Consider the following 57,671-nt stretch of genomic DNA (forward strand, 5'->3'; position numbering starts at 1 on the left):
TTCTGCCGCTTCCGCTGACCGCAAAGCTCTCAATCTGCCGCCGGATAACCGCTTCGCCTAGGCGTTCACTGATTGCCTTGTCTGGCGTACCTTCCACGCTATGCCCTCCAGAGGCAGCCGACAGGGCGGGTCTTTTACATTCTTGTTGAAATGGCCCCTTAACATGGACTAAGACTATTTTATAGCGCTAAAAAGAAATGGGAGTGGTGCTGAAATGGGGTTGAAACGCTGGGCATTCTGGCGGCTGTTGCCGGTTTTACCGCTTGCGGCGCTGACTGCCGGATGCGTCTCGGCCAGGGCGGACATAGCGGGCGATATGCCGGTGGCGCAAATGCGGCCATCTGCCACCAACCCGCCCGAACTGGGCAGCCGCAGCAAGCCGATCCTCAGTGCGCAGGGCATCCGCTTTCGCGATCTCGACGGCAACGGCACGCTCACGCCCTATGAAGACTGGCGGCTGAGTCCGGCCGAACGGGCGCAGGATCTGGTCGCGCGGATGACGCTGGAAGAAAAGGTCGGCACGCTGCTCCATGCCTCGCTGCGCGGGGCGGGCAGCAGCTTCGATCTGTCCACCGACCGCTACGATCTGCCGCTCGCCAGGCAGATGATCCGCGAAAATCACGTCACCAGTTTCATTACCCGTCTGGTAGCCGATCCGGCGCAATTCGCCGAACAGAACAATGCCATTCAGGAAGCGGCCGAAGCCACCCGTTTCGGCATTCCGGTGACGATCAGCTCCGATCCGCGCAACCATTTCCAGTTTGTGCCCGGCGCTTCCAATGTCGGTGGCGGCTTTTCGCAATGGCCCGAAACGCTGGGCTTTGCGGCGCTGGGCGATCCGCAGATCGTCCATGAATTCGCCGATATTGCGCGGCAGGAATATCGTGCGGTCGGCATTCATATGACGCTTTCTCCGCAGGCCGATCTGGCCAGCGAGCCGCGCTGGCCGCGCCAGACCGGCACTTTCGGCACCGATCCGGCCCAAATCAGCGAATTGGTGGCGGCTTATGTGAGCGGCTTTCAGGGTAGCGATCACGGCACTACGGCCGATGGGGTGCTCACGGTGGTCAAGCACTGGGTCGGCTATGGCGCGCAGCCCGAAGGGCTCGATGCGCATAATTATTACGGCCGTTTCGCGGTTCTGCCCGGCCAGACCATTGCACCGCATATGGCCGCCTTTCGCGATGCTTTCCGCGTGCAGGTCGCCGGGGTGATGCCCGCCTATCCGGTGCTGCGCGAAGTGACGCTGGAGGGCAGGAAGCTGGAGGAAGTCGCCCCTGCTTTCAATGCGCAGCTTCTGCGCGATGAATTGCGCGACACATGGCATTTTCAGGGTATCGTCCTGTCGGACTGGCTGGTGACGCGCGATTGCAATGCGCTGTGCCGCGCGCCCGACAAGGATCATCCGCAGGAACTGAGCGATGTGGCGACATCCTGGGGTGTCACCGGTCTCAGCGAAGAGGAACGCTTCGCCAAGGGGCTCAATGCCGGGGTGGATCAGTTCGGCGGGATCGAAGACCCGCAGCCTTTGCTCAAAGCGGTGCATGACGGGCTGGTGAGCGAAGCGCGGATCGATCATTCGGTCGAAAGGCTGCTGGTCAGCAAATTCGAACTCGGCCTGTTCGATAATCCCTACACCGATCCTGCAGCGGCGGCGCAACTGCTCGGCAATCCGGCCACGGCGCAGCGGGCCGAACAGGTGCAGGCTGCCGCACAGGTCCTGTTGCAGAATCGCGCTGCGATGCTGCCCATGGCCGGGCTGGCGGGAAAGAAGGTCTGGCTTTCGGGCATGGGTGAAGCAGCGGCGCAGGCCGCGGGCCTGACCATTGTGGACGATCCCGCCGCCGCCGATTTCGCGATTATCCGCAGCGGCGCGCCGCATGAATTGCTGCACCCTTATCATTTCTTCGGCAGTCGTCAGCATGAAGGGCGGCTCGATTTCCGCCCCGGCGATGAAGCTTATGACGCTCTGGTGAAAGCCAAGGCAGCAGGCCTGCCGACCGTGTTCGCGATCTTCCTCGACCGACCGGCCATTCTGGGCAATGTGCTCGACAAGGCCGATGCGGTGCTGGGCAATTTCGGCGCCAGCGATGCAGCCGTGCTCGATGCGATCACCGGCCGCACCCATGCGCGCGGCCATCTGCCTTTCGAACTGCCTTCCTCCATGGCGGCGGTCGAGGCGCAGAATCCGGCTGTCGTCAATGACAGCAAAGACCCGCTCTTCCCGGTCGGTGCCGGGCTGGATTACTGATAGAACGATTTTTGGGACTGGAAATATATCATGGCACTCGCTCCCGACGGATCGGCCTCCGGCCCGCCGCTGAAAGACCCTGAAACCGGTGAAAGCGGGCATATCGATGCGCCGGGTCTGCAAGGCTTCGTCTTCGCATTGTTTTTCATCTTCGGCGGGATCACCTCGCTCAACGATGTGATTATTCCCAAGCTGAAGGAATTGTTCGACCTCAGCTATTTTCAGGCCATGCTGGTGCAATCGGCCTTTTTCGCGGCCTATCTGATTATCTCGATTCCCGGCGCGCTGCTGGTGAAGCGGATCGGCTATATGCGCGGTGCGGTGGTCGGGCTGCTGGCCATGCTGGCAGGCTGTCTGCTGTTTATCCCCGCTTCGCAGACCGCGATTTATGGCTTGTTTCTTTTCGCGCTCTTCGTGCTGGCGAGCGGGGTGACGGTCATTCAGGTGGTCGCCAATCCGCTGATCTCGCTGCTCGGTCCGGCCCGCACCGCGCCGAGCCGGCTCACCTTCGCGCAAGGGTTCAATGCCCTGGGGACCACGCTGTTTCCCTATTTCGGCTCGATCATCATTCTGGGCAGCCTCGCCACGGTGAGCGCTGCCGAGCTGAGCGGCCCGGCGCTCGATGCCTATCGCGCACAGGAAAGCCGCGCCATCGTCCACGCCTATATCGGCCTTGCCGTGGCGCTGGCGATCGTTGCCGCGGTGGTCTGGCGCTTCCGCAACCATCTGAAAGGCGAAGCGCATGAGGCGAGCAGCGGGCTGGGCGGATTCGATCTCCTCAAACGCCCGCGTTTCGGCTTCGGAACGGGCGCGATCTTTCTGTATGTCGGCGCCGAAGTGGCGATCGGCTCGCTGATCGTCAGCTATCTGATGCAGGAAAGCGTTCTGGGTCTGGCCGAACAGCAGGCGGGCAAGCTTATTCCGTTTTACTGGGGCGGGGCGCTGATCGGGCGCTTTATCGGCTCGCTCATTTTGCGCTTCCTGTCGCCGGGCAAGGTGCTGAGCGTGGTCGCCTGCGGGGCGATCACATTGCTGCTGCTCGCGGCCAATATGGAAGGCGCGCTCGCCGGATACAGCCTGCTCGCCATCGGCCTGATGAATGCGATCATGTTCCCGACGATTTTCTCGCTCGCTTCCGAAGGGCTCGGCCCGCGGGCCGCGGACGGGTCGGGCGTGATCTGCATGGCAATTGTCGGCGGCGCGGTCATTCCGCCGCTGACCGGCGGTCTGGCCGATGCGGCAGGTTCGCTGGCGCTGGCGCTGACCCTGCCCGCATTGTGCTATGTCATGATTGCTCTGTTCGGCCTCTTCGCCCTGAAACCCGTGAAGCCGCTATAGTATATAATGCCGGTGCCGCATCGCTGAACGGGGCGGCACCGGGCGGTTCATCCGCGTCAGTTCGGTGCGGCTTCGCTTATCATATTTTGATGGCTTCAGTTGCCAAACGTCCGACTCAGGCGCGCGCCGCGAAAACGCGCGCACGTATTTTGAAAGTCGCTCTGAAAATATTCGTCGAATGCGGCTTCGAAGGGGCAAATATTCGGCAAATCGCCGCTGCGGCGGATTCCACCCATTCGATGATAACTGACCATTTCGGCGGTAAGGAGGAATTGTGGAAGCAGGCTGTGGCACAGATGTTCGCAACCGCCCGGGAAGAGCTGAAACCGCTGCCCGGTGACATGGATCTTCCTCCGCGAGAGGCCTTTCGCCGCCATGTGCGGCGCTATATCCGGTATTGCGCGCGCCATCCCGAACACCGCCTGGTCGTTCATCGTCTTTCAGACCATTACTGAAAACCGCATTCTGACCCTCGCCATCATGGGCTATGAGGCGATCTACCTGCTGCTTCAGGCACTACTGGTTCTGGTGATAGGGGCAGGCGGCCCCTTGCTGCTCGGCGCGAACGGCAATTTCGCGGTCTTGGTGGCGGTGCTGCTGATCTATTCGCTCGCCATTCACGCATGGCTGTTTCGCGGAGGCCGGATCGGCAAGCGGCGGACTGACGTTGCCCTTCGATGGGCCTCTCTGGTCCGCTTGTCGCCCGTCATCGTGCGCTTGTGCCGAGACACCGATCTTCTTGCGCTCTTTTCCAAAGCGATGGTGAAACGCCGGTGACCCGCTTAAAGGCAGACGAGAACTTACCCGGATTGGCATAACCTGACATTGTCGCAACCTGTGTCACCGAGTGTCCAGATCGAAGCAACGCTCCGGCACGCTCCATCCGGCGCTGTGTCAGCCAGGCATAGGGAGCCAGTCCTGTGCGGGCGCGTAGGGCTCGCGTGAATCCACTGCTGTCCATGCCTGCAATCCGGGCGAGTTGCGCGACAGACAGATCGTAGGCGAGACGATCTTCAACATATGCAAGCACATGCTCGTAACGCATGTCGGACAAGGGGTGGACCTTGCGGCGGTTAGGTCGAACGCCGCGCAACTCCGACAGGCGGCGAAGGATCAATAGCCTGCCTTCATCGAAAAAAGCTGTCGAAACGCCATGGACTGCGGCTTCATGATGCAAAGCGGTGATGACCGATACCAGAAGACCGTCATCCTGAAATGCACCGGCAAGTGTCGTTATATGACCCAGGTCCAGCCCGGTTTCACTTTCTCCGCGCCCAGGCAGCATGGCAAGCCCGATCATCGACGTCTTCCCTGCCTTAGCAATCCCCCGCGCCTTCGGCGAGCTGACCGCGAGCGTGCCCGGGCGCCAGACCCCTTCCAGCCTTGCGCCATCGATGTGCTGAACAAGCCTGCTGGACGGACCCATGGCAAGAGCGATCCGCAAGAACGGGCCGTTGTGAACTTCGCCTTCAAAAGGTGGATAAGCGGCAGCGATGAGCATCGCAGTGCCATCACCATTGGCGTGAACCTGCCCGTCGTTCGCTACATGTCGCTCGATCCGGGTGCGATCGGCGACCATGCATCGATTAATTCCTGAATCGGAGAAGTCTGTCCCGGGTTGGAGTGGTGCGGTCATGATATCTTGTTACATGACGTGATAATCGTTCTCAATAATATTCTGGGGCCAAATGCGTTCTTTCTACCTTTATCCTGTCTCGCTTGCGGCTTTGTCGGTCGCCTTTGCGCAGCCTGTCCATGCTCAAGACCAGGAGCGTGCTGAACAAGCCGAGGAGCAACCGGCGCAGATCATCGTCACCGGCACGAGGAGAGACACTCGTCTGCAAGATGCTGATGTATCGGTGACGGTGATCAATCGGGAAATGCTCGATCAGGCGCGCATCCGCGACGTGCGCCAGCTCGATGCCGTGGTTCCCAATGTCCAGTTCAACGAGAGCGGACAGCTCGGCAGTACGTTCATCTCGATCCGGGGCATCGAGTCCAACCCGTTCATTGTCAACCGCGCTGCTGTCTACATTGATGGCATTCCTTTTCGCGAACTGTCCAATGCGGTGCTCAACCAGGTGGAATCCGTTGAGGTGCTAAGGGGACCGCAAGCAACACTCTATGGTGCCAACAGCGAGTCCGGCCTGATCGTCATTAACACCCGCGCACCGACCGATTATCTGGTTTCCGAGGTCCGCGCGACCGGTACGACCTTCGGCGGAGGCGCGAACGGCGTCATCGACGGCTTTGTCGGCGGACCGCTGGCGGGCGATAACTTGTCCGGCTCGATTGCGTTCAAAGTCTCGCGGGGTGACAGTTTCCTGCGCAACATCCAGCCCGGCCAGCCCGAAGGTAGGATCGACGAGACGTTCGTTCAGGGGCGTCTCAGATGGACCCCGACCGATCGGCTGACCCTCAACGCCACGACCTATATTCTCTCTACCCGGGCCCCAGGCGTATTCGACCAGGAATATCTTCCGCTGGATGTCGATCTCTATAACCGGACCTATGCGGACCTCTATAACGGCGGGCGTGATGCCGATCGCTTCACCTACATCAATGACGCGCCAAAGCGCACCAATGAGGATGAAGCGGTGTTTGGCGTCAGTGCTCGCTACGAGCTGGACTACGGCACTGTCGATGCCGCAGCGTCGTACCGGCGGTTGAAGACTGACGCCAAGGGGCTCGACTTCGATTTCACCGCGCTACCGACCGCAGCGGGACAGGACTACAAGGACAAGGATTTCTGGAATTTCGAACTGCGTTTCGCCTCGCCCGCGGACAAGCCGTTCAATTACATTCTGGGCGTTACCCATTACCGCCAGGAAGACGAGCGTTTTCAAACCACCTTTGTCGGGTCGGGAACGCTCGATTCCTATGCGCCGTCGCCGCGTCAATACGCGCAGGCGCGGGACTGGGGTGCTTTCGTTTCGACAAGCTGGTCTCCCGTCCAGTTACCCGATCTCACGCTCAGCGCCGGCCTTCGCTATGACCATGCTCATCGCGCGGCGCAGCAGAGTGCCGGTCAGATCGACCTTGGCGGAGGGACGCTGTTCATCTATCGCGATGCGGCGCTGTCGGGCGATTTCGATGCCGTGCTTCCGCGCTTTTCGATCCACTACAAAACCTCGCCCCAACTCTCCTTCTACGCGAATGCGGCCAAAGGCTATATTCCCGGCGGATTCAACCTGACCGCTGCGCAGGCGGACCTCACCGACGACGTATTGCGCTACAGCTCGGAAACCATGTGGAGCCGCGAGGCGGGCTTCAAATGGCAGTCGGCCGATGGGATGCTGAGCCTTGCCGGCGCGGCATTTTATATCCGGTCAAACAACTGGCAGGAGATTCAGGTCGCAACGGATGCTTCGGGCCGGATTATCTCGTCCGATTATATTGGTTCCAACGCGTCGATCGACAGCAAGGGGTTCGAGCTGGAAGCATCGGCCAGGCCGGTGCCGGGATTGACGCTGACGGCCAATTTCGGACTGTCGGACGCGCGCTATCGCGATCTCCAGGTTGATGCGACAACCAATGCACGAGGCAAGCGTGTCAAGCTCGTGCCGTCATATGATGGCTATCTTGCAGCTCGCTACCAAACGCCCGGCGGATTTTACGGGCGCGCCGAAGTGTCCTTCACCGGCAAGGAGTCGCTCGAAAGTCTGGGGCGAGCGATGCAGCCCGCGACGCAGACGGTTGGCTTGCAGGCTGGGTATGAGGGAGAGCACTGGGGTGTTCGCCTGTTCGTCGAAAATCTCACAGATGTGCGCCGCGGCACGGGCCTGGCCTTCCGGAATCTCGGCTTCGGCGATGACGGCAATTGGTATTCGCCGATCGGCCGCTCGCGGCAAGGCGGGATCGAACTCGAGTGGCAGCTATGAGCGGTAAAAGTTCCGGCAGTGCGGGGCTCTCGGGCGTGCCCGAAACTCTTCTCATCACGCTGGCCGCTCGCGTGGTTGCGTCTTCGCAGAATGCCGATCTCGGCTTTGTCGATCCGGCTGCCGAACGGATCGCGGCATCGCTGAAATTCGATCCCGGCCGGTTTTCTGATGATCACGCAAGTATGCGCGGGACGATTGTGCGCGCGCAGTGGTTCGACGGTATCGCGCGCCGATTCATTGAAGCACAGCCGGATGGCCTGGTCATCTCCATCGGTTCCGGTCTCGACACGCGGGCCAATCGAATTGCCCCGCCTGCCGGCGTTGACTGGATCGATATAGACTTCCCGGAGGTGACAGAGTTACGCGACAGGCTGGTGCCGCCGCTTGGTCGTACGCGCAACCTTGCCGCCGACGGCACCGCAGTTGCGACATGGGCGCAGACCGTTCCCTGGGATGCGGGCCGTGCCACGCTGGTGATGGCCGAGGGCGTGTCCATGTATCTGGAGCCACGGGAAGCCGCCACCTGGCTGCGAGGTCTGACAGATGCAGCATCGGCACGGCAATCGCGCATGACGCTGGCGCTCGACCTGGCTTCGCCACTGATGGTTCGCCAGTCGCACCGCCATCCCAGCGTCTCGAAAACGAAGGCGCGTTTTCAATGGGGGGTACGCCGCCCGGAGGAGGTCAATAGTCTGGCGGAAGGGCTGGTTCTTTCGGAAAGCTATGACGTCGCCGCGCATAGCGGAACCGCATCGCGCATCGCCGCTGCCATCTACCGGGCCGTCACGCGCGGCCGGCCAATATATTGCTGCGCGCGCTTTGAATATGGAACCGGATAGCTCGGCGCTTCGTGTCGCACATCTATCATCATATTGATTTAAAATATTTTATGGGAAATTTGAGGCTCGGAAATTGTTCCAGCAATCACCGTTTTCAATGGGAATTTTGCCTGACGTGAACATGGGCATCGTCATCCGTCGATTGCCCCGACGAATTTGAGCAGCGGATCATGGTCGTGCCCATCGGCCTTGCGCAGAGCAGCGATGTAGGTGTCGCGCCTTTCGTTGCCCTGCATAAGATCGTGTCCGGCCGCCCAGTCGATCGGCGGGTGATCGAAATTCTCGCGCAGATACTCGTCGGCCATGATGCGTGCGTGACAGCCATTGCCGTTGGCGAAGCAGTGGATCTGAACCAGCCGGTGATGAAACCGCGCCGCTGCTTCCAACGGTGAGTAGATCCGATGCTCCGACCAATAGCGGGCATCATCGAGCAAGTTGCGTAATTGCACTCCGATCTGGATCGGGTCGACCCCGATGTTCTTCTCCGTGAGGCGGAAGGTTCCTGCCCATGTCCACACATCGCCAAAGAGTCGGCGGTGGAGTTCGCGGACATATTCCTCGCTCAGCACGTCTCGCTTACGGCGGCTTTGCAGCCATCGCAGGCTACTTTCGATGTTGGCCTGCTCAAGCTCGTTGAGTTCCCCGCTTGTCGTGACGTGCCCGAACTTCAGCCCTTCGAGTTCGTCAGGATCAAGCGGCGTCGCGCCATCGGGCTCTTCGCCAAGGCCGGTCATTCATCTTCCCAGAAATCGGAAGGCGGATCGCGCAGCAGATCAAGCGCCATCCTTTCAACCTGATCCTCGATCTGGCCGACCGGCAAACCTTGCTTCTCTAGCGCCATATGGGTGTTGGCGCGCGACACGATCCTGCGGGCTTTCTTCCGCGCCTGCATTTGCAGCACGTCTTCAATGGAACCTTGTGCTGGCACAATGGCGTAGACGAACTTGCACGCCATCGCCTCGGCGAGTGTTTGCATCGTCTGTAGTGTGATCCGGTCTTTCTGCTCGGAGCGCTCGGCAGCGGAAATATTAGCGCGCGTGCGCCCCACCATGCGGCCGAGCCGCGCTGGCCGCGTATGAAAGCCACTTTCGGCAGCGATCCGGCCCTTACCAGCAGGCTGGGTGCGGCTTATGTTGCCGGGTTTCAGGGAAGCCGGGACGGCCTTCAGCGTGATGGTGTCATAACGGTCGTCAAACACTGGGTCGGCTATGGGACACAGCCTGAAGGCTTCGATGCGCATAATTTTTACGGGCGATTTGCGACACCGGGCGCTGCCCTGAAGCAGCATATCAAGGCATTCGGGCGGGGATCGACCAGTTCGGCGGAACCGACGATCTCGCTCCGCTCATCAAGGCCATTGCGGACAAAAAGGTTTCCATGGCCCGGATCGATCGATCCGTTCAGCGTATGCTGATTCCCAAATTCGAGCTGGGCCTGTTCGAAAATCCTTATGTCGATCCGGACAAGACCGTCTTCAGCATCCGGCAGGAAGCCGATGTGGCTCTTGCCGGGCAGACCCAGCGCGAAGCGCAGGTGCTGCTGCAAAACGCGACCATGTCTTGCCGGTAACCGCGCAAGGCGGGAAAGTCTGAATTTACGGCATCGATCCGGAAGCGGTACGCAAGGCAGGTTTGCAGGTGGTGACCGATCTCGATGCGGCCGATTTTGCGATTGTCCGCGCGGAAACGCCGTCTGAAATGCTGCATCCCGATTATTTTTTCGGCAGTCGGCAAAAGGAAGGGCGGCTCGATTTCCGTGCCGGCGATCCTGACAAATGTTCAGGATAAGGCGAGTGCCATTCCGGTGAATTTTGGTGCTGACAATTCTGCCGTTCTGGATGTTATTACCGGAAAAGCGACCGCGCGCGGGCGTTTGCCTTTCGAACTGCCGCGCTCGGACAAGGCGGTGAACAGGCAGAACCCCGCCTTGCCCGATGATGCGGCCGATCCACTATATCCCTTCGGTGGATCGTCCCTGCGAAAAGTGATGAAGAGGCATCCGCCGCGACAGAGGGTGACGCCGCCTGAGCAGTCTTTGCCGGAACTGCGTTGCGACCATGAAAGCGCAGTTCCGGCAAAGACATTTTTTTCACCGTTCTGGCGATTATTCCGGGTTCTTCTCTTCGGCAGGTGCGTGATGAACCGGCGGTTTGGCCGTATCGTCGAACATTTCGCGGTAGCGGAAGATTTTTGGGGCTTCGGCAAGAGCCGGCGTGCTGTATTTGCGCGCTTCTTCCCACCACAGCCGTTTCATTTCTTCCAGCTTTTCGGGATATGTTTCGGCCAGATCGTGCGCTTCGGCAAAGTCCGTTTCGGTATTATAGAGATGCCATTCATCATTGGCGAAATCGTCATCGCGCTTATGAATGGCGTAATCGCGCCATTTGCCCTGGGTAATCGCGCGATTGCCGCGCATCTCGAAATACTGGGTATCGCGGGCCGGGGGCGCATCGCCTGACATAAGCGTTGCCCGAATGGACTTGCCGGCGACCGGAATTTCTTTCCGGCCATCCACTTCCTCCGGAAACCGGGTTCCGGCCAGATCGACCAGAGTGGGCGCGAGATCGATCACATCGACATATTGATGGCGGATCGCGCCCGCATCCTCGATCTCTTCGGGCCAGGAGACGATCATGGGCGTGCGCACGCCCCCCAGTTGCGGCCATAATTTGTAACGTCTGAACGGTGTGACACCGGCCATCGCCCAGGGGCGCTGATATTCCGACTGGGTTTTGTTCGTGCCCAGTTCATCGATCCGGGCCAGCATTTCGGCGGGCGATAAAGTGTTGGGCCGATACATTTTCTCGAAGCTGCCTTTCTGGCCACCTTCGGATGCTGCACCATTATCGGACATAATCAGGATCACCGTATTCTCATACTGGCCGGTCGCCTTGAGATGGTGAACGATACGCCCGATCTGCTCATCGGTATGGGTTATGAAACCGGCATAGACTTCCATGAAGCGGGCATAGACTTTCTTTTCTTTTTCAGAGAGTTCACTCCATGCACGGTCACCCGGATAGCGGGGAGGAAGCGCGGTATCGGCCGGGACGATATGCATTTGCTTCATGCGCTTTAAGCGATCGATGCGCAGCCGGTCCCAGCCACGATCATATTGGCCGGCATAGGCTTCGATGTACGGGCGCGGCACCTGAATAGGGGCATGGCCTGCGCCATATGCGAGATAAACGAATTGCGGTTTGCGGGGCTGATCCGGTTTCGGAGTCAGTGCAGCAATAGCCCGGTTCGTAATGTCTTCCGAGAAGTGATAGCCCTCCCGGTCAGGTGTCGGCAGGCGTTTATTGCCTTCGATAAGATCGGGATGGTACTGATCCGTCCAGCCCAGATAGAACCCGTAAAAATCGTCAAAACCGCGCTGGAGCGGCCAGGAGGCATTATGGCCTTCCGACCCGTCTTCATCTTCGGGAGCCAGATGCCATTTCCCGAAACCATGGGTGGCATAGCCGGCGCTGTGCAGCACTTGCGGAAGCAACTGAGCATTATGCGCCAGTTCACCTCTGTCACGCGTGAGATCGTTCGGGTCCACTTTCTGCGCTGGCAGATCCGCCATTCTGACTGTTTGCGGATTCCGCCCGGTGAGCAGAGCCGCCCGTGTGGGTGTGCAAACCGCCTTGGTGTCGAAGCGGTTATAGCGCAGGCCGTCCGCCGCAATTGCATCGATGGCCGGTGTCGCTATTTCAGAGCCGAAAGAGCCAATGTCCGAATAGCCGACATCGTCGAGCACGATGACGAGGATATTCGGCGCGGTCTGCTCGGCTTGCGGATTTTCCGCGCTGGCACTCGTGGCGGCGCTCAGTCCTGCGGCGGCCAGTAAAGCATAACGCAAAGTCCCGATCCGCTTCCTGGCTTTCGCCTGTTTTTTTGCGGGTTTCCACGGGCTGGTCATCGCTTTTATCAATTATCGCTCCCCGAACAGAATGAAACGGAACGAAATTTTCACGACCGATGCCCGGATATCGGCATTTGAAAAATCCATCCTTGCGGACGGATGCTGCCCGGCACCCCAGAGATCCTTCTGTGAGAATTTCTCTTCCAATTGGACGGAGTACAGGCGCGACATGCTGAGTCAAGGAAGGGATCGGCAGATCAATGCTGCCCGGCCCCGGACCCGATGCGCCAGTTTGCCGGTCGGTTTTCTAAAGGTTTCGTCAGGTAATTTTTATGCCGAAACGAAATGACGGGCTTCTGCCTGAACACAGACTGCCGTCACGTGGTTTATGGCTCTGTTCAAAGTGTGTCTGGCCCCGTTCTGTTACGTTCTGCGCCCCGTAAATCGGGCGAAAAACGTGCTCCGCAGCTTGACCGCCTCCAAAATCGAATATACTCAGACAATAAGTTTAGGGAGAGATTAAGGCGATGTCCGACACTATTCGCCAGCCCGTTGAAGGGGCCGGCCCATCCGCCACGCAAGCGCCCGGCAAGTATCGCCGGGCCTTTGCATTGCTGGCGAGCCTGTTTTTCATGTGGGGCTTCATCACGGTCATCAATAACACGTTGCTGCCGCATCTGCGCAGCGTGTTCGACCTCAATTACACGCAGACGACGCTGATCGAATCGGTGTGGTTCATCGCCTATGCGGTGGCCTCTATGCCATCGGCCTTTCTGATCGAGCGGATCGGCTATAAAAAGGCCATTATCGTCGGGCTCGGCGTGATGGCGGCGGGGGCGCTTTGTATGGTGCCCGCAGCGCGCCTTCCTTCCTATGGGATCACACTGGCGGCCCTGTTCATCATCGCCTGCGGCATCGCCTTGCTACAGGTCGCGGCCAATCCTTATGTCGCGGTGCTCGGCCCGCCTGAAAAGTCGGAAAGCCGCCTCACACTGGTGCAGGCGTTCAATTCCATGGGCACCTTCTTTGCGCCCTATTTCGGAGGCTATCTGATCCTCAGCCGCACGGTCGGCGGAACGGTCAAAGAAGGCACGATTCTCAGCGCTGAACAACGACTTGCCGATGCGCAGGCGACGCAATTGCCCTATATTCTGGTGGCCATTGTGCTGGCCGTGATCGCGGTGGTGATCTGGCGCTCCAGCCTGCCTGCCATGGGCGATGATGCCAAGCGCGCCAATGCCGAGGAGCGCAAGAAATTGTCGCTCTGGAATCACCGCAATCTGGTGCTCGGCGTTCCGGCCATTTTCATCTATCTGATTGCTGAAATCGGCGTTGCCAATCTGTTTATCAGCTTTGTTACTTTGCCCGAAATTGCCCATATCACGGCGGCGCAGGCCTCCACCTATCTCGGCTTTCTATGGGGTGGAATGATGGTGGGCCGCTTTGCCGGCGGTGTCATCATACAGAAATTCAATCCGGCGCGGGTGCTGGCCTGTTTTGCAAGTTTCGCCTTTATCGTGATGCTGGGAGCGGCAACGCTTCACGGGCCGGTTGCGATGTGGTGTCTGGTGGCTGTGGGGCTTGGCCATTCGATCATGTTCCCGGCGATTTTTGCCCTTGCGATCAAAGGGCTGGGGCCGCTTACCGAAGAAGGCTCCGGCTTGCTGGTGACGGCGATTGCCGGTGGCGCGCTGGTGGTGGTGCAGGGCTGGCTGGCCGATATGTTCGGCCTGCAAAACAGCTTTTTCCTGACCGTGGCCTGCGAACTCTATGTTCTGTTCTACGCCTTGTGGGGCAGCAAGCCCACCAATGCGATGGCAGACGAGCGGCTCGCCTGAGCGCGGGAGGATGACTATGACGCCGCAGCTCGCCTGGGAATGTGCCTGTCTGCTCGGGGAAGGGCCGGTCTGGCTCGAGGCCGAACAGGCACTGCGTTTCGTCGATATCAAGGGCAGGGCCGTGCTGCGCTACGATCCGGCGAGCGGACGGGGCGAAAGGCTGGAAACGGGCGGGATGCCCAGCTTCATCTATCCCACCGATGGCGACGCGCTGCTATTCGGGTCGGAGCAGCAATTGAAGCTGCTTTATCCCGATGGGCATGTGGAAACGCATTGCGATATTCCCGAACCGGGTCGCAACCGCACCAATGACGGCGCGGTCGACCCCGATGGGCGTCTGTGGTTCGGCCTGTCCGACATGCCCGAAGACCATCCCGGCGGGGAATTGCGCTGCTATGACAGGGGCCGGATCACTCGCAAGCTCGACGGTGTAACCGTCCCTAACGGGCCGGCTATCTGCACCGAAGGCCGGCTGCTTTATCATGTCGATTCACCCAATCGGGCGATCTGGCGCTTCACCATTGCCGAAGACGGTTCGCTGACCGACCATCTCCTCTTCACGCAGATAGAAGAGCAGGCGGGTTATCCCGACGGGGTGGTGCTGGATGCGGAAGGCTGCCTGTGGGTGGCTTTATGGGATGGCTGGGGCGTGCGGCGTTACGGGCCGGACGGGCAATTGCTCGACCATATTCCCTTCCCCTGCGCCCGCGTGACCAAGCTTGCTTTCGGGGGGCCGGATCTGACAACGGCCTTCATCACCACTGCGCGCGGCGGCCTGAGTGAGGCTGAACTGGCCGATCAGCCGCTGGCGGGCAGTCTGTTCACATTCGAAAGCCCGGTTGCCGGGCATCATCCGCACAGGGTGAAACTGTCATAACCATAATGCACCGGCGTGACATCATAAGGACACCGCGCCGCAGCAGGCAGGAAATGAAGCGGCAAGGCCTGCTTTGGCCTTGTTTCTTGCCGCCTGATGGTCCATTTGTCTGAGTAATTGAGGCGAGGAGGAAAGAATCGTGGTCTCCAACAAAAAAATGACCGGAGTTCTGGCAATTGCAGGAATGGGTTTGTTGCAGGCCTGCAGCAGCGGTTCGGCTGACAATGCCGAAGCGGACAAAACCCCTGAAGCGCAGGAAAGTGGCGCGGAACGGCAGGTTTTCGGCACGCTCGACAATGGTACCGAGGTCGAAGAAGTGACTCTGACCAATGGCGAAGGCATGTCCGTTTCGGTCATGACGCTCGGTGCATCGCTGCATGCGATCAATGTTCCCGATGCCAAAGGCAATGTGGACGACGTTCTGCTCGGTTTCGACACGCCGCAGGAATATCTCGATAACGGAAACTTCTACGGCGCCACGGTCGGCCGCTTCGCCAATCGTATTGCCAAGGGGCAGTTTTCGCTCGATGGCAAAGCCTATCAGCTCGATGTGAATGACGGCCCCAACTCGCTGCATGGCGGTAAGGACGGCATTTTCAGCCATGTCTGGAAAATCGCCGAAGTGACCGAAGGCGACACGCCCAGCGTCACCATGACCTATCGTAGCCCGGACGGGGAAAGCGGTTATCCAGGCAATGCCGATATCACGGCAACCTATGCGCTGAGCAAGGACAATAAGCTCACCATCACCTACAAAATGACCAGCGATAAGCCGACACTCGCCAATATTTCCAGTCATGGCTATTTCAATCTGGCAGGCGTCAAAGCGCATAAAACCGCCATGGATGAAGTGCTGACGATTGATGCCAGCCATTATACGCCGGTCGATGACACGCTGATCCCCACAGGGGAGCGCGCGCCCGTTGATGGCACGGTGTTCGATTTCCGTGAAGGCAAAGTCATCGGTAAGGATGTCCGCCAGGGCGATGTGGAGCAGCTTCGCCTGACCAAGGGCTTCGATCATAATTTCGTGATCGACGGCAAGGCTGGCGACGTGCGGCGCATGGCACGGTTGGAGGATCCGGAATCGGGCCGTGTGATGGAAGTCTGGTCTTCCGCTCCGGCTCTGCAATTCTATTCCGGCAATTTCATTGCCGCCGATTTTGTTGGCAAGAACAATGTATTATACCGGCAGGGCGATGCAGTGGCGCTGGAGCCGCAGCTTTTCCCCGATGCACCGAACCATCCCGATTTCCCCAGTGCCCGGCTCGATCCGGGTCAGGAATATCGCAACACGATCCAGCTGAAATTCTCGACTGACACAGGCAAATAATGATGGCCGACGATCTTTCTTCTTCTACACCGCGCAAATTGCGGTCCCGTGCATGGTTCGACGATCCGAGCCATGCCGATATGACGGCGCTCTATCTTGAGCGTTACATGAATTTCGGCCTGTCGCTTGAAGAGCTGCAGTCGGGCAAGCCGATCATCGGGATCGCCCAGACCGGCAGCGATCTGTCCCCCTGCAACCGGCATCATCTGGTGCTGGCCGAGAGGATTCGCGAGGGTATTCGCGAAGCTGGCGGGATTGTGCTGGAATTTCCGGTGCATCCGATTCAGGAAACCGGCAAGCGGCCGACAGCGGGGCTGGACCGGAACCTGTCTTACATGGGTCTGGTGGAGTTGCTGTTCGGCTATCCGCTCGATGGTGTGGTGCTGACCACGGGTTGCGACAAGACAACCCCGGCCTGCCTGATGGCGGCTGCAACGGTGAATATTCCGGCCATCGCTCTGTCGGTCGGTCCGATGCTCAACGGCTATTTCAAGGGTCAGCGCACCGGGTCGGGTACGATTGTCTGGCATGCGCGCGAATTGCTGGCCGAAGGCGAGATCGACTATAAGGAATTCATCAAGATGGTGTCGTCCTCGGCACCTTCGACCGGCTATTGCAACACGATGGGCACGGCCACCACGATGAATTCGCTGACCGAGGCGCTCGGCATGTCTCTGCCCGGTCAGGCAGCCATTCCTGCGCCCTATCGTGACCGGCAGGAAGCCGCTTATCTGACCGGCAAGCAGATTGTCGAAATGGTCGCAGCGGACCGTAAACCGTCGGATATTCTGACGCGTGAAGCCTTCATCAACGCCATTCGGGTGAACTCCGCCATCGGCGGTTCCACCAACGCACCGATCCATCTCAATGCGCTCGCCCGCCATATGGGTGTCGAACTGACGATTGATGACTGGCAGACCTATGGCCGCGAAATTCCGTTGCTGGTCAATCTTCAGCCGGCCGGTGAATATCTTGGCGAAGATTATTATCGTGCAGGCGGTGTGCCCGCGATTGTTGCCGAACTGATGAAGCAGGGCCTCATCCATGAGGATGCGCTGACCGCAAACGGGCAGACCATGGGCGATAATTGCCGCGAAGCCGAAATCGAAAATGACAAGGTGATCCGCCCCTTCGAACAGGCGCTTACACCCTCTGCCGGTTTCAGCGTGCTGCGTGGTAATCTGTTCAACAGCGCCATTATGAAATTGTCTGTTATCTCGAAGGAATTTCGCGAACGTTATCTGTCCAATCCCGACGATCCCGAGGCATTTGAAGGCCCGGTTATCGTGTTTGACGGGCCGGAAGAATACCATGCCAAGATCGACGATCCCGATCTTGGCGTAACCGAGAAGACTTTGCTTATCATGCGCGGGGCTGGCCCTAACGGCTATCCGGGGGCAGCAGAGGTGGTGAATATGCGCCCCTCGGCAGAATTGTTGAAAAAGGGTATTCACGCACTGCCCTGTATCGGTGACGGTCGTCAGTCGGGGACATCGGGTAGCCCGTCTATCCTCAATGCGTCGCCGGAAGCCGCTTCCGGAGGAAATCTGGCCATCTTGCAAACCGGTGATGTGGTGCGGGTCGATTTACGCAAGGGCACCGTCAATATGCTGGTATCCGATGAGGAAATCGCCCGGCGCCGCAAGGAACTGGATGAGAAGGGTGGTTATCCTTTCCCGGCCAGCCAGACACCATGGCAGGAATTGCAGCGTTCTGTGATGGGAGAACTCGAAAGCGGCGCTGTGATGGAACCGGCCGTGAAATATCAGCGCATTGCCCAGACGATCGGGGTGCCGCGGCACAACCACTGATCGTCATGAGAGGCATAGCAAAAAAGGGCTCTTCCTCGCGGGGAAGGGCCCTTTTTTGTTGACCGGTCTGGCGGTTCTTCTCTTGCAAAAGGCGGTTTGGGAGAAGCCAAGGCAGCAGCTCCTCCCGCCCCGTCAGGGCTGCTGGCCCACTCGCTTGTTCTGCGCATCCAGCATCCGCACTTCATAGACAGGCGCGTCGGTTCCCTGTGTTTCGAAGCGAACGCGGACCATATCCTTTCCGCGTGTCAGGTTTTCGGGAATGGGATAATCCACCGCTACGAATTCTTTCCTGGCCGGGCCGGGTCTGCGTTCTTCGGCGATTTTTTGGCCATCGATTGCAATGGTGAAGTTCTTCTCGATCTCCTCACCCCAATAAAGGGCGCGCAGAACCATCGGGCCCTCGCGCACTGCCATGTCGAATTCCAGATAATTACCCATACCCCACCAGGCCTGCCGGCCCGAACGGCCTTCCCAGGCAAGAAGATCGGCATTGTTGGTGGCGAAATGGTGATCCGTTTCAGGCTGCTGTTCCCCGAGGCGGATATCATCCACGGTTCGCGCCGCCAGTTCGGCCCTGGCCTGTTGCGTGGCGATGAGAGCGGCTTCCTCTTTCGCCCAGCGTGCTTTGGTAAAGCTCGGGAAATAGACAGCGCTGCGATTATCATATCCCTGATAGAAGGGCGCGAGATTAAGCGTTGCACCGCCTGCCGCTGCCATGTGGAAATGATGAAACGACTGACCCGCGTTTAGCGTGCCGAGCGGATTGTCCGTCACCAGCGCCGGAGGCAGGCCCTCATAAGGTTGCGAAGCAGGGCCCAGATTGGCGGCAAGCACCAGCGGACCATTCAGGAAAGCGACCATGTTCGGATCGTCCGGCGTGGTCTCCATAGTCAGCTGCATCGGCAAGCTCAGCTCGATACGGTCCCCGGCCTGCCATTCGCGATGGAGCAGGGCATAGCCGTTTTCTAACACCAGTTCCTGATCCTCACCATTGACGGACAGGGACGGATTTTCGCTCCAGCCCGGAATCCGCAGAGCGATGGTACTGGTGCCGCGCGGCGCCTTGCGCAAAGTGAGTGCAATATCCTGTTCCTGCGGAAAACCGGTTTCCAGATTGAGCGCGATGTTGCGATCGTCCCAGTCCAGTTTCGAGGGAATATAGAGATTGACCAGCAGCTTCTCGCCGTCGTGCCAGTAGATGGAATCACCATGTTTGGAATGGCTTTCCATGCCCGATCCGACACAGCACCAGAAACTGTCTTCGGGGGTCGACCAGGTGCGTCGTGAGCCCGATCCCAGCGGCATGAAATAGGCAAACATCCCGCTTTCGGGATGCTGGTGGGCCAGAATATGGTTGAGATGCACCTTTTCATAAAAGTCGAACAAGGCGGCATCGGGCTGCCAGCCATAAAGATGGCGCGCCAGTTTCAGCATATTGTAGCTGTTGCAGGCTTCGCAGGTACGATCGGTTATAAAGGGCGAAATCACATCGGGCGGACCGAAATGTTCACGATCCGAATTGCCCCCGATCACATAGGAATGGTGATCGACAACCGTGTTGAAGAAGAAGCTGGCTGCCGTTTGATGATCCGCACGCCCGGTCAGTTCATAGAGACGCGCGAGACCGATAATTTTGGGGATCTGCGTATTGGCATGCAGGCCGGGCAGATTGTCTTCCTGCCGGGCCAGCGGGTCCAGAATGCGATTATCGTGGATCTTCTCGGCTATGGCCAGCCAGCGTTTATCGCCGGTCAGTTCATAGGTGAGAGCATAGCTGTCATTGAGCCCGCCATATTCGGCGATTAGCAGCTTTTGTATCTGCTCGTCATCAAGGCCTTCGACGATGGTTCCAAGATAGTCGGCGACACCCAGCATCACCGGTTTGGCATCCGCCAGCCCGGCCACATGCCATGCGTCGATCAGCCCGGCATGAACCTTGTGATAGGTATAGAGCGGCACCCATCCGCCATTGACGTCGAAACCGCCAGTGTGAATCTCGCCCCGCCGGACTTCTTCGAAAACGATCTTGCCGTCCACTTCCTCGCCATCGCGTTCGACGGTGGTGCCGCCGGCATAGCCATCGCCATGCGCTGCCTGAATGCGGGCGAGTTCGGAAATGGTGTAACGCAGCTTTTCGCGAAGCCGGGCATCCCCTGTCTGCGCGAAAGCCAGCGAGCAGGCGCTCATATAATGGCCCAGGGAATGCCCTGCGATTCCGCGGGCTTCCCACCCGCCATATACTTCCCCTTTGGGTTCGAACCCGGCGCTTTTGTGAAAATTATGCAGGAAACGGTCAGGCTCAAGCGACAGCAGATAGTCGCGATTGCGCTCCACCGCATTCAGGAAAGGGGAAGGGGCAAGGCGGACCGTGCGAAGCGGTGCGGAGACCGCCTGCACACGGGACCGATCCATTACCTCGCTTGCCCAGCTCAGGCTGGCCTCGCCCGCCCAGCAGGCGGCAAGACCCACCGCACTGGACGAAGCGAGGAAGTGTCGTCTGGAAAAGCCACTCACCGGATGGCCACCACGACTACCGACTTGGCCGGAAGATCGAACGTCAGTGTGCCGTCGCGACCGGGGCGGGCGCTATAGGTGGCCGGTTTGATCGTATCGGGTGCATCGAATGTATTATGCGTGTCGAGTTTCGGTCCGGTCAGGATATGGCCGGTAGCGGCCCCTTTCAGATCGGTTGCGACACGGGCAGCCCGTTCCGGATCGAGATTGACGAGTGAGAGATAAAGCTGTCCGTCTTCACCGCGGGCGACCGAAGCATCGACGACCGGCAAAGTCTTGCCGCCTTCCGAGAATTCGGGGGTGTCGATAGTCGCCGGATAAGGCGTTGCCCCCTGAAACGGCTTATACATGTCAAAGACATGATAGGTAGGCGTAAGCAGCATCTTGTCGCCATCGGTCAGGATCATGGCCTGCAGCACATTGACCATCTGAGCGATTGCCGCGAGCTTTACACGATCGGTATGACGGTGGAAGATGTTGAGTGTCAGCGCCGCCACTTCCGCATCGCGTAAGGTGTTCTGCTGATAGAGAAAGCCGGGCGTCGAGCCGGGTTCCTGATCGTACCAGGTGCCCCATTCATCGACGAACAGACCCACGCGTTTGTCAGGATCGTATTGATCCATGATTGCGCTGTGTTTGGTAATCAGTTCGTCCATATGCAGCGCATTGGAGAGGGTGCTGACCCATTCCTTGCGACCGCCGCCGGTAGCCGAACCCTTGTGGTCCCAGTCGCCCACGAAAGTGTAATAATGGAGGCTGATCGCATCCATCTGGTTCACCGCTTCGCGCATCAGCACTTCGGTGAAATTATAATCGTCGACATTGGCGCCTGTGGCGACCTTGACGACGGTTTCACCCGGTTGCGGTTTAACGAAAGTGGCATAACGGCGGTGCAGATCGGCCGAATATTCCGGACGCATATTGCCGCCGCAACCCCAGCTTTCATTGCCAACACCGAAATATTTGACCTTCCAGGGCTTGTCGCGCCCGTTGGCCTGCCGTTCCTTCACAAGAGTGGTCGGTTTCGAGCCGGTCATATATTCGAGCCACTGCGCCATTTCGCGCGGTGAGCCGGAGCCCATATTGCCGGCAACATAATTTTCAGCGCCGACCATTTCGGAGAAATTGAGAAATTCATGCGTACCGAAACGGTTATCGTCGATTACGCCGCCCCAATGGGTGTTAATTCGTTTCGGCCGTTCACTGCGCGGGCCGATACCGTCACGCCAGTCATATTCATCGGCGAAACAGCCACCCGGCCAGCGGATGACCGGAATGTCGAGTTCTTTCAAGGCGGCAAGGACATCGTTGCGATAGCCATTGGTATTGGGAATGGGCGAATCTTCACCCACCCAGATACCTTCATAGATGCCGCGGCCGAGATGTTCGGCGAACTGCCCCTGAATTTCCGGTTCGATCCGTGCGCCGGGCGTATCGAGATCGACCGAGACAGATGCGTTTACCCTATCTGCTGCCAGAGCAGGTGAAGCACCGAGCCCGATTGTCGCGCTCAACGACAAAAGGGCTGATTTCCAAATTTTCATTATCTCTCCCCTAAATTATTGCTCTTACCAGTTAAAAGCAGCCACCTGTTTGCGAGAGCCGAACAGAAAAGCATCGGCGACATGGCGGAACGGTGTCAGATCGGCGTCGCACTGGCGGGCGTCGACAAGACGGGCGAAATGGCGATAAAGCCGCGCATATTCAGGATCTTCGGGCAGCTCGACAGGCTCGCCGTCAATGGCCAGTTTGGAAGCGCCCATGGACAGTTTCAATTCGCCTTCAGCGCATTGAACGATGATATCCCAGCTCTGAGGCCCCTTCTGATCGAAGTCGAAGGCGACATCGACCGGGGCATCGCCCATGCGATATTCCAGATCAGCGGCGATCGGCGCTTCCCGGTTTTCCGGCACGCGCAATTCGGCAGACTGTAAATCAAGCGGTTCGGGCAGGATCGCCGTCAGCACGGACAGCGCATTGATGCCCGGATCGAACACACCGATACCTGGTTCCCAGATCCATTCCTGCCCCGGATGCCAGACGCGGACATCTTCCTTCCAGTTGCAGATAACTTTCTGGATGATTTTGCCCTTGAGCCAGTCCCGTGCCGGTTCCACACCAGCAGCCTCGCGTGAGTGCCAGGTGGCGTGGAGCACTTTACCGGCTGCTTCGGCGAGAGGCTGGAAGCGTGCGGCTTCGGCAATCGTGCCTGCCGGCGGCTTCTCGATCATCACATCGAGGCCGTGTGCAAGGGCTTCGCGAATGAGCTTGAGCCGTCCACGCGGGGGCGTACAGATGGAAATTGCCTGAATATCCGGCACCGCTTCCATCATCTCTGCGACAGAGGTGAAGCCCGGCACGCCTTCGGGCGGCTGATGGCGTGTGACAGCGGCAACCAGTTCGAACCGGTCGCTTTTGGCAATTGTCGGAATATGCTGATCGCGGGCGATCTTGCCGATCCCCGCCAATGCGATACGAATTTTGCTCACAGGGCTTTCACCGTCACCTTTTCCGCTTTTTCAACTTCCAGTGCATTGCGTAGCGGAATTGCAAAAGGCGGGGCGGAGATTTCGAATATATCGCCTTCCTTCGTCTCTATACCGTCGGCGAAAGAGAGGGTGGCAGTGCCGAAGAAATGGATATGCAGATCGCCCGGCCGGCGAAACAGCGGATATTTGAAGTGATGCGCTTCGAGATTGGCCAGGCTGTGCGACATATTGGCTTCGCCGGTAAGAAAGGGTTTTTCCCATAAAGTTTTGCCATCGCGGATGATCTTGCTCGATCCGCGAATGTCTTCCGGCAAGTCACCGAGCAATAGTTCCGCCCCAAGAGCCGCGTGACGCAATTTGGAATGGGCGAGCCAGAGATAATTGCCGCGTTCGGTGATATGATCGGAGAACTCGTTGGCCAGCGTATAGCCGAGCCGATGTGGTGTGCCGTCCGGGCCGATCAGATAGATACCGGCAATTTCCGGTTCTTCGCTGCCATCGAGTGCGAAAGAAGGAGAGGAAAGCGGCTGATCGGGACCGACAATGATCGACCCGTCACCCTTATAAAACCATTCGGGCTGGGCGCCTTCCTTGTCTTCGGCGGGTTTGCCGCCTTCCACACCCATCAGGAACATGCGCATGGAATCGGTCGCTTCGCCCGCCGAGGCGGCTTTGTGCATTTTGTCGCGCCCTTCGGCGGAGCCGAGATGTGTCAGACCGGTTCCGGTGACGATGCAATGGGCGGGATCATCATGACCGATCGGTGCCAGCAACTGGCCCTTCTGACGCAGGGCATCGAGATCGAGCGTATCGCCGGCTTTGTCGCTGGCGCATTCCGCCAGGGTGCGGCCCTCTGCAACAGCCAGATTCGCCAGATCGAGAATAGTGGTTACGCCCTGGACATGACGGGCCGTATCGCCGTCGATCAGGCCAACTTTACGGCCTTCGACGACCTTGAACTGAATAAGCTTCAAGCTTTCCTCCCAGTGGTAATAACTCAGACTATATCAGAACGATTTGGCGAATCAATCGCTGCAATACAGGATTTGTCTTATAAGCTGACCAGAGCGTAATCCCGCATTATACCTGACATAGAGCTCCTTAACCGTTGATTTCACAGCCTTGTTGCAAGACCCTCTTGCTCTTCCTTCTATGTCTGGCTAGATGTTGTCTGAGTAATAGATGGCATTAAGCCATTTTGGGGAGGAAACATGAAGAAGGCATCCAAATGGATTTTGGTGTCGTCGTCTGTTGGGGCACTCGCTTGTGCCGGCATGGCGACGCCTGTTGCAGCACAGTCGACCGGTTCGCAGGACACATCATCTCAGGACGTGAGCAATTCTGAGTTCGATGACAGCAATGCGATTGTTGTGACCGGTATTCGTGAATCGTTTCGTCAGGCGCTGGAAGTCAAACGCGAATCGCCGCAAGTTGTGGAATCGGTTGTCGCTGAAGATGTTGGCAAACTGCCCGACAATAATGTGATCGAAGCCCTTCAGCGTTTGAGCGGTGTTCAGGTGACCAATCGCGGAGCCGGTGAAACGAGCGGCTTGTCGATTCGCGGTTTGCCCGATGCGTTAACGACATGGAACGGTCGCAAGATCTTTACTGCATCGGGCACATCCTTTGCTTTGCAGGATATGCCGGCCAATCTGGTCAAACGTGTCGATGTTTATAAAACCCGTTCTGCGGGGCAGATTGAAACCGGTCTGGCTGGTCAGATCGATGTGCAGACACGCCGTCCGTTCGATTTCGATGGTTTTGCGATCTCGGCTGTGGCTCGCGGCATTTATGACGAGACATCCGATGAAGTGAACCCGAATGTCAGCGCCCTGATTTCGGATCGCTGGGATACGGATGCCGGAGAATTCGGTGCCCTGCTGAATATCAGCTATTCGCGTACCAAATATCGCGACATGAGTATTACGGCCGGAGCCGTTATACCTTTCGTAACAGAAAATCCGCCCGCCGGAACCGGTTACGACCCGCTTCAGCGCGTCTTTCCCGAGAGCGGCGCCTGGCAGCCCGGTCTTGAGACCGGTCTCCCTTATACACCGGGTTCGACTTTCAACCTGAATGGCGTGGAAACCCCCTATTACCTGTCACGTGATGCGGTTTTCGCCAATGATGTGCATGGGAAGCGGGAGCGCCCGGCCATCAATGCAGCGCTGCAATGGTCACCCAATCCGGATGCCACCTATACGTTCGAATTCTTCTATAACGGTTACCGTTCGACCACGATGAATTCGATGCATTTCAGTTTTGCTGATCAGTGGAAAGCTCTGGGTGCCAATCCCGGCAATACGTTCGAATTGTATGACGGAACCAATGTCATCAAATCGCGGACAGTCGGCAATGCTTTTGGTTTCAACAGTGGTGATTATTCGACCGGTAAAACGGATAGCTATGTTTATGCACTGAATGGCGACTGGAAGTTTGCCGACGAACGCGGCCATATCACGGCCGATCTCTCCTTCCAGGACAGCAAATACGAAACCGATTTTCTCGCAGCGCGTCTTAACCGGGAAGCGGATCAGATCTCGGTCGATTTCAATAATGGAGGTGGTCTGCCCGGATGGAGCTTCGGCGATAATTCCTTGCTGACGGATCCGGCAGCCTGGACGCTTGCCGAATTCTACGACAACGCCAACAGTTCGCACGGCAAGGCTTATACATTCCAGCTCGATGGCTCCTATGATTTCGACGGCGGGTTGTTGAAGACTGTTCGTTTCGGTGCTCGTGCCGACCGGCGAAAAGCTGCGGACTCTGTACGCGCACAGGATGCGCCGGTTCTCGGCCAGTCCTTGTCGACCTTGAGCGATGATGCCTATTATTTCACCGATGGCTTTTATAACGGACGTGCGGACGTCCCGGAAGACTGGATCAATGTCAGCGGTTACTGGCTGCATGACAATGCCGATGCCATGCGGGAACTCTATCGCGACAATGTCGATCCGGGTCTCGTCATGGGCGATAATCTCAGCCAGCTCGAAGTCTTCAATATCAATGAAGACACGCTCGCGGCCTATGCAGAAGCCGACTTCGAAAAATATATCGGCGATGTGCGGTTGTTCCTGCAAACCGGCGTTCGCTTCGTATCGGTCGATACGAGTTCTGTCTTCACGGACCGGTATAGCGGAGACACTTCTCTCGCCGCGACCAAGACGGATAAGTGGTTGCCCTCAGCGACTTTCATCGTCGATCCGACCGATAATCTGCGTTTCCGGTTCAATTTCGGCAGAACTTTGCGCCGCCCGGCCTTTGCCGATCTTAACCCCAATTTCAATCTGACCGGTGATCTCACCAATATCGGGCGAGGAACGGGAACGAGCGGAAATTCGGATCTCAATCCGACAATTTCGACCAATTACGACTTTTCGATCGAATGGTATTTCCAGCCCGGCAATGCGATCTATGCCACGGCATTCCGTCGTGAGATTGACGGGCTGGTGGTACCGATCACCTCGCTCTTCCAGATTCCGAATACCGGCCTCAATACCGATATGTTCACCATTACACGGCCTGAAAACGCCTCTGACGGTGTCCTGAAAGGTGTTGAACTCGGCTTCATTTACTTCCCCGAACTGCCCGGAATCCTTGATGGACTGGGCGCACAGGGAAGCATGACGATACTCGACAGCAGCCAGACGATACCACAGACCAATCAGGACGGTGAAATCGTCAGCGAAACGACCAGCGAGTTTTTCGGCGTCTCCGATGTGTCCTATAATATCACCGCAGCTTATGATCGCGGTCCGATCGGTTTGAGACTGTCTTATGTCTGGCGGAAGAACTTCCTCGACGCCAATGAAGCGCGTCTCTTCGCCAATCCGCTCGGTATCTGGCGCAAGCCGGAAAAAAGTCTCGACTTCCAGCTTACATATAGTCTGACCGATAATCTGGGCGTGACCTTCGATGCGGTGAATATCACCAATGAGAAGCAGCAAAGCTATTATCGCTTCGGGGAATATGGCGGGCCGGACCTGTATAATTTCGGTTCGACGCTGCTCAACCGGACCTTTGCGCTCGGCATTCGCTACAGTTTCGACTGATATGCCGGGTTTACGCACCCGCAGCCATTTCTCTCCAAGCGCTGCGGGTGCGCTTCTTTTCGGGGCTGCGCTTCTGTCAGGTTGCGCAGCCCCTTTTTCGTCATCCCTCGGGGAAACAGCTATCGGCGGTCTGCATGGCGATATTGCGCCGGTGCATGATCCGGCAATTCTTCAGGTTGACGGGCAATATGTGATGCTGGTGACGTCCCATAGGGGCAGCAAATACGCTTTCCTGCCGGTGCGCACATCGCACAATCTGCGAGAATGGTACTTTCAGGGGCCGGTTCTGAAACAACTGCCTGACTGGGCTGTGCAGGCGGTTCCCGGTGTCAGTGGGATCTGGGCGCCCGATATCCGGATGGTCGATGGCCAGACACGGCTTTATTATTCTTTATCCCGCTTCGGCAAAAACCGGTCGACTATCGGTTTACTGACAAATGATGCTTTCGATCCAAAGCGACCGGACAAGGGGTGGCAGGATCGCGGCCCAATTATCAGCTCATCACCGGACGATGATTTTAATGCGATAGACCCTAATCTGCTGGTCGATGAAACGGGGCGCCACTGGCTGACCTTCGGCAGTTTCTGGTCGGGCATCAAACTGATCGAACTCGATCCCGCGACCGGACTGGTCTTGCCCGATGCGCCGCTCCATGCGCTGGCCCGACGGGGAGGGGAAGGAGCGATCGAAGCGCCTTTTCTGTTCCACCACGATCACTATTATTATCTGTTCGCCAGCTTTGACCGTTGCTGCCGCGGCGTGAAGAGCAGTTATAATGTACGCGTCGGCCGGTCACGCTCTGTGACCGGACCTTATAGAGATCGTGACGGGCGGGATATGATGCAAGGTGGCGGAAGCCTTGTGTTAAGCGCCGATCTGGAACCTGACCGGCGTTTCAAAGGGCCGGGCCATCAGGCCATTCTCCGGGATGGCGCGCGCGATCTCATCGTCTATCACGCCTATGATGCGCGCAACGATGGAGCGCCGACCTTACGCATACAGCGTCTTGACTGGAGTGAAGATGGCTGGCCGATTGCTCATCCGCTGGACAATCATCTTCCGTGATTCGTCTGAACGACGCAAGTGGCCGATCAGGCAATCGGCTTGCGGATCAGCGGATCGTTTTCCTTGCCCTGGGGGCGCGGTGAGCCTCCGCCTGAATGGGCCGTGTCGAGATAGGCTTTTTCGACCAGATCGGTCATGGCCTGATGGGCGGCTTCGCGATCCTGTGCTTTGACCGCGTTGAACACGCGTTGATGGTCGGGCACCGGATCGCGCCGCAGGGGGCTGTGCCGCTGTTTGAAGATCGTTGTCCAGGCGACTGCGGCCCCGACACCGCTGGTCAGTGTAACAAGGAAGGGGTTGTCGGCTGCATCGAGCAGAGCTTCATGGAATTTCTGATCGGCCGCGCGGCCTTCGGGCGTCGCCAGCGTATATTCGCTCATATCCGCCAGAGCCTGTTCCATAATATCGATATGGCTTTGCTTTCGCCGATAAGCTGCCAGAGCAGCAGCCTGCGGCTCCACGATCCGGCGCAGCTCGAACAGGCTGGAGAGCAAGGATTCGGGCGGTTCGAATTCGAAAATCCACGAAAGAACATCAGGATCGAGCAAATGCCATCTGGCGCGGTCAGTTACCTGGGTGCCACGTTTTGGCTTGGATTCCACCATCCCTTTGGCAGCGAGAATGCGGACAGCTTCCCGATAGGCGGTGCGCGAAACATTCAGCCTTTCGCTGGCTTCGATTTCACCGACCAGCACTTCGCCGGGTTGATAGGCCCCGGATACGATCTGAATCCCAAGTTTGCGGGCAATCGTGCCGTGGAGACGGAGGCCTTTGGAGCCGGTCTTTTCGGAAGAAGAGGAGTTGCGCATATTTCCTAGCTATCGATAACAGGCTGTCTGACAAGCGCAAGATCAGCCTGACGAGCATTCCCGCACCCCTTAATATAGTAAGGGCCTCTCCTTTCAGGGAGAGGCCCTTGCCGGACGGACATGTTTCAGCCCGCCGCTGGAGAGTTTCTTAGCTCTGATATTCGCCATTCACTCGCCGCGGTAGTTTCCACGGATTGGCAGATTTAAGCGCTGCGGGCAGCAGTGCATCGGGAATATCCTGATAGCAGACCGGACGCAGATAACGCTGCATGGCGAGCGTACCGACCGAAGTGGTTGCCGGAGCCGAGGTTGCGGGGAAGGGACCGCCATGAACCATGGCATGCGTCACTTCCACGCCGGTTGGCCAGCCATTGGCAAGTACGCGGCCGGCTTTTTCCTTCAGGATTGGGAGCACCTTTGCTGCCAGTGTCTCATCCGCATCGGTGAGATGCAGAGTGGCAGTAAGCTGCCCCTCAAGGCCTGAGAGAACCTTCAGCAATTCGGCTTCATCAGCGCAACGAATAATCAGCGATGCTGCCCCGAATACTTCCGCGCTCAGTGCTTCATCGGCCAGGAATGCTTCACCGCTTGTTTCGAAAATGGCAGAATCGGCCGAAGTCGGTGCTTCGGCAGGCTGGCTGCCACCCAGCTTGCGCACTTTATCATGGCTGGTAAGTTTGGATGTGCCTTCCGCAAAAGCTTTGCAGATACCTGCTGTCAGCATGGAAGCGGGCTGCGTGTCGGCCAGTGCCTTGATTGCGGCAGCTTCGAATGTGTCGAGTTCAGGGCTGTCCAATGCTACAACAAGGCCGGGATTGGTGCAGAACTGACCCGAACCCATCACCAGCGAGCCGATGAAGGCTGTGCCTAGTGCTGCGGCTTTTTCCGACATGGCATGAGGCATCAGAACCACGGGATTGATGGCGCTCATTTCGGCATAGACCGGGATCGGCACTTCACGTTTCTGAGCAATTTCCATCAATGCAAGGCCGCCGGCACGCGAGCCGGTGAAACCGACAGCAGTGATGTTAGGATCGGCCACCAGAGCGCCGCCGAGTTCGTGCGTAGTGCCCGGCAGATAGGAAAATACGCCGCCGGGAAGACCCTTATCGGCGACGGCTTTGGAAATGGCTTTGGCAATCAGCTCGCCGGTACCGGGATGGGCCGGATGTCCCTTGACGACAACCGGGCACCCTGCGGCAAAAGCCGAGGCCGTATCTCCGCCCGCGACGGAAAAAGCCAGCGGGAAGTTGGAAGCACCGAATACGGCCACCGGGCCATAGGCCACATTCATCAGGCGCAGGTCGGCGCGGGGAAGCGGTTTACGCTCCGGCAGAGCTTCATCGATGCGGATATTCAGCCAGTGTCCGTCGCGTACTTCGGAAGCGAACAGGCGGAGCTGCCCGCAAGTACGGCCGCGCTCGCCCTCAAGGCGGGCACGGGGCAGAGCGGTTTCAGCCATGCCGGTGACGATCAGTTCATCACCGATAGCTTCAATGGCGTCGGCTACCGCTTCGAGGAAAGAAGCGCGTTCGTCGGGAGAGAGGGTTCCGAAAATTTCAGCGGCTTCGGCAGCGGCGCTGCAGGCTTTGGCTACATCGTCTGTGGTCGCTTCCGAATAGCTGCCTTCCAGCTTTTCACCACTGGAGGGGCTGATTGCTTCGAATCGTGCGTCCGCCTGGCGGGTTTCACCGGCGATCAGAATGGCTCCGTCGGTCATTTTATCTCCTGCTATGGCTCTGCTGGTCAGAGTGATGTCAATTGGCTGTGCCAATATCGTATACTGGCTACGATTGTAACCCGGTAATGTGCCTCAAGGATAAACTCATACAAATAAGATTTAAAGGGGTGGGGTATGGATTGGCGAGAATTTAATTTCGTGCAAAAGCGACAAGACGGCCCGTATAGCCACAGCTTTTCTGAGAGACCGGATCGATATTGGGCTGCGCTGGTGATCGAACTTTGCCAGCGCGTGAGCAGGGCTTCTTCTCTGTCAATCTTGCAGTAAGGAAATTCCTGCAATTTGCCGTATAATCGATCCGGCCTATCATATTGCAGCATTGCACATGTCAGCGTGTTCATCTAATTGTTGCAATGCAGCATGGCCGACTGGTTTGCGCTGAATCTCGTCTGCGACCATAATTGAGTAACGCCCATGTCTCTGACCTCATTCCTGCGCATATTGCTTTGGCTGGCCATAGCGCTGGCTCTTTATCTTGCTTTGACGCCGGGCCCAATCGGACAGGCTATTGAGAGCGGCAAAATCCGTCATGCGATCGCATTTATGGTCCTGCCATGGATAACCATGATGGCCTATCCTTCGCTACGCCTACGGTGGATTGTTGTGCTTTACGCGATTTTTGGGGGAGTGATCGAGTTGGTCCAGGGGGCCATGCAGGCAGGGCGGCATGCTGAATGGGCGGACTGGTTTTTTGATCTCCTGTTTATTATGGCCGCTATTGTGATCGGGCTGATCGTCCGGCCTTTGTTCATTCACCAATCCAAAGCCGGGCGGGACCGCTGAATTTATGATTGCATCCTCAGAACAGTGGCTGGAAGCAGCCATTCTCGGTCTTGTACAGGGTCTGACTGAATTTCTTCCCATTTCTTCCAGCGCACATCTCCGGATTGTCGGCGCTTTTCTGCCTTCGGGTCAGGATCCGGGTGCGGCTTTTACAGCGATCACTCAGATCGGCACGGAAGCAGCAGTGTTGCTTTACTTTTGGAAGGATATCTGGCGGATTGCCTTTGCTTGGTTGCGCAGCTTCACCAAGCATAAGCGCCCGGAAGATGCCGAAGATGTGCGCATGGGCTGGCTGGTGATTATCGGAACATTGCCCATTTCCATTCTCGGCCTCACTTTCAAGGATGCGATCGAGACCAGCCTGCGCAATCTTTATATCACAGCAACCATGCTCATTCTTTTTGCAATTGTGCTGGGGCTGGCGGATAAATGGGGAGCGCGCCGGCGGCCTTTGAGCGAACTCACATGGCGTGACGGTATTATTTACGGTTTTGCGCAGGCGATGGCTTTGATTCCCGGCGTTTCCCGGTCGGGCGGCACAATCAGCGCTGGCCTGATTATGGGCTATACGCGCGAAGCGGCAGCGCGCTATTCTTTCCTGCTCGCTATACCGGCAGTGCTGGCATCAGGGTTTTATCAACTCGCCAAAAGCTGGAATGACTGGGGCCCGATCGGTCCCGGGCCGACCGCCCTTGCGACAGTGATCGCCTTTGTTGTCGGTTATTGGGTTATTGTGATTTTCCTGCGAATTGTATCGACACGCAGCTACTTCCCATTCGTCGCTTATCGTATCGTCGCCGGGCTAGGGTTGCTGGCACTGCTGTTGGGTGGTGTGATACCGCCGCAATAAATCAGATGAAATATGATGGCGGTTTAATAGCTTACTGAATATTGGAAACTGCGCTCATCCAACATGTCGGCTATGGTCTTCTAGTCGAGATGTTATTCGCGATAAGTGACGAGAAATTTAGATATGAAAATAGCAGTTGCCGGTTTAGGTTATGTGGGTCTGTCCAACGCGGTTCTACTAGCACAGAACAATCAGGTGACAGCGGTCGACATTAGCGAAGAGCGCGTCTCCAAAGTCAACCAGGGGAAATCCCCTATCGTTGACATGGATATTGAAGACTATCTGGCAACGCGCACGCTGGATCTGACGGCAACGCTGGATGCTGAAAGTGCTTATGTGGATGCTGATTTCGTCATTGTTGCTACGCCGACCAATTATGACGAGCAGAGCAATTATTTCGATACGTCCTCCGTCACAGAAGTCATCGCGCTGGTGCAGAAAGTCAACCCATCGGCGACTATCATTGTGAAATCGACCATACCGGTGGGTTTCGTCGAATCCGTTCGAGCTGAGTTCGGCACCGATAATGTTATATTCAGTCCCGAATTTTTGCGAGAAGGTAAGGCTCTTTACGATAATCTTCATCCGTCGCGGATTATTGTGGGCGAACAATCGGACCGGGCGAAAGTTTTCGCGGATCTGCTGCTTGAAGGGGCGGAAGAAAAAGATGTGCCGGTCATTTTCACCGGACCGCGCGAAGCTGAAGCGATCAAGCTGTTCGCCAACACATATCTTGCCATGCGTGTGGCGTATTTTAATGAGTTGGACAGCTATGCCATGGCGCATGGCATGGATTCACGCTCGATCATTGAAGCTGTCGGGCTCGATCCGCGGATTGGTACGCATTACAACAATCCCTCTTTCGGTTATGGTGGCTACTGTCTGCCGAAAGATACCAAGCAATTGCTGGCCAATTATTCCGAAGTGCCGCAGAATCTGATCCGGGCCATTGTTGATGCGAATAATACCCGTAAGGATTTTCTGGCCGACCGTATTATCGCGTTGGCGCCCAAAGTGGTCGGTGTTCATCGACTGGTGATGAAGTCGGGTTCGGATAATTTCCGCGAATCCTCAATTCAGGGTATTATGAAGCGGATCAAGGCCAAGGGTATCGAAGTCGTGGTTTATGAACCCGCACTCGATGCGGATGACTTTTTCAATTCCCGTGTGATTCGCGATCTGGATGAATTTAAGGCCGTATCCGATGTAATCGTCGCTAACCGTTGCACTTCCGATATAGAGGATGTGCGGGACAAAGTGTTTTCGCGCGACCTGTTCGGAGCCGACTGAAACAAGCGATGCCGGGTATATCGCGCCCGGCATCGCTGTTTATCGCAATTGCCGCTTTTCCAGCTTCCGGGCTAGAGTGCGACGATGCATGCCGAGGCGACGGGCAGTTTCTGAGACATTGAAGCCCGTTTCCATCAAGGTTTGATGGATATGTTCCCATTCGAGCGTTTTCAGGGAAGACTGGCGCCCCTGGACCTCAACCGATGTGTCGCCTTCTTCGTTACGCGAAAAAGCGGCTTCGATGTCGTCTGTGTTGGAAGGTTTTGCGAGATAATAATTTGCACCAAGTTTGATTGCCTCCACAGCGGTGGCGATGCTGGCATAGCCGGTCAGAACGACGATTTTCATCGTTTCGCTCTGTTCGCGTAAAGCCTGCACGCAGCTAAGCCCTGAAGACGCTTCCAGTTTCAGATCGACTACAGCGAAATCGGGTATATGCTGTTTCAGCAATTCGGCAAGCTGGTCATGGCTGCGTGCCTGAATGACATTATATCCGCGCCGCTCAAAAGAACGGCGCAGTGTGCGGGCGAAGGCTTCATCGTCTTCGATGATGGCGAGAAGTTTGTCTGTGTCACTCATCAACTTGCTTTGCACTCTTCTTTCCGGATCGATAGGCAATGGCATCGAGCGGCAGCGATATCCGCACTGTCGCACCACCTTCCGCGCGGTTTTCCGCACTCGCCTGGCCACCCATTTTCCGCAAGACATTTACCAGAAGAAACAGACCCAGTCCTCCACCGGGCTTGCCTTTGGTCGAGCGATAAGGCTGGCCGAAACTGTCAAGTATCTCGGATGAGAAACCCGGCCCTTCGTCACTGACCTCAAGGATCAGGGAATCCTCTTCCTGTCTGGCGCGAATCCCGACCCATTGGGGAGACACTTCCACTGCATTATCGATAATATTGCCGATAACCTGCCGCAAAGCCGGATCGGATACGATAGGCTGATCTTTGTCGATCTCATCATCGAATTCAAGAGCGCCGGGCATACGGTTATCACGCCACTCATTCACGATTTCCTGAAGGAATCCCCGCATGGTGGTCACTTGCGGTGCTTCGCCGCGCGCATCGCCGGCCGACATAAGAATTCCGCTGACAATGGTTTTGCACCGGGCGACCGAACGTTGCATCTCTTCCAGATCATCGCTCAATTCGGGATCGTCCGCGAGGCGCGGCATTCGTTTCCAGTCCCCGATCAGCACTGACATGAGCGAGAGCGGCGTGCCCAGTTCATGCGCTGCGCCAGAGGCGAGCAGCCCCATACGGACGATATGGTCTTCCTCAGCGGCGCGTTGGCGGATCGCGGCAAGTGTTGCATCTCGTTCGCGCAGATTGGCGGTCATCCGGCCAATAAAGATAACCAGCAAAACGGCGACCAGAAAAAAGCTGATAAAACTGCCTGTCAGATACAATGTCTGGGACGTATCTTCCAGATAGGGCGGCAGGCGAAGAGGCACTGAATGGAGATTGATGAGCACCATGGCCGAAAGCGCTGCACCTGCCACAACCCAGGAATAGCGCGGGGTGAGCAATGTCGCGCCAATCACCACCTGCAACAGGAAAAGTGAAGCGAAAGGATTCGCCCCGCCACCGCTATAGTGAAGCTGCCAGGCAAGCGCTGCGACATCCACCAGTAAAGCGACCATCAGTCCGCCATTGGATATAGAGGTCAGTTTACGCATCAGCGACCAGCTGATTGTATTATATATGGCGAGCAGGATGGGTACGATCAGCAGCGGAATGACAGGCAGTTTCACACCCATCAGGCAGACCACTGCAATTGTGCCTAGCTGACCGATAACCGCTATCCAGCGCAAATGGATCAGCAGACGCATATTGCGCCATCCGGCCCCTCTTGGAGGGGACGGCCCTGCCGACTCCTGTTCGCTTAATTCATCTATCATTCTCGTCAGTGCCTCGCCCGCTACGGAGCTTTCCGCGCCAGAACGCCCATGCCGCCCATAGCGACATAGCCATCAGCCCGAACCAGGTTAGGGCATAGACAAGATGATTGTCCGGAAATTGAATGACAGTCAAACCTCCGACGGGTGCTCCCGGTGCATTTGCGCTGTCATCCGTATCGATAAAATAGGGCGCAACGGGTTTTCCTGTGTCACCCCAACCACGTGCGCTGGCGATTGCCGCAATGTCACGTGAATACCAGCGATCATTCATCGGATCGTTGCTGCGCAGGAAGCCGCCTTTGGGTTCGGAAATACGCAACAGGCCCTGAATCTGGACATGGCCCCTGGGCGGCGCGGAATAATCGTCGCGAGCATCTTGCGGGACAAAGCCGCGATTAACGGCTACGATATAGTGGCCTGTGTCGAGAGGTGTGATGACCCAGTAGCCTGCGCCCAGATCGCTGACGGCACGGGTCAGAACATCGGCATTGGGAAGGTAATGCCCGTTGACCTTAACATGACGGTAAACGGCATTTTTCTCTGTGACGTCGGGCCATTCGGCCGGGCCCGGTGCTGATACCGCCGGTGCATGAACCCGGCTTTCAACAGCATGGATGAGATTATGTTTCCATTCGCGGCGCTGAATTTGCCAGATGCACAGCGCTGCAAATATGGCCGCAAAAAGCAAAGCCAGACCCGCCAGCAGCACAGACGATCTTGCGCTGCGCTGCTGGCGATCATGGGTCACGGGAGCTGACGCACGTCTTGCGGTGCGGGCATCATATTGGTGTTCAGATGATGCATGACCCACAGCGAGCCGGCCATCATGATGCCCACAATAATCAAGGTGAAGATGAGCGATGTGAGCGTCCAGCCACCATCAGTCTTGGGGCTCATATGGAGGAAGTACACCATATGAACGATCATCTGCACAGCTGCGAAAGCCATGATGATGATGGCAGTCGTGGGCGCATCGAACGGACGATTCATGACCAGCCAGAACGGAATGGCTGTCAGAATGACCGACAGCACAAAACCGATGACATAATCACGCATCGAGCCATGCGGTTCGGATTGATCGTGGTGAGCGCTCATCGCAGCATCCCCATCAGGTAAACAAAGGTGAAGACGCCGATCCAGATGACGTCGAGGAAGTGCCAGAACAGGCTGAGGCACATCAGGCGGCGCTTATTGGCCTGAATAAGACCTTTGCGAGCGACCTGAACCATCAGTGTGACCAGCCAGACGGTGCCGAACGTTACGTGCAGGCCATGCGTGCCGACCAGGGTGAAGAATGCCGACAGGAAGGCAGAACGCTGTGGTGTCGCACCGATATGGATCAGATGGCTGAATTCATACAGTTCGATCGACAGGAAGGCGAGGCCGAACAGACCGGTAATCGCAAGCCAGAGCTGTGTCTGCCCCACCGAGCCACGCTGCGTGGAAAGCATCGCGAAGCCATAAGTGATCGAAGAAAACAGCAGCATGGCTGTATTGAGTGCCACCAGCGGCAATTCGAACAGGTCCTGCGGTCCCGGACCGGCAGCATAATTGGTTCCCAGCACTGCGTAGCAGGCAAACAGGATTGCAAAGATGAGACAGTCGCTCATCAGATAGATCCAGAAACCCAGCATGGTGCTGTGGCCTTCGGGATGGTCATGCTCGTGCAGGTCGTAGAAATCGCCTGCCGCGTTCCCTTCGGGAAGTGTTGTTGTGCTCATATCTCGTCAGGCTCCGGCTGCAGCCAGTTGCTGCGTGCGCTCGGCTTCTGTTGCCTCCACTTCCTCAACAGGAATGTGATAATCGCGCTTGTAGTTGAATGTATGGGCGATGGCAGTGACAATCAGTGCGGCGAAACCGCCGATGGCCAGCCACCAGATATGCCATACCAGAGCGAAACCCATCACCAGACTGATACCGGCCAGAATGATGCCTGCCCCAGTGTTGCTTGGCATATGGATTGGGCGGAAACCTTCGGTCGGACGGGCAACATGGCGGTGCTTGATCTCGTACCATGCGTCCAGCGAATGAATCTTCGGCGTGAAAGCGAAGTTGTAATCCGGCGGCGGCGATGAGGTCGCCCATTCCAGAGTACGGCCGTTCCACGGATCGCCCGTTTCGTCTTTCAGCTCCTCACGCTTCCAGATGGAAACCGCGAACTGGATCAGCATGGCCCCGATACCGGCGGCAATAACGACCGCACCCAGCCCGGCAATGATGAACCAGATATGGAGGCTGGGATCATCGAAGACGCGCATACGACGGGTGACGCCCATCAGGCCGAGTACGTAAAGCGGCATAAAGGCGAGATAGAAACCCGGCAACCAGCACCAGAAGGATACTTTCCCCCAGAATTCGTTGAGTTTGAAGCCGAAGGCTTTGGGCCACCAGTAATTGATCGCGGCAAACGAACCGAACAGCACACCGCCAATGATCACATTGTGGAAGTGAGCGATCAGGAACAGCGAATTGTGCAATACGAAGTCTGCCGGGGGAACTGCCAGCATCACACCGGTCATGCCGCCGATCGTAAATGTCACCATAAAGGCAACCGTCCACATCATCGGCAGATCGAACCGGATACGACCGCGATACATGGTGAAGAGCCAGTTGAACAGTTTGGCCCCTGTCGGGATCGAAATCACCATGGTGGTGATGCCGAAGAAGCTGTTCACGCTTGCGCCTGATCCCATCGTGAAGAAGTGGTGCAACCACACAAGATAGGACAGGATGGTGATGCAGACCGTGGCATAGACCATTGAGGTATAACCGAAGAGCCGCTTGCCCGAGAAGGTCGCGGTGATTTCGGAAAACACGCCGAACAGCGGCAGAATGAGAATGTAAACCTCAGGGTGGCCCCAGATCCAGATCAGATTCACATACATCATGGCGTTGCCGCCAAAATCATTGGTGAAGAAATCCGTATGGGCGTAGCGGTCGAGGCCCAGCAGGACCAGAACGGCTGTCAGCACCGGGAAGGATGCCACGATCAGAATGTTGGCGCAGAGCGACGTCCAGGTGAAGACGGGCATCTTCATGAGGCCCATGCCCGGTGCGCGCATTTTCAGAATGGTACAGATCAGGTTGATCCCGGATAAGGTCGTACCGACACCAGCAATCTGTAAGGACCAGATATAATAATCCACCCCGACATTCGGGCTATAGGCTATGCCGGAAAGCGGCGGATAGGCGAGCCAGCCCGTCTGCGCGAATTCTCCGATAAACAGCGATGCCATGACCAGAATCGCACCGGATGTGGTCATCCAGAAGCTGAAATTGTTGAGGAAAGGGAATGACACGTCGCGTGCGCCGATCTGCAGCGGCACGATATAGTTCATGAAACCGGTAATGAACGGCATCGCCACGAAGAAGATCATGATCACGCCATGGGCGGTAAATACCTGATCGTAGTGATGAGCGGGCAGATAGCCTTCTGACCCGTTAAAGGCGAGTGCCTGCTGGAGACGCATCATGATAGCATCGGCAAAGCCGCGCAGGAACATGATCAGGCCGAGGATCATATACATGATCCCGATCTTCTTATGGTCTACCGTGGTGAACCATTCGTTCCAGAGATAGCCCCAGAGACGGAACTTGGTCAGCAAAGCCACAACAGCGATGCCGCCGATGGCGACGGCGCAGAAGGTGGCTACGAGAATCGGCTCGTGCAACGGCAGGGCGTCGAGAGACAGCCTGCCGAAGATCGGACTATAGGGAGGGGCGCTTTGAGGAGCCATAGTTCAGGGCCTGTCAGGGATTGGAGCGAGTAGGCGCAGATACAGTCTCTGCCGCAGCAGAAAGAAGCGCATCGGAAGAGGATGACGGAGCGATACCGGTCTTACGGGGAAGGCCGAGGCCGTTCAGGCGATCGAGTGCCACGGGTGCATCGCCGGGCCGGGCCCCGGGCATATTCGCTTTTTCGGGAGCGAGGCAGACGGAGATGGGTTTGCTCCAGTCGGCCGGAGCACCGGTGCCGCGGGCGGCGGTCTTGTCATAGACCAAATCGTCGGTCTTCTGGAGGCCGGCAAGCCCCATACCGCCGCGATCGTCGATGGCCATTTGCTGATGCATGCACATCTTGCCCGGTTCGACGCACATATTCACGATTGCATCGAACAGTTCCGGATCGGCCGAAGCATAGAGGTGAACCGGTTCCTTCTCGCTCGGCTTTTCGAGTTCGAGATAGGTCTTGCGATCCAGCGTTTCGCCCGAGGCTTTCGCTTTGGCAACCCAGTTGGTAAATTCATCATCGGTCAGCGATTTGGCAGCAAACCGCATGTCGGAGAAACCATGGCCGCTGTAATTGGCCGAGAAGCCGACGAAATCGCCCGGCTTGTTGAAGACCGCATTCAGCTTGGTTTCCATTCCCGGCATGGAATAGATCTGGCCTGCCATGGCGGGAATATAGAAGCTGTTCATTACCGAAGCACCGGTAATACGGAAGCTGACCGGGCGGTCCATCGGCGCGGCGAATTCGTTGACCGTCGCAATACCCTGTTCGGGATAGATGAAGAGCCATTTCCAGTCGAGCGCCACGACCTGCACTTCCAGCGGCTTTTCATCCTGGCTTACCGCCACACCCGGTTCGGTCCGCGCCAGCGGCCTGTAGGGGTCGAGCAGATGTGTCCCGACCCAGGTCAATGCACCAAGACAAATGATGATGAGCAGCGGTGCTGCCCAGATCACCAGTTCGAGCTGGGTCGAGTGATCCCAATCCGGCTCATACCGGGCTTCCTTATTGTCCGCCCGATATTTCCAAGCGAAAAACAGCGTCAGCGCAATCACCGGAATAATGATGATGAGCATCAGCAGCGTGGAGATGATGACCAGGTCACCCTGTTGCTGGGCAACGTCACCGGCAGGATCGAGCACGACAAGGTCGCTGCAGCCACCGAGCAGAACGGGTGCGATCGCTGCCAGACTCAGGCCGGAGAGTCTCGGGAGGGAAAGAAGATATTGGCGCATGGTGCGCCGCCTAGTCTGACCCCCGATTCTCGCCCATAGGACATTTTGTCCAATCCCCTTGTGCGAGATCAATGACAAAGGAGGGGCGCAATCGCTTGGCGCCCTATTGGGTGCCCGACTCACGCGTCTGCTTTTTGCATTGATGATATGCTAAAGAGCGTTCGCAACGATCAGATTAGAGTGTGCCGCTTATTATGACGACAACCACTTTCGAGCAGGACGCCCGCAATCTCCATGCTGATGGCCATAAGGTCGAGCCGGGAGAAATTGCTGTCGGTGTGATTATCGGCCGGACGTCGGAATTTTTCGACTTCTTCGTCTTTGCCATCGCATCCGTACTGGTGTTCCCGCAGCATATCTTTCCTTATGTCGATGCACTGACCGGCACGCTTTACAGTTTTGCGATTTTTGCGCTGGCCTTTATCGCCCGGCCTTTCGGCACGCTGATTTTCGGGGCGATAGACCACCGATACGGGCGCGGAGCCAAGCTGACTACGGCGTTGTTCCTGCTCGGTGGCTCCACTGCAGCCATCGCTTTCCTTCCCGGTTATAACGATATTGGCCATCTGGCCGTCACTCTGCTGGCGATTTTCCGTATCGGTCAGGGTCTGGCGCTCGGCGGTTCATGGGATGGCCTCGCTTCGCTTCTGGCGATGAACGCACCTGAAAAGCATAAGGGCTGGTGGGCGATGGTGCCGCAGCTCGGCGCGCCGCTGGGCCTGATCGTGGCCAGTCTGCTCTTCATGTTTCTGGTGGCGACTCTTCCGGCGGCCGATTTCCTTGACTGGGGCTGGCGTTATCCGTTCTTCGTGGCTTTTGCGATCAATGTCGTGGCGCTTTTTGCCCGTCTGCGTATCGTGGTCACCGAAGAGTATGAGGAGCTGTTCGAGCAACGGGAACTGCAACCCGCTTCGGCTGCCGAAACGATTTCCACGAGCTGGTACGGCATAGTCGCCGGGGCGTTCGCTCCGCTGGCAAGTTTTGCTCTGTTCCACATGGTCACCGTATTCCCGCTGAGCTGGGTGTTCCTTTATACGCGTGAAACGCCTTCCGAATTTTTGCTGATCGAAGCGGTGGCGGCAGCTATCGGTCTGATCGCGGTGGTAATTTCCGGTTCACTGGCCGATCGTATCGGTCGCCGGACCCTGTTGGGCTGGTGCGCAGTCGCTATCGGTATTTTTGCGGTGCTGGCGCCTTTGCTTCTGAGTGGCGGCCAGTTCGGTGAAGCGATCTATATGCTGGGTGGTTTCGCCATTCTCGGCCTGTCTTTCGGGCAATGCTCTGGCGCGCTTTCGACGATTTTCCCGCCACGTTTGCGCTATACGGCTTCCGCACTGACATCCGACCTGGCATGGCTGTTCGGAGCTGGTTTCGCACCTTTCGTGGCCTTGTGGATTTCAAGCAAATTCGGCCTCGCGGCCAGCGGTGCCTATCTGTTCTCAGGCGCCGTTGTCACGCTGCTGGCGCTCTGGTTCAATCGCGGACTGGCCCAGCGGATTGAATAAGCCGCGCACCTAAAAGACCCGAAAAGGGCCCGGCAAGCTTCTCGCCTGCCGGGCCCTTTTCATTTCCCTTCAGATAAGCCGGTCAGGCGAAACCCAGAGCACCATTTTCGTAAGTCAGTGCTTTCAAGGTTGTCACGGGGCTGGCCGGATCCGTGTAATTTTCCACTGCCCGCAATTGCGTCGCTATATGCGAGGGGGAAACATCGCACAGAGCATAGCCGTTCTGGCGATTATCGAAGAAATAGCGTTTGTTGAGGCCGTTATAATAGCCGGTCTCCCGATCATACCGATCCTGCCCGCCCCCGCTTGAAGAAATGGCTCCGCAGACCAGTTCGCTGGCCACTGGCTCTCCGGCAAGATTTTGAACTGCACTGCCCATAAAGGCATGGACATCGCCGCCGATCAGAAAGGGATTGGCCGGGGCGCGGTTCCGGATCAGATCGTAGAGCCTTTCACGTGCGGCAACATATCCGTCCCAGCGGTCGGCACGATAGGTTTGCTGCCCTTCCTGTTCCCAGAAATAGGGTGTCATTTGTGTGGTCTGGACGATCATGTTCCAGCGTGCGTTTGCCATACCGTAGCCTCTGGCAAGCCAGTCTTCCTGTCTCCCGCCCAGCATGGTTCTGGCCACGTCGTCCGCAGGGCAGGACGCCCATGCTTCGTAATTCTCTTCATAAGGGCAGGGATGCGGACTGCGATATTGCCGCGTATCGAGCAGATCGAACTGCACCAGATCGCCGAACACGGCCCGGCGATACAGCGTCATATTGCCCGTTGCCTCAAGCGGGCGGGCATCGCGGCGTAGAGGCATGTTTTCGTAATAGGCGCGATAGGCGGCTATGCGGCGCCTGTGCATGGCCGGGCCATGCATGGTGGGCGAAGTGTCGCCGGCATAATCGTTGATCGTTTCGTGATCGTCCCAGATCATCATCCACGGTGCTGCCTGATGGGCCGCCTGAAGATGGGGATCGGTCTTTGTCATGGCATAGTAAGCGCGGTAATCCGCAAGGCTGACCGCTTCTGGAACTGGCATTTTGCGAACCCCGTCGCTGCCTGCATGTTCGTAAATATAGTCGCCGACGTGAATGATGAGATCGGGCCGCTGTTCGGCCATATCACGATAGGCGGCATAATGGCCCCGCGTATAATTCTGGCAAGCGCAGACGGCGAAACGCATCCGGTCCAGCGCAGCGCCATAGGCCGGCGCTGTACGGGTACGCCCGGTTGCACTTGTGGCGCCTAGTGCATGGAAGCGGTAATAATAATCTTTACCTGGAGCCAGACCCTGCGGTTCGGCATGAACCGAATGGCCCCATTCGGGCGTCGCGACTGCACGCCCGTGACCGCTAATCCGCTGAAAATCAGGATCTTCGGCTATTTCCCATTGCACCTCCACCGGCCATGGCAGAGGGCGGAATATGTCGGGTGCTATCCGTGTCCAGAGAACCACGCTATCCGGCAGAGGGTCACCCGATGCCACACCCAGCTTGAAGGGATAGTCCGAGCCTTGAGCCGAGGCGGCATAAGGCAACAGGGTGCTGCCTAATATCCCTCCGGCGGAAAGGCCGAAGAAGTGGCGGCGACTGACAGTGGACATAGGCGTTTCCTCTTCGGATCGCGTGATATTGGACATGCGGCTCCCTTGCAGCAGAAATATGAAAGGATCGGGACGCATTGCCGCGATTGCTTTCTATGGTCGTTTCCCAATAGAAAGAGTGCATAAAAGGGAGACGATGGCCTTAAAGGCAGGATTATGAAGCAGGCCCGATGGACTTTTTTCGGAACGCACCGTCTTGCCGTGCTGGCACTGCTGCTCCTGCTGGGCGTGGCGGCTGTTCAGTTCGTGGCGAGTATCCTGTTCTATGATGCGATAGACCGGCAGACGATCCGCAGCGATCATGCCAGAAGAGTAGCCGAGCTGCTGGTGGTGAGCGACCGGCTCTATCAGATGGATCCGGCCGCGACCGTCAAGACCACAACCACGCTTCACCTCAGGACAAGTGTGACAGATGGCCCGCTGACTCCACGCAGCGGACATGATCGCGATGTCACTGAAATTGCTCGCCAGATAGTCGAATGGGAGCCTGCTCTTGGCCAGCGGAAGCTGTTCTTCGACGCCGTACAGCGCAATGGTGGCGGACAGGATCTGGTCGGCTCCATGCAATTGCGTGACGGGAAATGGCTGAATTTTCGCTCACCGGATATTTCCTCGGGCTGGCCGGTGGCTTTCCGGGCTACGATGATGACGCTGATTATCACGCTTATTTCGATCATGGCGGCGATGGTGGTTCTCGATCGGCTGACGCGGCCCTTGCGGCGTTTGCGCGAAGCGATCGATGCGTTCGAACAGGGGCAGGCGGTGGAAGCGGAGGAGGGCGGACCGAAGGATTTGCGCGAGCTGGCTCGTTCCTTCAATTCGATGCAGGCGCGGATTTCCGGTCTGCAAAGCGATCAGGCAAAATCGTGGGAAGCGATCAGCCATGATTTGCGCACACCGCTCAGCCGGTTGCAAATGGCATCGGGCTTCGTGGAAGAGAACGATATTGCAAAGATTGTGCGTTCGAGTGCCGGGGAAATGGAGGCCCTGCTGAATTCACTCCAGTCATTCCTCCGCGCGCAACATCTGACGAGTGAAAAAGAAGAGGTGGAATTAAATGCGCTGATCCGCAGTCTTCCGGGTTTCGATGAAGCGCATATGGAAGTGCAGGGTCCCGATCCGGCGCGGACTGAAACCTATCGTGAGCCCCTGATTCTGGCACTTAATCCCCTGCTCGAAAATGCCTGGCAAAATGGCGATCACGCCACAATTGCGATTACCCGGCAGGAGGGGGAAGGCTGGATTATAACGATTAGCGACGATGGTCCCGGCCTGCCGCCCGATTGTTTCGAGAAGGTGCTGGATCCGTTCTTCCGGGTCGATGAAGCCAGGGCACGCAATACGCCCGGCTTCGGGCTGGGCATCCCCACGGCGCATCGTCTGCTGGAGCGTTTCGGCGGTTCACTCCGTTTTGCCAATGGTACGAATGGCGGACTGGTTGTGACCGTTCGGGTCCCGTAACTCTAACCATCGGTGCGGATCTCTTCCACCCAGTCGCGGCGCAGGAAAGGTCCGGCCAATCCGGTCAGCATCGCGGCAAAGGCATAGAGAATCAGCGAATACAACATCGAATAGCGCAACGCTTCAGTGCCATAGATCGGGGTGAGGGCGGTGGATAAGGCACCCAGTGCATAGATCCCGCCACCGATACCTATCAGATTGTTAATCAAGAGAAACATGGCCGATGCAATGGAGCGTGCGGGTGGCGGAACGAGGTGTTGCACGGCGGTGAGGACAGGGCCGAGCCAGACATAAGCCATGGCCTGCGGAATCAGGAAAAGCGCGAAGGCAACCCATACATTCGAACTGTAGATACCGCCGGAAAAAAGCGGTACGCCGATGAAGAAGGCGGAGGCGGGTACCCAGGCATAAAACGCCTTGTCGCGTGAGCCGAGGCGGTCTGCCACCCAGCCTCCGGCAAGCATGCCGGCGACGCCACCGAGCAGCATGATGGCGCCGATAAAATGCGATGTTTGCATCAGATCGAGCCCGAAACTGCGTTGCAGCAGACTGGGTAGCCAGAAGGCCAGACCATAGCCGAGCATGGAACTGGACGCTGCCCCGAAAGCGAGCAGCCAGAAAGACGGCTTGCGTGACAGAAGTCGTGCTATTTCAAGGAATTGCGGACTATCATTCTGGTCGCTTCGGGTGGGGCGGGGCCGGTCCCGGACGATCAGCTTGAAGGGAATGGCGATCAGCAAACCGGCCAGACCGACAGTGAAAAAGGCGGTGCGCCAGTCGATCTGGCTCGCTATATAACCTCCGGCCAGAACCCCGATGGTCGAGCCCAGCGGAATGCCCAGCGAATAAACGGAAAGCGCGAAAGCGCGCCGTTTCGGCGGGAAGTAATCGCCGATCACGGCATAGCTCGGGGCGACGCCGCCTGCTTCCCCTACACCGACGCCCAAGCGGCACAGAAAGATGCCAGTAAAGGACTGAACAGAGCCACAAAGCGCCGTAAAGCCGCTCCATATGCCCAGCGATATGGTGATGACCCAGCTTCGGCTCGTCCGGTCGGCAAGCCAGGCGAGCGGCACACCGAGTGTGGAATACAGCACCGCAAAAGCCACGCCGCCGAGCAACCCCATTTGTGCATCGCTCAACCCGAGATCAGCCTGAATAGGCGCTGCCAGAATGGCGAGGATTTGCCGGTCGACGAAATTGAAAATATAGACCAGCAACAGCATCGCCAGCACCAGATTGGGCCGGGCGACAAACGGGGCGACGGAATCACCTGCGGAAGAAGGCGCATCGGCCATCTCAGTTCATCCGCTCGGCCAGAAACGGTAAAATCGCATCGAGCGCCGCTGTCTCGTCGAGGATCGGCGCATGGCCGGTATCGGGCACTTCGACACTGGCGATCGGGCCTGAATGGCGCCGTTTCATTTCACGCACCGTATCTGCTGACAGCAGATCGGAAATGCCACCGCGAATAATCAGTGTGGGAATGGCCTGAAGCTGGTCCCAGAGCGACCACAGATCGGGCGGTACCGTGTCGGGCTCGGCGCCGCTCATGCTTTCGGCAATTGCCGGGTCGTAGGCAAAGTCGATTGTTCCGTCGGAATTTTCCGCGCAGGTGCGCTTTGCGAAGGCTATCCAGTCTTTATGCGTATAATGGGGAAAGGCCTGCGCATTGCTCGCCGCGATCCGCCGGGCGGCATCGTCCCAGTCCGTCATCGGGCCGCCGGGGCTGACATAGCCCTGTATCCGGGCGATGCCGCTGTCTTCGAGCACCGGACCGATGTCGTTCAGCACAATGCATTGTACCCTTTCGGGCTGCATCGCTCCCATGACCATGGCCATCAGTCCGCCCATCGATGTGCCGATCATGCCGGCCCGTGCAATATCGAGCCCGTCGAGCAGAGCGAACATATCCTGCACATAGATATCGGGACGATAATTGCCGGCTTCGGAATCGTAATCCGAAAGACCCCGCCCGCGCTGATCGGGTACGATCAGGCGGTAGGCCCCCTGCAAATGATCGGCCAGCGGTACGAAATCCGCACTGTTGCGCGTCAGGCCGTGCATCAGCAACAGAGCGGGCGCATCCTCGCTATCCGCCGGATAGTCGCGCGCGACGAGGTTCAGCCGGTCATCGGCTGAACGATAGCGGTGAAGGCGATAGGACATGGTCAGAACTCCGGGAGAGAAGGCGTGGCGACACGAAGGGTGGAGTATAATGCCGCTGCCAAGCTATGGCCCTGCAGCGGCTGTGCAATCAGAATTTCACCGTGGCGGTTACAAAGACCTGCCGAGGATTCCCGTAAAAAGCCGTCAGCGTGCCTTCCGTGCCGAGTGTCGGGATGAGATTGCCCGAGCCATCGGTGAGAATCTCCCCGGTTACCGGATCGGCGCCTATGAACGTATAGCCCGACGTCTTGTAGCGTTTATCGGTCAGGTTTTTGCCGTGAATGCCGAGGCTCCAGCGATCGTCGGGGGCCGTATAGACAATACTGGCGTCGAGCAGCGCGTAGCCATCCTGATCGATATAGGGATTGGGAATTTCGAATTGATAGGTTTTGGAACGATAAGACACTGTCGAGCCCAGAGATAATGAGCCCGCCCCCAGCGGAGTGGTGTAATTGAGTGTGCCGCTGGCGGTCCATTCGGGTGTGTTCTGTACCTTGCGATTATCGGCCACATCCACCGGGCCTTCTCCCGCGATCTGGGTGATATATTCCTTATATTTGGCATCAATATAGCCGACCGACCCCATCAGGCGCAGCTCATCGCCCAGGCTTGCGAAATCGCGAGCGAGCCGGGCATTGGTTTCGAATTCGAAACCCTGAAAACGCGCTTTGCCGGCATTGGTGATGACTCCGCAAAAGGTCGCCACGCCATTCACCGTGCAGCCGGATGAACCGGGGATCTGCACATCCTTATAATCCATCCGGAAAGCCGCCAGCGCCACATAAAGCGCGCCGTTCATCAGGCTGCCTTTGTAACCGAGTTCATAGGAATCAACGGTTTCCGGTTTAAAGCTCAGAAATTCGGTGATCTCGCTTTCATCTACCGTGCCGTTCTCATCGAGATCGGGGGCGTTCACGCCCACACCGCGCGGATCGAAGCCGCCGCCTTTAAATCCCTGACTATAGCTTGCATAAATATTGTGATCGCGACTGGGTTTGAAGCTGAGCGATGCGCGCGGGGTGAATTTGGTGAATTTCTCGCTGCCGGAAAAATCCGTGCTGGGTGTACCGAAAGGGGTGCCGGCTCCACCGAAGACCGGCGATCCGCCACCGAGATAGTTCTGGCGCAGAATATCCGCGCTGCGCTTATCCCATGTATAGCGCCCGCCCAGAGACAGGCTCAGCCGCTCGGTAAAATCATAGGTGAAGTCCCCGAAGACGGCGAAAGTCTTGGTATCGACATCGGCCTGTGTGAAAGCGGTCAGCCCGTCAAGCGTGGTGAAAAGCCGCACATCGAATTGCGTATCGGCCGAGGCATCGAGATAATAAGCGCCCAGAAGCCCTGAGAGCGGCCCGCCATCATCCCATAAGAGCTGTACCTCCTGGCTGAATTGCTCATTACGATAATAGGCCGGCACATCGACATCGACGGCGGACAGCGCATCGAAATCGATCGGTGAGGCGCTGTCATCCTTGCGCCAGGCGGTAATCGAGCGCAGCGTCAGCGCATCGCTCAGTTCGAAAGTGGCATTGGCCGAAAGCCCATAGGCTTCCACCTCCTGTGTCGGATCGTTCAGTCCGCCACGCGTATCGTAAACATCGTCAAGCACCGGCGCGCCCGAGACCCTGCCCGGAATGATCCGGTGTCCGCCGCGGCTGTTGGAATTGTCCTTGGTATAATCGCCAGACAGGCGCACCAGCACCGGCCCGCCTTTTTCGCCGAACTCCAATGTGCCGCGGGCCGCCCAGATATCCTTATTGTAATTGTCTTCACCCGTGGTGAGATTGGTACCGAAGCCGCCGCGTGACAGCCGGGCGCCCGCCGCGCCGACCCGCACTGCATCGGAAAGCGGCGTCGAAACGGTCACCACTGCATCGGCCTGATCGTAAGACCCGTAAGTACCGCGGACTTTCAACGCGAATTCGTCCGGCAGGGGTTTGGTGACATATTTTACCGCCCCGCCGATCGTGTTGCGACCATAGAGTGTCCCCTGCGGCCCGCGCAAAACCTCGACCCGCTCGACATCGTAAATATCGAGGACGGCGGCCTGAGGGCGGTTGAGATAGACATCGTCGAGATAGATGCCCACGCCCTGTTCGAAACCCGAAACAGGGTCCTGCTGCCCGATCCCGCGAATAAAGGCGGAGAGGGTGGAGTTGGTTCCGCGTGAAGGCTCCAGCGTCACATTGGGTGTGGTCTGGGCGATTTCGGTGATGTCGCCGGCGCCGCTTCTGGCCAGTTGCTCCCCGCTATAGGTGGTGACGGCGACCGGCACATCGACAAGCCGTTCCTCCCGCCGCCGTGCGGTCACGAGAATTTCCCCGCCATTCTGCGCCGCCACGGCATTTGCGGTGGCTTGCGCGGTTCTTTCGGGTGGTCTGTCTGCCTGATCGTCCTGCGCCGCTGCCGGGCTGGTGACCAGTATCGTTCCGCTCAATGCACTGCCGATCAGCCACGCATGGCGGCTTGCGGCAAAAATATGCGCCTTCATCATCCTGAACTCCCACGAACTCTTATTTTATACGTGGCAGTGTATTGAATGTTGAACCATGTTTCAACTTGTTATGTTTGCCAAGGCCGGACCATGGGAGTAGCGAAGAACGCGATGGACAGTGAAACCGGGCGCCCGCAGACAGAATATGGCAAGACGCCGCGTACCGAGCGGGGGCGCAGAACCTTGCGCAAATTGCTCGATGCGGCAGCGCTGGAATTTGGTGAGCACGGCTTTCACGAAGCCTCGATCACCGGGATCACGCGGCGTGCGGGCACGGCGCTGGGCAGTTTTTATACATATTTCGATTCGAAGGATGAAATCTTCCGCGCGCTGGTGCGCGATCTGAGCGGCGGTGTGCGCGATGCAGTGAAGGAAACCCACGATCCTGACGCAGCGTCACTGGAGCAGGAACGGCAGGCGCTGACCTCTTTCCTGCGTTTCGCGCGGGAGCATAAGGAGATTTACCGGATTATCGACGAAGCCGAATTCGTCGATCCGGCCAGCTTTCGGGCGCATTATGAAAATACCGCGAGCCGTATGTTCGCCCGGTTGAAAGAAGGCGCCGACAAGGGCGAATTGCGCGAGGATCTAAGCGAAGCGCATGCCTGGGCAATTATGGGCATGAATGTCTTTCTCGGCCTGCGCTATGCGGTCTGGTCGGATGACCGGAAAGCCATGGATATTGCCGAAGTCGCCAGCAGCATTTTGCGTGAGGGGATCGCGGCGACGGGGCGTGATTAGTGTCGTGAGTGTAAATTTTAAGATCAAATTCTCATCAATCTCATGGTAATTACATAAATCCACGCTATTCTTCGCACTTGCGAGCATTGCTGCTGCGTCGCAGCATATTTGAAGCTTCTTGCAGAAGGACCAGACGAGGACATGACGAAGATTACGCCAGTGGTTTTGTGTGGTGGGAACGGAACGCGCTTGTGGCCGCGAAGCCGTCCCGAAAAACCGAAACCTTTTCTGCCGTTGATCGGTGATCTTACCTTGTTCGAAGCCACTTTGGAGCGATGCGCGGGTGAGAGTTCTTTCACCAGGCCGTTGATCGTTACAGGCGACGCTCACGTTCCGCATGTGCTGAAGCAGGGGGGAACGGGGCAGGGCGTCGGCGTGATTGTCGAACCTATGGCGCGTAATACTGCTGCTGCGATCGCGCTTGCAGCCGCGCGTCTGCCTGCTGACGCCATTATGCTCGTTTGTCCGAGCGATCATTATATCGCTGATGTTGCTGCTTTTCAGCAAGCCGCGAATGCTGCAGCTCAGCTGGCTGCGCAGGACTGGCTGGTGGCTTTCGGTATTGCGCCGACCATGCCCGAAACCGGCTATGGTTACCTTAAGCGTGGTGAGCCTATTGAAGGTGGCTACACGATTGATCGATTCGTTGAAAAACCCGATCTGGAACGGGCCAAAGCCTTTCTAGCTGATGGCGGTTATAGCTGGAATGGCGGCATTTTTGCTTTCCGGGCCGGGTTTTTCCTGGAAGAACTTTCCCGCCATCGGCCTGAAATTGCGGCTGCTGCTATTCGCTCCGTTGAGCTGGGTAAGGAAGAAGGCAATCTCTTCCATCCCGATAGCGATACGTTCGCACAGATTGAAAGCGAATCCGTCGATTACGCCGTTATGGAGGAAACGGCTCGGGCCGCTATGGTGCCGGCTTCCATGGGTTGGTCGGATATTGGTAACTGGCAGTCCCTGCGTGATGCGCGAAAAGCGGATCAGGCGGGTAACCGTGCCTCCGGTGTTGTGGAATTGGTGGATTGCAACAATGTACTGGTCGACAGCGATGGCCCGCGTGTTTCTGTCATCGGAATGGAAGATGTAGCCATTGTGGTTGATGGCAACGAGATTCTCGTCACCAGCATGTCGGCAGCGCAGAAAGTCGGGAAACTGCAAAGTATTAAATCGTGATTGTGTATAATTTAACATAACTATTATTATCGATCTAACCGGGTGTGAGCTGAGCTTAGAAGTGTTGCATCATAGACAGCCTCAGTTCCGACGGTTCGAGGCGGCGCTTCAACGTTCTGAAGCTGAATGGCCATCAAGGCCTGTTCAGCAATATGGCTTGCGGTAGAGTACAACCGGCGTAATCGTCATATTCCAAGTATCAATGATATCCGGAATATGGAAATGACGCGTATCAGGATCATCCTTCACGGCAAGGCTGCCGGCAATATGCAGGTACGCGCTGCGGTGACGAAATTACGCGCGGAAGGTCATGAGATCGGCGTACGCGTTACCTGGGAAGCCGGTGATGCACGCCGCCTCGCGCGCGAAGCCGTCGAGGATGCGAGACGGGAAAAGATCGAGCGCATTGTCGCGGGTGGCGGCGATGGTACGTTCAATGAAGTGTTCGCGTCGGCCTGGCTTGCGTCACCACCGGCATATTGCTCCTTCGGAATATTGCCGCTCGGTACGGCCAATGACTTCGCGCATTCGACGGATATCCCCACCCAGGATCCTGAGGCGGCCCTGCGACTGATCGTCTCAACATCTCCGCGCCTGATGGATGTCGGTTTGCTAAACGGTGCTCCCTTCTTCAACCTGGTCTCGGGTGGTTTCGGATCACAGGTGACAGCGCAAACCGATCCGGCCCTTAAGCGGCATGTGGGCGGGCTGGCCTATGTGCTCAGCGGCCTCAGCCGACTGAAGGATCTGGAAGCCTGCAGAGGCCGCTTTCGCACGGACGATTTCGAATGGGAGGGGCGTTTCCTCGCCTTTGCGCTGGGCAATGGTCGTCAGGCCGGGGGCGGCATTTCATTGTGCCCGGCCGCATGTCTTGACGATGGGCAGATCGATCTCTTCATTCTGCCGGAAGTTTTGAGGGACGCTCGTGCCAGGGCGATGCACGGCTTGTTGCTCGAAGGACCGGAGAGTCTGGAGAAACTTGCCGTCCGGACGCGTTCGGATCGGATTTTCTTCGAAGCTGACGAGGATGTTTCCGTCAATCTCGATGGCGAGCCGCGACAGGTTCGCCATTGCCAGATCGAGTGCCGCGCTCGTGCGCTGCCAGTTCATGTCGGCAGCCATGGCCTGTTTTGCGCCTCGGCCGACAAGGCTGTTTGTTCGTCATGAAAGATTGCCCAGCGATATATCGCAACCGGGCAGCTAGAGCATCCATTCGATCGGCATATGGGACAGGAATGTGATGCCGAACCGCTGGAACCTGCTCGTTCCCGGTTCAGTCCTGTGAAGCTTCTCTCCTTGCGTGTCTTGCTCGCGCCAGGCCAGCTTGCCGCCTTGCGTCAGGATCACTTCATAGGCCACCTGCGGGACATGGTCAGCAAAACCTTTGGCCATGTAGGTGGCAAGCTTCGGGCTTTCGATAATGAAGCCGAGTTCGGTGTTGAGATGAACCGAGCGGGGATCGAAATTGAACGAGCCGATAAAAATCTTCTCGCTGTCTATTATAAGAGTCTTGGCATGCAATGTCGCATTGCTGGATCGCAGGACGGGCCCCTCCTTTACACCGCTGCCGTCCGATCCCGAACCGGTGCTCATTAGCTTCCGCCTATCCGCCGCCGTCCGCTCTCGTGCGGGGCGCCGCATTTCGAAGAGGCGCACTCCGGCGCGGAGCAAGGCTTTGCGACGCCCGGCATAGCCGGCATGGACGATCCAGACGTCCGTGGCTTCGAAGGCATTGGTAAAGATCGCGAGGTCCCGGCCTTGCGCGGCTGTTGCAGCGAGCGTGTCGACACCAGCCTGTGTGGGTACGAAATAGCCCGATATCAGACGCAGATTCCTGCGTGGACGGCCAATAATCCTGCCGAGGGTCGGAGCAAGTAGCCGGTCCTGCCTGGCCCTCCCCAGTGCTTTAGCCGGATCGTCACTGATCATCCGGACCTGTGCCCATTCGAACGGGAGTGTTCCGGAAACGACCTGCTTGTTGAAAGGCAGTGAGCGCACCGCCGACACATAGGTTTGCGCAGCGGGGTCTTGCTCCACAAGCGCGGCCTGAGCAGAAAGCCCGGCCAGGTCGCCTTCCGGCACCGGCGGCAGAATGCTGTCTGCGGGATAGGCGGACGGGCTCGCCCAGTAACGATCGAAGTCGTTCGACACGTCGCGCACGACCGGGCCGATAGCGAGGACATCGAGATCGGCATACAGGCCCTGTTGCCGCGCACCGAAATATTCGTCCCCGATATTGCGGCCGCCGATGATCGCTGCCTGATTGTCGGCGACGAAACTCTTATTGTGCATACGTCGGTTCAATCGCGGGAAGTCGGCCAGATAGCCGAGCAGTTTCGGCTTGCGGAGCACGAAGGGATTGAACAGTCGGATTTCAATATTGGGATGCCGCGCGAGCGCACCGAGCGTTGCGTCCAGTCCGGTAGTCCCGTTATCGTCCAGCAGCATCCGTACATATACGCCCCGGTCTGCCGCCTCCCGGACCGTTTCGAGCATCAGCGTGCCGGACAGATCATTCTGCCAGATATAATATTGCAGATCGAGGCATCGCTTTGCCTCGCGCGCCAGCAGGATACGTGCGGCAAAAGCCTCACGCCTGTCATCGAGCAGATGAATGCCGGACAGGCCGTGATGACCTTCCATAGCTGTCGCTGCGCCACGGCCGAGCGGCGTGTTTCCGGTATCACCCGGAGGCCGGGGCGCAGGCCGGTCCCCAAGCGGTGGCAGAGGATAACGTAAACGGATGATAATCCCTGCAATAAGCAGGAGCATCAAGAAACCAATAATGGATGGGATAATGTATTGTTGCATCACAGCTGCGCCAATACCGGGATCAGCTTCTTTCGATTCTCCGCAGTCCCAGCGCAAGCGTGACAAGGAAGATTCCCCGGATGAGGAAGCTGATGCCGATCACTGCGGCCAGAAAGGTGAGAGCGGATACCGGATTGGCAAATAACAATATGCCGCCGAGTATGGTGTCGATAATGCCGAGCACAAAGCGCCAGAGACGGTCATATCGCGATCTGAAGGCGCCGACGATTTCGAAAATGCCAATGGCGAACAACCATGCTCCGATGAGGATCACCAGAGAAAACGCTCCGGCGAAGGGATTGAAGAACATTAATCCGGCTGCGACGATGCTGAGGACACCCAGCAGGACTTCGAGCCACCGCGCCCGGCGTGAGAGTGACGAGAAACCGGTAACGAGTGCCAGCACGCCGTAAATCAGGAGCGCCATACTCAGCAGGATGCCGGTCGCAAGACCCGTCGCCAGCGGATTGAAAAGCGCGATAAGACCGATCAGCATGACGATGATACCGTAGGCGAGTACCCAGCCCCATCCAGTCTTCATTTCCGATGGATATCGGGCCAGATTGCCGCGTGTGTCATCCGAAGCGGGCAGAATCATAAAAGGCTCCTTGCTGTTATTCTGTGAGGATTGGAGGTTAAAACGCGGCCGGAACTTCGGCGGACATGGTGTTGTTTAACCGGTTAATTCGGTCAGCAGAGAAAAGAGTGCTTCTGCTCATTTTCTTCCCATGCCTGTTCCTGACGCTTGACCCGTTCATGCCATCATCCTTCAGTCGAGCCGGATCGTGGCGCGCAATCGTGTGTTCAGCCGGTCGATCAGCCAGACCAGTCCGCCCCGCCAGAACCCATAGAGCCGCGCCTGATGACTACGGTACAGCATGGCATGGCTCAGCTGCGCCAGACGTCCGCGGATCGTCGCCCCCTTGAACAGGCCGAACTTGCCGAGCGAACCATAGGCATCGTAATCGGCCAGCGAGACGAGGGAGCCGAAATCATGATAGGTGAAGTCGGGCACCGGCTCGCCATGCGACAGCATCCTCGGCAGATGACGGATAAGGTGTTGTGCCTGCTGATGGGCGACCTGGGCTGTGGGCGGTAATGGCCGTTCCTCGCCCGGCAAGGTCAGGCTGGCGCAGTCGCCGATGGCAAAGATCGCCGGATCCTGGCGTGTCTGCAACGAAGGTCGCACAACGAGCTGATTGTTCCGGCTACAATCCAGCTCGCCCAGTTGGGCGAGGAACGCCGGTGCTTTAACGCCGGCAGCCCAGACCTTGAGCGAAGCATCTATCCGCCAGCCATCGGCAAGCGTGAAGCCTTCGTCCCGCGCACCGCTAACCTGCGCGCCGGTCATGACCTTCACGCCGAGCCCTTCGAGCCGTGTGCGGGTCGCGGACGAAATATTCTGAGGAAACGCGGCCAGCAGCCTTTCACCGCTCTCGATCAGGGTGATGCTGATCCGCGAGGGCAGCGTGTCTGCCCCATAGCTCGTCGCGGTTTCGGTCAGGCGCACGAGTTCGGCGGCCAGCTCGACGCCGGTCGCCCCGCCGCCAACGATGGCAATCGAGAGATCCTTATCCTGAGCGAGACACTGAAGCATATGGATGCGCACTTCACGATTGAATGCGTCGGCCTGCAGGCGTGAGTCTATCCTGAAGCAGTGATCGGCCACACCCGGCGTACCGAAGTCATTCGCTTCGCTGCCGACGGCCATAATCAGATAATCGAAGCCAATTTTACGCTGTGGCACCAGCACGCGTCCGTCCGGGGCTAGCAGCGCAGCGATCGTGATTTCATGCGCATCGCGGTCCAGCCCGCACATCTCGCCGGGCTGATATTCGAAACCGGCATTGTGAGCCTGGGCGATGTAAGGCGTTTGTTGCTGAGAGATATCGCGCGTACCGGCTGCGATGGTATGCAGCATGGGTTTCCAGATATGGGCCGAATCCCGGTCGATGAGCATCACCGAGGGTGCGTTACGCCTCCGGGACCATTTCCGTCCCAGCGCTGTCGCCATTTCCAGCCCGGCAATGCCGCCGCCCACGATCACCACCCGCTTGCGTGGCCGGTCATGCTCCATTGTCTGATATTTCATTGATTCAGCCATGCGTTTCGCGCTCGATGTCGGCCAGATAGGCGGTCAATGCGCGGGGAACTTCCCGCATGTAAAAAGCCAATTGTTCAGGCTCGAGTATATAGGCCACATGCAATGTGCCCGCCGCCATGGCATGCAGCATCGCCGCATGTCGCTCCAGCGCCGATGAAGATAGTTCCGGCATGCGCGCCGCCAGCATGCGCCCCACCCCTTCGATAAAGCCCGCTTCCTCGTCCGGTGTGCGCTTACCGTGCATTAAGGGGAAGAAATCGGGGTGCTGTCTGGCATATTCGAGATAGGGGGAAATGAGACGCTCGATAGCTTCATCGACCGAAAGGTCTCGCCAGATATTTGCCGGAATGGCATCGAGTTCAGTCTTGATCTGCTCGATGCGCGCATTGTGTCGCGCAACCAGTGCTTCGAGCACACCGGCCTGATCGGGGAAGAAATGGTAAAGAGAGCCAATGGAAGTCGATGCCTGGCGGGCAATGCCGTGCATTGTCAGTCTGGCCATGCCCTTCTCCGCAATAATCCCGGCTGCCGCATCAAGGATGGCGTCGACACGTGCCTGGCCGCGCGGTTGCGTCGGCGCGCGTAGGGTCACGCGCGCAGTTTCTTCTGAAACCGGCTTACCTTCGTACACCTGAGACAAGGTTTTCTTCTCCGCCATACCAACAATCAGACGAATAGCGGACAAACAACTAGACGCCTGCGTCTACTTCTAATAAAACTAGACAGCGCCGTCTAGTTTAAATGACCTCCCTTGTGGAAAGACGGTCTTCGCGCAGGGGAGAGAACAGGAAAAATTCATGGGAAGATTGAATGACAAGGTCGTGTTCATCACCGGAACCGCCGGCGGCCAGGGACGCAGCGCAGCGCTCCTTTTTGCGAAAGAGGGCGCATATGTCATTGGTTGCGACCTGAAAGAAAAGGAAGCGGCGGAGACTGCCGAAATGGTGCGCGCGCAGGGTGGTAAAATGGACTCTTCCATCGTCGATCTGACAGATCCCGACGCGGTGACACGCTGGATCGATGGCGGTGTCGCCAGCGCCGGAAGGATCGACGTTCTCTACAACAATGCGGGCAATCCACGGATGAGCCCCTTCGGTGAGATGACGCGGGAAGACTGGGCTCACACGATCAACATGG

The 57,671-nt window shown here is 57.6% G+C and carries 49 protein-coding genes (1 of these 49 running past the window's edge); 24 read left to right on the plus strand and 25 right to left on the minus strand.

What is annotated here, in order from left to right:
• Positions 1-214: 214 nt before the first annotated feature.
• The 4 genes from D6851_RS15960 to D6851_RS15975 all read left to right on the plus strand — a co-directional run bounded on the left by D6851_RS15960 (position 215) and on the right by D6851_RS15975 (position 4,366).
• The gene (locus tag D6851_RS15960; RefSeq protein ID WP_238474162.1) at positions 215-2,251 is read left to right on the plus strand and encodes a glycoside hydrolase family 3 protein; all 2,037 of its coding nucleotides are present in this window, start codon (positions 215-217) and stop codon (positions 2,249-2,251) included.
• A gap of 30 nt (positions 2,252-2,281) precedes the next feature.
• A complete protein-coding gene (locus tag D6851_RS15965) occupies positions 2,282-3,589 on the plus strand; it encodes a sugar MFS transporter (RefSeq protein WP_120325909.1) in 1,308 nt (435 codons plus the stop codon).
• Between the two features lie 89 nt (positions 3,590-3,678).
• On the plus strand, positions 3,679-4,044 hold the full coding sequence (locus D6851_RS15970; RefSeq protein ID WP_120325910.1) for a TetR/AcrR family transcriptional regulator: 366 nt from the start codon (positions 3,679-3,681) through the stop codon (positions 4,042-4,044).
• Entirely contained in the window at positions 3,965-4,366 is a 402-nt protein-coding gene (locus D6851_RS15975) for a hypothetical protein (RefSeq protein WP_147395507.1), read from the plus strand. The genes D6851_RS15970 and D6851_RS15975 overlap by 80 nt, the downstream gene beginning before the upstream one ends.
• Here the strand turns inward: D6851_RS15975 and D6851_RS15980 are convergent.
• On the minus strand, positions 4,296-5,168 hold the full coding sequence (locus D6851_RS15980; protein ID WP_183030143.1) for a helix-turn-helix domain-containing protein: 873 nt from the start codon (positions 5,166-5,168) through the stop codon (positions 4,296-4,298). The genes D6851_RS15975 and D6851_RS15980 overlap by 71 nt on opposite strands.
• A gap of 148 nt (positions 5,169-5,316) precedes the next feature.
• On the opposite strand from D6851_RS15980, the gene D6851_RS15985 reads away from it, so the two are divergent.
• Both D6851_RS15985 and D6851_RS15990 read left to right on the plus strand, forming a co-directional pair.
• Complete coding sequence (locus D6851_RS15985; protein ID WP_210210380.1) at positions 5,317-7,470, plus strand: TonB-dependent receptor; 2,154 nt, start codon at positions 5,317-5,319, stop codon at positions 7,468-7,470.
• Positions 7,467-8,309 carry a class I SAM-dependent methyltransferase gene (locus D6851_RS15990; RefSeq protein ID WP_120325914.1) on the plus strand — a complete coding sequence of 281 codons (843 nt, stop codon included), beginning with the start codon at positions 7,467-7,469 and terminating at the stop codon, positions 8,307-8,309. The genes D6851_RS15985 and D6851_RS15990 overlap by 4 nt, the downstream gene beginning before the upstream one ends.
• 131 nt (positions 8,310-8,440) lie before the next feature.
• Here the strand turns inward: D6851_RS15990 and D6851_RS15995 are convergent, their stop codons facing one another.
• Positions 8,441-9,043, minus strand: a complete 603-nt coding sequence (locus tag D6851_RS15995) for a mobile mystery protein B (protein ID WP_120325915.1) — start codon at positions 9,041-9,043, stop codon at positions 8,441-8,443.
• Positions 9,040-9,360 carry a helix-turn-helix domain-containing protein gene (locus tag D6851_RS16000; protein WP_120325916.1) on the minus strand — a complete coding sequence of 107 codons (321 nt, stop codon included), beginning with the start codon at positions 9,358-9,360 and terminating at the stop codon, positions 9,040-9,042. Before D6851_RS16000 ends, D6851_RS15995 begins: the two co-directional genes overlap by 4 nt.
• 24 nt (positions 9,361-9,384) lie before the next feature.
• Between D6851_RS16000 and D6851_RS16005 the strand changes: the two genes are divergently transcribed.
• From D6851_RS16005 to D6851_RS17835, 3 genes are all read left to right on the plus strand, one after another.
• Positions 9,385-9,723 carry a glycoside hydrolase family 3 N-terminal domain-containing protein gene (locus tag D6851_RS16005; RefSeq protein ID WP_120325917.1) on the plus strand — a complete coding sequence of 113 codons (339 nt, stop codon included), beginning with the start codon at positions 9,385-9,387 and terminating at the stop codon, positions 9,721-9,723.
• Positions 9,687-9,878, plus strand: a complete 192-nt coding sequence (locus D6851_RS17600; protein ID WP_147395508.1) for a hypothetical protein — start codon at positions 9,687-9,689, stop codon at positions 9,876-9,878. Before D6851_RS16005 ends, D6851_RS17600 begins: the two co-directional genes overlap by 37 nt.
• A gap of 71 nt (positions 9,879-9,949) precedes the next feature.
• Positions 9,950-10,096 carry a hypothetical protein gene (locus D6851_RS17835; RefSeq protein ID WP_183030144.1) on the plus strand — a complete coding sequence of 49 codons (147 nt, stop codon included), beginning with the start codon at positions 9,950-9,952 and terminating at the stop codon, positions 10,094-10,096.
• Positions 10,097-10,412: 316 nt separating this feature from the next.
• Here D6851_RS17835 and D6851_RS16010 read toward each other — a convergent pair whose 3' ends face one another.
• On the minus strand, positions 10,413-12,215 hold the full coding sequence (locus tag D6851_RS16010; RefSeq protein ID WP_120325918.1) for an arylsulfatase: 1,803 nt from the start codon (positions 12,213-12,215) through the stop codon (positions 10,413-10,415).
• Between the two features lie 470 nt (positions 12,216-12,685).
• On the opposite strand from D6851_RS16010, the gene D6851_RS16015 reads away from it, so the two are divergent.
• From D6851_RS16015 to D6851_RS16030, 4 genes are all read left to right on the plus strand, one after another.
• Positions 12,686-13,996 (plus strand): sugar MFS transporter, encoded by a 1,311-nt coding sequence (locus tag D6851_RS16015; protein WP_183030145.1) that lies wholly within the window; start codon positions 12,686-12,688, stop codon positions 13,994-13,996.
• A 16-nt stretch (positions 13,997-14,012) separates the two neighbouring features.
• Positions 14,013-14,873, plus strand: coding sequence for an SMP-30/gluconolactonase/LRE family protein (locus D6851_RS16020; protein WP_120325919.1), 861 nt, complete (start codon positions 14,013-14,015; stop codon positions 14,871-14,873).
• Positions 14,874-15,012: 139 nt separating this feature from the next.
• Positions 15,013-16,206 (plus strand): aldose epimerase family protein, encoded by a 1,194-nt coding sequence (locus D6851_RS16025; RefSeq protein ID WP_238474163.1) that lies wholly within the window; start codon positions 15,013-15,015, stop codon positions 16,204-16,206.
• Positions 16,207-16,208: 2 nt separating this feature from the next.
• Positions 16,209-18,017, plus strand: a complete 1,809-nt coding sequence (locus D6851_RS16030; RefSeq protein ID WP_120325920.1) for an IlvD/Edd family dehydratase — start codon at positions 16,209-16,211, stop codon at positions 18,015-18,017.
• Between the two features lie 132 nt (positions 18,018-18,149).
• Here D6851_RS16030 and D6851_RS16035 read toward each other — a convergent pair whose 3' ends face one another.
• From D6851_RS16035 to araD1, 4 genes are read right to left on the minus strand one after another with little or no spacing between them, the layout of a single operon-like run.
• On the minus strand, positions 18,150-20,531 hold the full coding sequence (locus tag D6851_RS16035) for a glycoside hydrolase family 127 protein (protein ID WP_238474164.1): 2,382 nt from the start codon (positions 20,529-20,531) through the stop codon (positions 18,150-18,152).
• On the minus strand, positions 20,528-22,075 hold the full coding sequence (locus tag D6851_RS16040; RefSeq protein WP_120325922.1) for an alpha-N-arabinofuranosidase: 1,548 nt from the start codon (positions 22,073-22,075) through the stop codon (positions 20,528-20,530). The genes D6851_RS16035 and D6851_RS16040 overlap by 4 nt, the downstream gene beginning before the upstream one ends.
• A 24-nt stretch (positions 22,076-22,099) precedes the next feature.
• A complete protein-coding gene (locus tag D6851_RS16045) occupies positions 22,100-23,020 on the minus strand; it encodes a Gfo/Idh/MocA family protein (protein WP_120325923.1) in 921 nt (306 codons plus the stop codon).
• A complete protein-coding gene (gene araD1 / locus D6851_RS16050; protein WP_147395509.1) occupies positions 23,017-23,994 on the minus strand; it encodes an AraD1 family protein in 978 nt (325 codons plus the stop codon). Before araD1 ends, D6851_RS16045 begins: the two co-directional genes overlap by 4 nt.
• A 237-nt stretch (positions 23,995-24,231) precedes the next feature.
• On the opposite strand from araD1, the gene D6851_RS16055 reads away from it, so the two are divergent.
• Positions 24,232-27,072 (plus strand): TonB-dependent receptor, encoded by a 2,841-nt coding sequence (locus D6851_RS16055; RefSeq protein WP_120325925.1) that lies wholly within the window; start codon positions 24,232-24,234, stop codon positions 27,070-27,072.
• A 1-nt stretch (position 27,073) separates the two neighbouring features.
• Positions 27,074-28,138: an arabinan endo-1,5-alpha-L-arabinosidase gene (locus tag D6851_RS16060; protein WP_120325926.1), complete on the plus strand. Its 1,065-nt coding sequence runs from the start codon at positions 27,074-27,076 to the stop codon at positions 28,136-28,138.
• Positions 28,139-28,164: 26 nt separating this feature from the next.
• On the opposite strand, the gene D6851_RS16065 is transcribed toward D6851_RS16060, so the two are convergent.
• Together D6851_RS16065 and D6851_RS16070 are read right to left on the minus strand one after the other, a co-directional pair.
• Positions 28,165-28,947, minus strand: a complete 783-nt coding sequence (locus D6851_RS16065) for a FadR/GntR family transcriptional regulator (RefSeq protein ID WP_120325927.1) — start codon at positions 28,945-28,947, stop codon at positions 28,165-28,167.
• A 148-nt stretch (positions 28,948-29,095) separates the two neighbouring features.
• Positions 29,096-30,667: an aldehyde dehydrogenase (NADP(+)) gene (locus D6851_RS16070; RefSeq protein ID WP_120325928.1), complete on the minus strand. Its 1,572-nt coding sequence runs from the start codon at positions 30,665-30,667 to the stop codon at positions 29,096-29,098.
• Between the two features lie 435 nt (positions 30,668-31,102).
• Between D6851_RS16070 and D6851_RS16075 the strand changes: the two genes are divergently transcribed.
• The 3 genes from D6851_RS16075 (at position 31,103) to D6851_RS16085 (ending at position 33,611) form a co-directional block, all read left to right on the plus strand.
• Positions 31,103-31,471, plus strand: coding sequence for a VanZ family protein (locus D6851_RS16075; protein ID WP_120325929.1), 369 nt, complete (start codon positions 31,103-31,105; stop codon positions 31,469-31,471).
• A 4-nt stretch (positions 31,472-31,475) separates the two neighbouring features.
• The gene (locus D6851_RS16080; RefSeq protein WP_120325930.1) at positions 31,476-32,321 is read left to right on the plus strand and encodes an undecaprenyl-diphosphate phosphatase; all 846 of its coding nucleotides are present in this window, start codon (positions 31,476-31,478) and stop codon (positions 32,319-32,321) included.
• 123 nt (positions 32,322-32,444) lie between these two features.
• Positions 32,445-33,611 (plus strand): nucleotide sugar dehydrogenase, encoded by a 1,167-nt coding sequence (locus D6851_RS16085; protein WP_120325931.1) that lies wholly within the window; start codon positions 32,445-32,447, stop codon positions 33,609-33,611.
• A 39-nt stretch (positions 33,612-33,650) separates the two neighbouring features.
• Here D6851_RS16085 and D6851_RS16090 read toward each other — a convergent pair whose 3' ends face one another.
• The 7 genes from D6851_RS16090 to cyoA are packed head-to-tail and all read right to left on the minus strand — an operon-like array spanning position 33,651 to position 40,479.
• Entirely contained in the window at positions 33,651-34,190 is a 540-nt protein-coding gene (locus D6851_RS16090) for a response regulator transcription factor (RefSeq protein ID WP_120325932.1), read from the minus strand.
• On the minus strand, positions 34,183-35,445 hold the full coding sequence (locus D6851_RS16095) for an ATP-binding protein (protein ID WP_210210381.1): 1,263 nt from the start codon (positions 35,443-35,445) through the stop codon (positions 34,183-34,185). The genes D6851_RS16090 and D6851_RS16095 overlap by 8 nt, the downstream gene beginning before the upstream one ends.
• Before the next feature lie 58 nt (positions 35,446-35,503).
• Positions 35,504-36,262, minus strand: a complete 759-nt coding sequence (locus D6851_RS16100; protein WP_238474165.1) for an SURF1 family protein — start codon at positions 36,260-36,262, stop codon at positions 35,504-35,506.
• Positions 36,259-36,609: a cytochrome o ubiquinol oxidase subunit IV gene (cyoD, locus tag D6851_RS16105; RefSeq protein WP_120325934.1), complete on the minus strand. Its 351-nt coding sequence runs from the start codon at positions 36,607-36,609 to the stop codon at positions 36,259-36,261. Before cyoD ends, D6851_RS16100 begins: the two co-directional genes overlap by 4 nt.
• The gene (cyoC, locus tag D6851_RS16110) at positions 36,606-37,235 is read right to left on the minus strand and encodes a cytochrome o ubiquinol oxidase subunit III (protein ID WP_120325935.1); all 630 of its coding nucleotides are present in this window, start codon (positions 37,233-37,235) and stop codon (positions 36,606-36,608) included. Before cyoC ends, cyoD begins: the two co-directional genes overlap by 4 nt.
• A 6-nt stretch (positions 37,236-37,241) precedes the next feature.
• Positions 37,242-39,251, minus strand: a complete 2,010-nt coding sequence (gene cyoB / locus D6851_RS16115; protein ID WP_183030146.1) for a cytochrome o ubiquinol oxidase subunit I — start codon at positions 39,249-39,251, stop codon at positions 37,242-37,244.
• 13 nt (positions 39,252-39,264) lie between these two features.
• The gene (gene cyoA, locus D6851_RS16120) at positions 39,265-40,479 is read right to left on the minus strand and encodes a ubiquinol oxidase subunit II (protein ID WP_120325936.1); all 1,215 of its coding nucleotides are present in this window, start codon (positions 40,477-40,479) and stop codon (positions 39,265-39,267) included.
• 194 nt (positions 40,480-40,673) lie between these two features.
• Here cyoA and D6851_RS16125 point away from each other — a divergent pair, with 194 nt between their 5' ends.
• A complete protein-coding gene (locus D6851_RS16125; RefSeq protein WP_120325937.1) occupies positions 40,674-41,984 on the plus strand; it encodes an MFS transporter in 1,311 nt (436 codons plus the stop codon).
• 82 nt (positions 41,985-42,066) lie between these two features.
• Here the strand turns inward: D6851_RS16125 and D6851_RS16130 are convergent, their stop codons facing one another.
• Positions 42,067-43,617 (minus strand): alkaline phosphatase D family protein, encoded by a 1,551-nt coding sequence (locus tag D6851_RS16130; RefSeq protein ID WP_183030147.1) that lies wholly within the window; start codon positions 43,615-43,617, stop codon positions 42,067-42,069.
• 120 nt (positions 43,618-43,737) lie between these two features.
• Between D6851_RS16130 and D6851_RS16135 the strand changes: the two genes are divergently transcribed.
• A complete protein-coding gene (locus D6851_RS16135) occupies positions 43,738-45,042 on the plus strand; it encodes a sensor histidine kinase (RefSeq protein WP_120325939.1) in 1,305 nt (434 codons plus the stop codon).
• Positions 45,043-45,044: 2 nt separating this feature from the next.
• Here the strand turns inward: D6851_RS16135 and D6851_RS16140 are convergent, their stop codons facing one another.
• From D6851_RS16140 to D6851_RS16150, 3 genes are all read right to left on the minus strand, one after another.
• On the minus strand, positions 45,045-46,340 hold the full coding sequence (locus tag D6851_RS16140) for a spinster family MFS transporter (RefSeq protein ID WP_120325940.1): 1,296 nt from the start codon (positions 46,338-46,340) through the stop codon (positions 45,045-45,047).
• A 1-nt stretch (position 46,341) separates the two neighbouring features.
• Positions 46,342-47,211: an alpha/beta fold hydrolase gene (locus D6851_RS16145; protein WP_120325941.1), complete on the minus strand. Its 870-nt coding sequence runs from the start codon at positions 47,209-47,211 to the stop codon at positions 46,342-46,344.
• An 88-nt stretch (positions 47,212-47,299) separates the two neighbouring features.
• The gene (locus D6851_RS16150; RefSeq protein WP_120325958.1) at positions 47,300-49,702 is read right to left on the minus strand and encodes a TonB-dependent receptor; all 2,403 of its coding nucleotides are present in this window, start codon (positions 49,700-49,702) and stop codon (positions 47,300-47,302) included.
• A 93-nt stretch (positions 49,703-49,795) separates the two neighbouring features.
• Between D6851_RS16150 and D6851_RS16155 the strand changes: the two genes are divergently transcribed.
• The 3 genes from D6851_RS16155 (at position 49,796) to yegS (ending at position 52,786) form a co-directional block, all read left to right on the plus strand.
• Positions 49,796-50,446 carry a TetR/AcrR family transcriptional regulator gene (locus tag D6851_RS16155; RefSeq protein ID WP_420797114.1) on the plus strand — a complete coding sequence of 217 codons (651 nt, stop codon included), beginning with the start codon at positions 49,796-49,798 and terminating at the stop codon, positions 50,444-50,446.
• A gap of 141 nt (positions 50,447-50,587) precedes the next feature.
• A complete protein-coding gene (locus tag D6851_RS16160) occupies positions 50,588-51,619 on the plus strand; it encodes a mannose-1-phosphate guanylyltransferase (RefSeq protein ID WP_120325943.1) in 1,032 nt (343 codons plus the stop codon).
• Positions 51,620-51,841: 222 nt separating this feature from the next.
• The gene (gene yegS / locus D6851_RS16165) at positions 51,842-52,786 is read left to right on the plus strand and encodes a lipid kinase YegS (RefSeq protein WP_120325944.1); all 945 of its coding nucleotides are present in this window, start codon (positions 51,842-51,844) and stop codon (positions 52,784-52,786) included.
• A gap of 33 nt (positions 52,787-52,819) precedes the next feature.
• Here yegS and D6851_RS16170 read toward each other — a convergent pair whose 3' ends face one another.
• The 4 genes from D6851_RS16170 to D6851_RS16185 form a co-directional block, all read right to left on the minus strand.
• A complete protein-coding gene (locus D6851_RS16170; protein ID WP_238474167.1) occupies positions 52,820-54,391 on the minus strand; it encodes a phospholipase D family protein in 1,572 nt (523 codons plus the stop codon).
• 61 nt (positions 54,392-54,452) lie between these two features.
• A complete protein-coding gene (locus tag D6851_RS16175; protein WP_238474168.1) occupies positions 54,453-55,028 on the minus strand; it encodes an HdeD family acid-resistance protein in 576 nt (191 codons plus the stop codon).
• A 171-nt stretch (positions 55,029-55,199) separates the two neighbouring features.
• On the minus strand, positions 55,200-56,522 hold the full coding sequence (locus D6851_RS16180) for an NAD(P)/FAD-dependent oxidoreductase (protein ID WP_120325946.1): 1,323 nt from the start codon (positions 56,520-56,522) through the stop codon (positions 55,200-55,202).
• A 4-nt stretch (positions 56,523-56,526) separates the two neighbouring features.
• A complete protein-coding gene (locus D6851_RS16185; protein ID WP_147395510.1) occupies positions 56,527-57,219 on the minus strand; it encodes a TetR/AcrR family transcriptional regulator in 693 nt (230 codons plus the stop codon).
• Positions 57,220-57,331: 112 nt separating this feature from the next.
• On the opposite strand from D6851_RS16185, the gene D6851_RS16190 reads away from it, so the two are divergent.
• Positions 57,332-57,671: the 5' end (the start) of an SDR family NAD(P)-dependent oxidoreductase gene (locus D6851_RS16190; RefSeq protein WP_120325948.1), read on the plus strand. 425 nt of this gene lie beyond the right edge of the window; only the first 340 of its 765 coding nucleotides appear in the window; its start codon is at positions 57,332-57,334; the stop codon falls past the right edge of the window.

The organism is Altericroceibacterium spongiae (genome assembly GCF_003610805.1).
Classification (GTDB): Bacteria; Pseudomonadota; Alphaproteobacteria; order Sphingomonadales; family Sphingomonadaceae; genus Altericroceibacterium; species Altericroceibacterium spongiae.

What these genes read in the sequence shown, in the direction of transcription:
- D6851_RS15960 (WP_238474162.1), top strand. Translation starts at nt 215, where the DNA reads ATGGGGTTGAAACGCTGGGCATTCTGGCGGCTGTTGCCGGTTTTACCG.
- D6851_RS15965 (WP_120325909.1), top strand. Translation starts at nt 2,282, where the DNA reads ATGGCACTCGCTCCCGACGGATCGGCCTCCGGCCCGCCGCTGAAAGAC.
- D6851_RS15970 (WP_120325910.1), top strand. Translation starts at nt 3,679, where the DNA reads ATGGCTTCAGTTGCCAAACGTCCGACTCAGGCGCGCGCCGCGAAAACG.
- D6851_RS15975 (WP_147395507.1), top strand. Translation starts at nt 3,965, where the DNA reads ATGTGCGGCGCTATATCCGGTATTGCGCGCGCCATCCCGAACACCGCC.
- D6851_RS15980 (WP_183030143.1), bottom strand. Translation starts at nt 5,168, where the DNA reads ATGGTCGCCGATCGCACCCGGATCGAGCGACATGTAGCGAACGACGGG.
- D6851_RS15990 (WP_120325914.1), top strand. Translation starts at nt 7,467, where the DNA reads ATGAGCGGTAAAAGTTCCGGCAGTGCGGGGCTCTCGGGCGTGCCCGAA.
- D6851_RS15995 (WP_120325915.1), bottom strand. Translation starts at nt 9,043, where the DNA reads ATGACCGGCCTTGGCGAAGAGCCCGATGGCGCGACGCCGCTTGATCCT.
- D6851_RS16000 (WP_120325916.1), bottom strand. Translation starts at nt 9,360, where the DNA reads ATGGTGGGGCGCACGCGCGCTAATATTTCCGCTGCCGAGCGCTCCGAG.
- D6851_RS16005 (WP_120325917.1), top strand. Translation starts at nt 9,385, where the DNA reads ATGAAAGCCACTTTCGGCAGCGATCCGGCCCTTACCAGCAGGCTGGGT.
- D6851_RS17600 (WP_147395508.1), top strand. Translation starts at nt 9,687, where the DNA reads ATGGCCCGGATCGATCGATCCGTTCAGCGTATGCTGATTCCCAAATTC.
- D6851_RS16010 (WP_120325918.1), bottom strand. Translation starts at nt 12,215, where the DNA reads ATGACCAGCCCGTGGAAACCCGCAAAAAAACAGGCGAAAGCCAGGAAG.
- D6851_RS16015 (WP_183030145.1), top strand. Translation starts at nt 12,686, where the DNA reads ATGTCCGACACTATTCGCCAGCCCGTTGAAGGGGCCGGCCCATCCGCC.
- D6851_RS16020 (WP_120325919.1), top strand. Translation starts at nt 14,013, where the DNA reads ATGACGCCGCAGCTCGCCTGGGAATGTGCCTGTCTGCTCGGGGAAGGG.
- D6851_RS16030 (WP_120325920.1), top strand. Translation starts at nt 16,209, where the DNA reads ATGGCCGACGATCTTTCTTCTTCTACACCGCGCAAATTGCGGTCCCGT.
- D6851_RS16040 (WP_120325922.1), bottom strand. Translation starts at nt 22,075, where the DNA reads ATGAAAATTTGGAAATCAGCCCTTTTGTCGTTGAGCGCGACAATCGGG.
- D6851_RS16055 (WP_120325925.1), top strand. Translation starts at nt 24,232, where the DNA reads ATGAAGAAGGCATCCAAATGGATTTTGGTGTCGTCGTCTGTTGGGGCA.
- D6851_RS16060 (WP_120325926.1), top strand. Translation starts at nt 27,074, where the DNA reads ATGCCGGGTTTACGCACCCGCAGCCATTTCTCTCCAAGCGCTGCGGGT.
- D6851_RS16065 (WP_120325927.1), bottom strand. Translation starts at nt 28,947, where the DNA reads ATGCGCAACTCCTCTTCTTCCGAAAAGACCGGCTCCAAAGGCCTCCGT.
- D6851_RS16070 (WP_120325928.1), bottom strand. Translation starts at nt 30,667, where the DNA reads ATGACCGACGGAGCCATTCTGATCGCCGGTGAAACCCGCCAGGCGGAC.
- D6851_RS16075 (WP_120325929.1), top strand. Translation starts at nt 31,103, where the DNA reads ATGTCTCTGACCTCATTCCTGCGCATATTGCTTTGGCTGGCCATAGCG.
- D6851_RS16080 (WP_120325930.1), top strand. Translation starts at nt 31,476, where the DNA reads ATGATTGCATCCTCAGAACAGTGGCTGGAAGCAGCCATTCTCGGTCTT.
- D6851_RS16085 (WP_120325931.1), top strand. Translation starts at nt 32,445, where the DNA reads ATGAAAATAGCAGTTGCCGGTTTAGGTTATGTGGGTCTGTCCAACGCG.
- D6851_RS16090 (WP_120325932.1), bottom strand. Translation starts at nt 34,190, where the DNA reads ATGAGTGACACAGACAAACTTCTCGCCATCATCGAAGACGATGAAGCC.
- D6851_RS16095 (WP_210210381.1), bottom strand. Translation starts at nt 35,445, where the DNA reads ATGCGTCTGCTGATCCATTTGCGCTGGATAGCGGTTATCGGTCAGCTA.
- cyoD (WP_120325934.1), bottom strand. Translation starts at nt 36,609, where the DNA reads ATGAGCGCTCACCACGATCAATCCGAACCGCATGGCTCGATGCGTGAT.
- cyoC (WP_120325935.1), bottom strand. Translation starts at nt 37,235, where the DNA reads ATGAGCACAACAACACTTCCCGAAGGGAACGCGGCAGGCGATTTCTAC.
- cyoB (WP_183030146.1), bottom strand. Translation starts at nt 39,251, where the DNA reads ATGGCTCCTCAAAGCGCCCCTCCCTATAGTCCGATCTTCGGCAGGCTG.
- cyoA (WP_120325936.1), bottom strand. Translation starts at nt 40,479, where the DNA reads ATGCGCCAATATCTTCTTTCCCTCCCGAGACTCTCCGGCCTGAGTCTG.
- D6851_RS16125 (WP_120325937.1), top strand. Translation starts at nt 40,674, where the DNA reads ATGACGACAACCACTTTCGAGCAGGACGCCCGCAATCTCCATGCTGAT.
- D6851_RS16130 (WP_183030147.1), bottom strand. Translation starts at nt 43,617, where the DNA reads ATGTCCAATATCACGCGATCCGAAGAGGAAACGCCTATGTCCACTGTC.
- D6851_RS16135 (WP_120325939.1), top strand. Translation starts at nt 43,738, where the DNA reads ATGAAGCAGGCCCGATGGACTTTTTTCGGAACGCACCGTCTTGCCGTG.
- D6851_RS16140 (WP_120325940.1), bottom strand. Translation starts at nt 46,340, where the DNA reads ATGGCCGATGCGCCTTCTTCCGCAGGTGATTCCGTCGCCCCGTTTGTC.
- D6851_RS16145 (WP_120325941.1), bottom strand. Translation starts at nt 47,211, where the DNA reads ATGTCCTATCGCCTTCACCGCTATCGTTCAGCCGATGACCGGCTGAAC.
- D6851_RS16150 (WP_120325958.1), bottom strand. Translation starts at nt 49,702, where the DNA reads ATGAAGGCGCATATTTTTGCCGCAAGCCGCCATGCGTGGCTGATCGGC.
- D6851_RS16155 (WP_420797114.1), top strand. Translation starts at nt 49,796, where the DNA reads ATGGGAGTAGCGAAGAACGCGATGGACAGTGAAACCGGGCGCCCGCAG.
- D6851_RS16160 (WP_120325943.1), top strand. Translation starts at nt 50,588, where the DNA reads ATGACGAAGATTACGCCAGTGGTTTTGTGTGGTGGGAACGGAACGCGC.
- yegS (WP_120325944.1), top strand. Translation starts at nt 51,842, where the DNA reads ATGACGCGTATCAGGATCATCCTTCACGGCAAGGCTGCCGGCAATATG.
- D6851_RS16170 (WP_238474167.1), bottom strand. Translation starts at nt 54,391, where the DNA reads ATGCTCCTGCTTATTGCAGGGATTATCATCCGTTTACGTTATCCTCTG.
- D6851_RS16175 (WP_238474168.1), bottom strand. Translation starts at nt 55,028, where the DNA reads ATGATTCTGCCCGCTTCGGATGACACACGCGGCAATCTGGCCCGATAT.
- D6851_RS16180 (WP_120325946.1), bottom strand. Translation starts at nt 56,522, where the DNA reads ATGAAATATCAGACAATGGAGCATGACCGGCCACGCAAGCGGGTGGTG.